Origin of the sequence: Mesorhizobium sp. M0771 (assembly GCF_040320155.1) — a bacterium.
Lineage (GTDB): Bacteria > Pseudomonadota > Alphaproteobacteria > Rhizobiales > Rhizobiaceae > Mesorhizobium.
The window spans coordinates 55,538-109,833 of record NZ_JAMYPC010000019.1 but is presented as its reverse complement, the minus strand read 5'-3'; the positions used below and the strand labels follow the sequence as shown (position 1 = coordinate 109,833).

Here is a 54,296-nt window from a genome sequence, read left to right as displayed (position 1 = left end):
CAGTTTTGGTTCGCCGATTGCGTCGACCATCCTTTCGGGAGCCGAAGCGTACATCGATTTGTCTTCCCGACAGGCAAGAAGATACTGTTGGATGCTGACCTCTTCGTCCGCCGCATTGGCATAAATTTCCGAAAAAAGATCGAAGACGTCGGATTGGGTTGCACGCATGATGTTCTGCCCTCGGAGCCGATCTGGATTCCAATCGCCTCATCACCTTCAACTGTCGGAAAGCATTGTTGGTTCCCTTCACATGAAGGAGAGTGGCTGCAATCCGGGTAGAAGGCTTGGGAGGAAACATTCGGAGTGGCTGGAATGGCGGGTTGCCCGGTGCTGCGGCGCTGATGGGCGGCGTTGTCGCCGGCCAGCTATCTCGATGGACACAAGCATCCGCCGACCTTCATCGCCTATTCGCGCGCCGAAGGCCGCGACGACCAATCGAAGGCTTTGCCAAACGCCTGCGCGCCATCGGCACTGAAGTGACGCTGTTCGACGGCAACGCCTACACGCATATGTCGATCAATCACGACTTCGGCGAGGACGGCGACGCGTTGACCGCCGCGATGCTGGCCTTCCTGAATGGACCGTCGGTTGATCCCCGATCCCCGCGAGGCGTCCTGGATCAGACCAAAAGCCCCGGCGGGACATTGCCGACCCGGCGGCTACAGGTGCAATTGTTCCTGAGTTGTCGATTGGGAAAGAAAATCATGAATGGCGCCGATCTGCTGTGCGACGTGCTCCTGGCCAATGACGTCACGGTCTGCTTCGCCAATCCTGGCACATCCGAAATGCATTTCGTTGCCGCACTGGACCGCAAACCTCAGATGCGCTGCGTGCTCGGCCTGTTCGAGGGCGTGGTGACCGGCGCCGCCGACGGCTATGCGCGCATGACCGACCGCCCGGCAGCAACGTTGCTGCATACCGGACCGGGTCTCGCCAACGGTTTGGCCAACATGCACAACGCAAGGCGTGCGCGCAGCCCGATGATCAACATTGTCGGCGACCATGCTTCCTACCATCTGCCGCTCGATGCCCCGCTGACCAGCGACATAGAAGGCCTGGCGTCGCCGATGTCGAACTGGGTTGGCCGCGTCAAGGGGCCGGCCGATATTGTGCCGGCCGCAGAGGCGGCTTTCCGCGCCTCACTCACGCCGCCTGGCGTCACGACCTTGATCCTGCCTGCGGATGCCGCCTGGGGCGAAGTTGCTGCGATTTCGCCTGGCAAGGTGAAGCTGGAGCCGCCGCCCGCCGTCGACATGGCTGTTGTGCGCACGATCGCCGAAGCAATCCGCGCCGCGCCGGGCCGTGTCGGCATGGTGGTGCGTGGGCAGGCGGCGCGCGCCGATGGACTTGAAATCGCAGGGAGAATGTCATCGGGAAGCGATGTCAGGCTGTTCAGTGAGGTTCTGATCGCCCGCATGCAGCGCGGCCGCGGGCGGTTCGCCCCGACCCGCATTCCCTATCCGGTCGATGCGGCGACGGCCATGCTCCGGGATATCGACTTGCTGGTGCTGGTCGGCGCCAAGGAGCCGGTTGCCTTCTTCGCCTATCCCGGCAAGCCCGGGCGGCTGGTTCGGGACGATTGCAAGGTGCTTTCGCTGGCGGCGCATGGCCAGGATCTGAAAGCGGCGCTGGAGGCGCTGGCTGCCGAGGTCGGCATCAAGCCGACGCAGCAATTCGCCGCCGCAACCGCCTTTCCAGACGAACCGACGCTGAGCGGCAGACTGACGGACGATGCCATCGCGCTGTCGGTGGCGCGCAAACTTCCGGCCAATGCCATCGTCTGCGACGAAGCGGTCACCTCGGCGAGACGGTTCTTCGCGCTATCCGCCTTTGCGGCGCCGCACGACTACATGATGGGTACGGGCGGATCGATCGGCGGCGGCATTCCGATGGCGACAGGAGCAGCGATCGCCTGCCCGGACCGCAAGGTGATCAATCTCGAGGCCGACGGCAGCGGCATGTACACGGTGCAGGGACTGTGGACCCAGGCCAGGGAAAAGCTTGACGTCGTGACCATCATCTTTTCCAACCGGACCTACGCCATCCTGCATGGCGAAATGAAGAATGTCGGGGTCAATGAGATCGGCGAGAACGCTAGGCGCATGCTCGATCTCGACCATCCGGCGCTGGACTGGGTTGCGCTGGCCAAAGGCATGGGCGTCGAGGCGGCCCGCGCCGACACGTGCGAGCGGTTCGACGCGCTGCTCGACAGTGCCCTGTCGCGTCCGGGACCGTTTCTCATCGAAGCGGTGATCTGAGGCGGAGAGACTTACCAACGGGTCTTTTCGCCGGGTGCAGCCGGTTCGATTGCCAGCGCATGGACGCCGGCTTGCAGCTCCGCTGCGAGCAATTCGTTGACGGCGCGGTGGCGGTCGATGCGGCTCATGCCGGCAAAGACGGATGAGACGATGCGGACGCGAAAATGCGTCTCGCCGGTGCCGTCATAGGCACCGTGATCGTCGGAGCCGTGGTGGTGATGACCGGCATGAAGGTGGCTTTCATTGACGATCGCCAGCCGCTCCGGCGAAAACGCCTTGTTCAGCTTGTCTTCCATCGTCGCCTGTATGGACATCGCCATCTCCCTTCACCATATCTGCAAGGCGTGATCGGGAAATCGGGATCGATCCCGCCGGGCCGCCTCAAAAATCGCCATTCGCCCTGCTTTATGCCGCGATTCAGCGGTTAGGGCGATGATCGCGAAAATGTCAATTCTTGTTTCGCACGTGCGAACAGCCCATAAATGGGTGAGATGAAACCGTACCCCAAATATTTCGAGAAAATTCGGGTCCGTCCCGACAAGGATGCGGAGCTGAAGTCGCACTCGCCGATCTGCCAGTGGGACGGCTGCAAGGAGGCCGGTACCCACCGGGCGCCGGTCGGACGCATGAAGGAAGGCGAGTATTTTCAGTTCTGCTTCGATCATGTGCGCGAATACAACAAGGGTTTCAACTACTTCTCCGGCGTGCCGGACACCGAGATAGCCCGCTTCCAGAAGGAAGCGATGACCGGCCACCGGCCGACATGGAAGATGGGCGTCGCCGGCGCCTCGACGCGCTCCTCGCCCGATTTCGCCCAGCAGCGTTCCGGTCGCGCCGGCTATTACAACCGCATGCGCGATCCCTTCGATCTGTTCAAAGGGCCGAAGGACCCGCGCGAGGCGCGCGAACGCAAGGCCAAGCCGCTTGAGGCCAAGGCGCTGGAAACGCTTGGCCTTGATACAAAGGCGACTGGCAAGGACATCAAGGCGCGCTATAAGGAACTTGTGAAGCGCCACCATCCGGATGCGAATGGCGGCGATAGAGGTTCGGAAGACCGGTTCCGCGATGTGCTGCAGGCCTATCGCGTGCTCAAGCAGGCGGGTTTGTGCTGAGCAACCTAACGGTTCGTGTCGTTTTCCAACTTTCATAAGGGTGGAAAAGGCTCTAAGACCGCCCCCGGACAAAATCGATTGCCGGCGAAATCAGGCATTTCGCCCGTGGAGACTTGGATAGAGATGAACAAGGTCGATCGCGACATCGCCAATTTGCCCGACACGACGGTGTCGGTGAAAGACAAATTCGGCTTCGAGTCCAAGATGGTGGTGCCGGCCTATTCGGTGACCTCGGAACATGTGCCGGACATCGATCCGGATTATCTGTTCGACAAGGCGACGACGCTGGCGATCCTTGCCGGCTTTGCCTACAACCGCCGCGTCATGGTGTCTGGCTATCACGGCACCGGCAAATCGACCCATATCGAACAGGTCGCCGCCCGCCTTAACTGGCCCTGCGTGCGCGTCAACCTCGACAGCCATGTCAGCCGTATCGACCTCGTCGGCAAGGACGCCATCGTCGTCAAGGATGGCCTGCAGATCACCGAATTCCGCGACGGCATCCTGCCCTGGGCCTACCAGCACAATGTCGCGCTCTGCTTCGACGAGTACGATGCAGGCCGTCCGGACGTGATGTTCGTCATCCAGCGCGTGCTGGAATCGTCGGGCCGCCTGACGCTGCTCGACCAGAGCCGGGTTATCCGCCCGCATCCGGCGTTCCGGCTGTTTTCGACCGCCAACACGGTCGGCCTCGGCGACACTACCGGCCTCTATCACGGCACGCAGCAGATCAACCAGGCGCAGATGGATCGCTGGTCGATCGTCACCACGCTGAACTACCTGCCGCACGACAATGAGGTGAACATCGTGCTGGCCAAGGCCAAGCACTATCGCGACGGCAAGGGCAAGGACATCGTCAACAAGATGGTGCGGGTCGCCGACATGACGCGCTCGGCCTTCATCAATGGCGATCTGTCGACCGTGATGAGCCCGCGTACTGTCATCACCTGGGCCGAAAATGCCGAGATCTTCGGCAATATCGGCATGGCGTTCCGGCTGACCTTCCTCAACAAGTGCGACGAGCTGGAGCGTTCGGTGGTGGCCGAGTTCTACCAGCGCGCCTTCGGCGAGGACCTGCCCGAGAGCGCCGCCAACGTGGTGCTGGGCTGAGCAGAGCCTCGATGGCGGGTCCGGGCGACAACACGCGCAACAAGTCGAAGACGGGGTCTGAAGCCGACAGCTTCAAGCGTGCCGTCACCGTCTGCATGCGCGCCATCGCCGGCGACAAGGAGCTCGAAGTCGGTTTCGCCAAGGACCGCCCGGCGCTCGCCGGCAGCCGCGCCCGTCTGCCCGAACTGCCGAAGAAAGCGTCCAAGACAGACATCGCGATTACTCGTGGCCTGGGCGATTCCATGGCGCTGAAGCGCGCCTGCCACGATCAGCGTATCCACACCAAACTGGCGCCGGAAGGCAAGCTGGCGCGCTCGATCTATGACGCCGTGGAACAGGCCCGCGTCGAGGCGATCGGCAGCCGCGCCATGCAGGGCGTCGCCGACAATATCGGCTCCATGCTGGAGGACAAATACGCCAAGGCCAACCTTGTCGACGTCAAGGACAAGGCCGACGCGCCGATCGAGGAAGCGCTGGCGCTGATGGTGCGCGAAAAGCTGACCGGGCGGCCGATCCCGAAGAGCGGCGAGCGGCTGGTCGAACTCTGGCGGCCCTGGGTCGAGGAGAAGGCCAAGGCCGATCTCGACGGACTGTCGGCCAAGCTCGGCGACCAGCAGGCCTTCGCCCGCGTCGTGCGTGAGATGCTGGCGTCCATGGAGATGGCCGAGGAACTCGGCGACGATCAGGAGACCGAAGACTCCGAGGACAATGACGAGAACCAGCCGCAAGGCGAGGAGCAGAGCGAGGAGGGCGGCGAAGAGGATTCCGGCTCCGAGCAGTCGCAATCCGAGGATGCCGAGGCCTCGGCCGACGACGAACAGTCGTCCGAGACTGAGGCCTCCGACGCCACTGCCGACGATCTTTCCGACGATGACGATGCGGACGCCGAAACGCCGGGCGAGGCGCGCCGTAACGACAACCCGTTCGCCAACCTGCCGAAAGAGATCGACTACAAGGTTTTCACCACCGCCTTCGACGAGACGGTCGGTGCGGAAGAGCTGTGCGAGGAAGAAGAACTCGACCGGCTGCGCGCCTTCCTCGACAAGCAACTGGCCAATCTCTCCGGCGTCGTCGGACGGCTCGCCAACCGGCTGCAGCGCCGCCTGATGGCGCAGCAGAACCGTTCCTGGGATTTCGACCTCGAAGAGGGTTATCTCGATCCGGCACGCCTGGTTCGTGTCGTCATCGACCCGATGCAGCCCTTGTCGTTCAAGCAGGAGCGCGACACCAAATTCCGCGACACGGTGGTGACGCTGGTGCTCGACAATTCGGGCTCGATGCGCGGTCGGCCGATCACGGTTGCCGCCACCTGTGCCGACATTCTGGCGCGCACGCTGGAGCGCTGCGGCGTCTCGGTCGAGATCCTCGGCTTCACCACGCGGGCGTGGAAGGGCGGACAGGCTCGCGAGAAGTGGCTGAAGGACGGCAAGCCGCCGAACCCCGGCCGGCTCAACGATCTGCGCCACATCATCTACAAATCCGCCGATCATCCGTGGCGTCGCGCCCGGCGCAATCTCGGCCTGATGATGCGCGAGGGCCTGCTGAAGGAAAACATCGACGGCGAGGCGTTGTTATGGGCGCACAACCGGCTGATCGCCCGGCCCGAACAGCGCAAGATCCTGATGATGATCTCGGACGGCGCGCCGGTTGACGACTCGACGCTGTCGGTCAATCCTGGCAACTATCTCGAGCGGCACCTGCGCGCCGTCATCGAGCTGATCGAGACGCGCTCGCCGGTCGAGCTTCTGGCCATCGGCATCGGCCACGACGTCACCCGCTATTACAGGCGCGCCGTCACCATCGTCGATGCCGAGGAACTGGCCGGCGCCATGACCGAGCAGCTGGCCTCGCTGTTCGCCGAGGAAAACGTGCGCGATACACGCCGCGGCGGCTACCGGCGCGCCGGATGATTTTTTTGCGCGGCGGGTTTCGGCAGATGCTCTTCGCGGTCACTGCCTTGTCCGGCATGGCGTTTGCGCCGGCCATCGCCGCCGGCCCAAGCGCGGTCGAGCCGGTCGAAGTCTCGGCGCGGCCGATCACCACCTTCCATATCGGCAGCGCCGACAAGCAGTTTGGGCCGCTGGAATTCGTCGGCGGTCTTGAGATGAACTCGACGACGCGCGATTTCGGCGCGCTGTCGGCATTTCGGTTCGTCAAACCCGGCAGCGATTTCATCGGCGTCGCCGATACGGGCTTCTGGTTCTTCGGCTCTATCACCCATGATGCCGACAAGCGGCCGTCCGGCATCCAGAATTTCCGCATGCAGCAGATGGTCGATGAGAAGGGCCGGCCGATCGACAGGAAATGGGAAGTCGATGCCGAGGGCCTTGCAGTCAAGGACGGCATCGCCACCGTCGGCTTCGAGCGCGATCACCGCGTCGCCCAGTTCAAGATCGACCCCAGCAACATGACGGCGCCGTTCAAGCAACTGAACTTTCTGGTTCCAGCCCGCGAACTGCGACAGAACCGCGGTTTCGAGACCGTCACCCACGCCAATCCCAACGGCCAGCACGAGGGCGGCCTCGTCGTGGTCTCGGAAAAGAGCTTGGACAAGGCTGGCAACATCTATGCCGCCATCATCGAAGGGCCGCACAAGGGCGTCTTCACGGTCAAGCGCAACGGCGATTTCGACATCACCGACGGCGCTTTCCTGCCGGATGGCGATCTCTTGCTGCTGGAGCGCAGTTTCTCGATGGCCGGCGGTGTCAGGATGCGGCTGCGACGCATCTATGGCGAAAGCGTCGAGAAGGGCGCGGTTGCCGACGGGCCGGTGCTGATGGAAGCCGATATGGGATACCAGATCGACAATATGGAAGGGCTCGACGTCTGGACCCGCGATGACGGAGCGCTGATGGTGTCGCTGATCTCGGACGACAACCATTCGATCCTGCAGCGCAACCTCTATCTGGAATTCATCCTGCACCAGGATTGAGAGCCCTAAGGCTTGGTGGCGATCCAGATGACGTGGCGCGCGCCGCGCTTGCCATTGGCGCGCGTCTTCACCTCGTCCACGACAAAGCCCGCCTGGTTGAGCCTACGTGTGAAGCCGGCATCGGGGCCTTGCGACCAAACAGCCAGCACGCCTCCGGGCCTGAGCGCTGTACGCGCCGCGCCGAGGCCGGCAGCGCCATAGAGGGCGTCGTTGCCCTTGTAGACGATGCCTTCGGGGCCATTGTCGACATCGAGCAGGATGGCGTCCCAGGCTGCCTTGTCGGATCTTATGATGTGCCCGACGTCGGCTTCGCGAACCGTCACACGGGGATCGTCGAGACAGCCGGCGAAGACCGCCTCCATGGGGCCGCGCGCCCAGGCGATGACGGCGGGGACAAGCTCGGCAACGGTGATGCCTGCGTCGGCGCCCATTTGGGCAAGCGCAGCGCGCAGCGTAAAACCCATGCCGAGGCCGCCGATCAGGATTTTCGGTTGGGCGCGGCCGCCGATCTTTTCACAGGAGAGCTTGGCCAGCGCTTCCTCGGAGCCGCTGAGGCGGCTGTTCATCAGCTCATTGGTGCCGAGCATGATCGAGAATTCGCTGCCGCGCTGCTTGAGGCGCAGTTCCTGTCCGCCGTCAGGCGTTTTGGCCGAGCCGAGCTGGACCCAGGGAATCACGGCCTAGACAGCCACGGCCGGCTGGCTCCAGTGGGCGGCGAGCAGCCGGTAGGGGATCAGGGCCACAACAGCGATGATCAGCTTCACCGAAAGGTCGCCCAGCGCCCAGGAGACCCAGCGCATGGTCTCGACCGGCAGCACGCCCATCAGCGGCGCCGTCTCCAGCGCAAAGCTGTCGTTCGGGCCGGCAAAAGCGAAGGCGGCCGAAAAGGCGATGCTGAAGAACACCAGGGTGTCGAACACCGAGCCGACCAGCGTGCCGACGATCGGCGCGCGCCACCAGCTCTGCCGGCGCAACCGGTTGAACACGGTGACGTCGAGCAATTGCGCGCAAAGGAAGGCCGCGCCGGAAGCTGTGGCGATGCGCACCAGCCGGTCGGCTGATGTCTCGAACTCGATCAGGCCGTGGCGAAACAGGAAGGGCGGGACGAGGATCGAGCAGACTACCGCGGTCATGAAGCCGACAAAGACGATGCGGCGCGCCACGGTCGGCCCGTAGCGGCGGTTGGCAAGGTCGGTGACCAGGAAGGAGAAGGGATAGGTGAAGGCGCCCCAGGTCAGGATGTCGCCCAGCGACAGACCGCCGGCCTGGCCCTGCATCGGGAACTGCACGAGGATGTTCGATGCCACGACGACAAGCGCCATGGCGGCCACAAAGGGCAGATATCGCGAGAAGGAAGTCATTTTTTTATCCTGGGTAATGGAACCAGCCAGGCGCTAGCCGAGGTTCGGGTCGCGCTGCCTTGCAAGTTTTGAGCGTCGGATTGCTCCGATGCTGCTGCCTTAGAAGTTTTGAGCATCGGATTGCTCCGATGCTCAGGGCGGTCGTCCCCCGCCTTGATATCGTTAAGCGGCGGGCTGGTCGGCCAGCTTCTTGGCGATCTGCTTCTTCAACAGGCGCGCGCGCTGCGACAATTCCTTGGCGTCGGCCTTGGCCAGGAAGGCGTCGAGGCCGCCGCGATGCTCGACCGAACGCAGCGCGTTGGCCGAAATGCGCAGGCGCACATTCTGGTTCAGCGCTTCCGAAATCAGCGTCACATTGACGAGGTTCGGCAGGAAGCGGCGCTTGGTCTTGTTGTTGGCGTGGCTCACATTGTTGCCGGTCTGGACTGCCTTGGCAGTGAGTTCGCAGGTGCGGGACATGGTTCTAACCTTCAGTTCTGTCTAAGCCTGCCAAACCTTGTTCGCCCGCGCCGGGTGGCGCGCGGTTTCAGTCAGGCGGCCTTATGGAAAAGTTGGCGTTCCATAGTTGCATTTCGCCAATGCGTCAAGCTCCGGCTTGCCCACGACTGTGACGAGCGTTTCACATAAAGGCCGGAATTCAGCCTATAAGCGGTCGGACAGGGACATCTCAAGCCGGAGTCGCCCGCCTCCGGTTAAAAAATCAAGGACCGAGCCCGCCATGCTTCGCCCGTCACATGCCGTTGTCGCCATATTTGTCGCCGCCTTGCCAACATCAACCCTTGCCGCCGCGCCCGCAGCCACCGCACAGTCCTTCAAGGGCGAATACACGGTGTCGTTCCTCGGTCTTTCCGTGGCCAAGGCGACATTTTCCAGCCACTACGAAGGCGATAGCTATTCCATAGACGGCACCGTCTCCAGCGCGGGTCTCGCCACCTTGTTCGACGACACGAGCGGCACGATCTCGTCAAAGGGCAAGATCCTGGGCAAGCAGATGCAGCCGCAGGTATTTCGCGCCGATTATAAGTCCGGCAAGAAGGCTTCCATGGTCGATATCCGCTTTGCCAATGGCGCGGTGACCGCCACCCAGATCATTCCCGAGCCGAAAAAGCGCAATCCCAAAAACTGGATACCGCTGGGCAGCAACGATCTGGCATCGGTGCTCGATCCGATGGCGGCTACCGTCATCCATGCTGACAGCCTCGACCAGGTCTGTGGGCGCAAGGTGAAATTCTATGACGGCGAGATGCGCGCCGACCTGACGCTGACCTACGCCTCGAAAGGATCGATCTCGGTCAAGGGCTACAAGGGCGACACCGTTACCTGCAAGATGAGCTTCGAGCCGGTGGCAGGCTACCGCAAGGGCCGCAAGGCGCTGAATTACCTGAAGAAGAAGAGCCAGATGATGGTGACGTTTGCACCGCTCGGCCAAACCGGCATATATGCGCCGATCCACGCCACGGTCGGGACGCAGATCGGCACCTTGACTGTCAGCGCGGGGCGGTTCGAAGCAACTGAATAGATGCGCCTACCCGAATAGAAATGGGGCGCGTCGCCGGAGACGGGCATGGGGCGCGCAACACTGATCGGTTTCTCGGCGGTCGCCATGTGGGCGCTGCTGGCGTTGCTCACCGATGCGTCGGGCGCCGTGCCGCCATTCTTGCTCTCGGCCATCACCTTCACCATCGGCACCGCGGTCGGGCTGGTTGCCCGGCTGTTCATGCCGGCGACCGATAAAAGCCTGAAGATCCCACGCCAGGTCTGGGTGATCGGCATTGCCGGACTGTTCGGCTACCATTTCTTCTATTTCACCGCGCTGCGCAACGCGCCGGCGGTGGAGGCAAGCCTGATCGCCTATCTGTGGCCGCTGCTGATCGTGCTCGGATCAGCGCTGATGCCGGGCGAGAAGCTGGCCTGGAACCATGTCGTCGGCGCGCTACTCGGGCTCGCCGGGACCGTGCTGATCGTCACCAAGGGTGGCGGCCTCGCCTTCGATGCTCGCTACACCTTCGGCTATGCGATGGCGGCCGTGTGTGCGCTGCTGTGGTCGTCCTATTCGCTGCTGTCGCGGCGCTTTCCGGCGGTGCCAACCTCGATCGTCACCTGGTTCTGCGCCGCCACCGCAGCCCTGTCCCTCATCTGCCATCTTCTGCTGGAAAAGACGGTGCTGCCCGATGGCCCCGGCCAGTGGCTGGCGGTGGTTGGTTTGGGGTTGATGCCGGTGGGTGCCGCCTTCTATGCCTGGGATATCGGCGTCAAGCGCGGCAACATCCAGGTGCTCGGCGCGGCAAGCTATGCGGCGCCACTGCTGTCGACATTGGTGCTGATCGCGGCGGGCGTTGCCGAGCCGTCGCTGCGTATCTTGGCCGCCTGCGTGTTGATCACGGGTGGGGCGGCGCTGGCGGCGAAATCGTTGTTCCTGCGCAAGGCGGCAACTGGCGGGGCAAGCGCATGACGATGCCGTTTGCCGGCGGCATCGACGCCAACGCAAATGCAACATTGATTTTTTCGCTGGTGGCGGCAGTGATCTACGCCTTCACCCTGGATATGCGGCCGACGCTGGCCCGCTCGGCGGCAAAGACGCTGGCCGTGGCCATGCTTGCGGCGCTGGCCTTCATGCAAGGTGGGCCGCTGTTGCTCGTCGTCGCACTGCTGCTCAGCGGCGTCGGCGATGCCTTCCTGTCGCGTGACGGCGAAAAGGCCTTCCTCGGCGGGCTGGCCAGCTTCCTTGCGGCGCATGTCCTCTATGTGCCGCTCTTCCTGCGCGGCGGCGGCGGGCTGGATGTGCTCAGCACCGAGACATGGCGCGGCGCCATCGCGCTTGCCATGGCGGCCTTCGCAGTCGTCATGCTGGCGGCGCTCTGGCGCCGTGTCAGTCCCGGCCTGCGGGTGCCGATCGCCATCTATATCGCGGCCATTCTGGCGATGGGCATCTCGGCGTTGACGCTCGACAATCCGTGGGTCATCGGCGGCGCTGTTATGTTCATGGCATCGGACGGGCTGCTTGCCGCGGAGAAATTCCTGGTTCCGGCAATAGCACCCTATCGCGCCGGCATCCGTTATGCGGTCTGGGTGCTCTACTATGCCGCCCAGCTCTGCATAACTCTTGGTTTTCTTCTGGCCTAAGGCTGCCAGCCCGGCTCGGCCATTTCAAACGCGGCGAAGTCGAAGCCCGGCGCCACGGTGCAGCCGACCAACGTCCATTCGCCGAGGCTGCGCGCTGATTGCCACCAGCCGGCCGGCACAACGATCTGCGGCCGCTCGCCCGCCGCAAGTTCAATGCCGAGCACCTGCTCGATCACCTGGTTTACCTTTGGACTGCCTTCCTCGCACGTCGACAGCGCCAGCGGCGCCCCGGCATGGAAATGCCAGACCTCGGCCGCGTCCTTGACCCGGTGCCAGGCCGAAATCTGGTCCTGTTCAAGGAGGAAATAGATCGCCGTCGAATGGCCACGCGCGCCACCGGCGCCGTCGCGAAAGGTCTCGGCATACCAGCCGCCTTCCGGATGCGGCTTGAGGCCAAGCATGGCGATGATTTCAGCGGCGCTGGTCATGGCTGATCCCGGAACGATGCTCAGAAATTGTCCTTGCGCTTGCGGATTTCCGCGAACACTTCGGCGTCGGAGGCCTCCTCCATACCGAGATGCTTGCGGATCGCCGGGTCGTGCCAGCGCAGGAACGGATTGGTCGACAATTCCTCGCCGATCGTGGTCGGCAGCGTCGCCTTGTTGTCGGCGCGCAGGGTCTCGATCTTGGCGGCACGTTCTTTCAGCGCCGAATTGGTCGGGTCGACGGTCAACGCAAAGCGGGCGTTCGAAAGCGTATACTCATGGCCGCAATAGATGACCGTGTCCGCCGGGAGTGCGGCGAGCTTCTTCAGCGACTCATACATCACCGGCGGCTTGCATTCGAACAGCCGGCCGCAGCCGAGCGCGAACAAAGTGTCGGCGGTGAACGCCACTTTCGAGGCCGGAAAATGATAGGAGACATGGCCCGCAGTGTGGCCGGGCGTGGCGATGACATCGATCCGCTCGCCGCCGAGATGGACGACCGAGCCTTGCCCGACGGTCTCGTCGATGCCGGGGATCTTTTCCTTTTCAGCCTCCGGTCCGACGATGCGCAGCTTGAAGCGCTCCTTCAGCGCCAGATTGGCCTCGACATGGTCGACATGGTGGTGGGTGGTCAGGATCATCGTCGGCTTCCAGCCGGTACGCTCGATCGCGGCAATGATCGGCGCTTCTTCGGGCGCGTCGATAATGGCGGTCTCGCCGCTTTTCGGGTCATGCACCAGCACGCCGAAATTGTCGCTGCGGCACATGAACTGTTCGATTTCGACGGGCATTGGCATCTCTCCATCTGTTGGCGCAGACATAGGGCGCTTGGCCGCCGATGTCACTCTAGCTTTGCAGAACGTGCCGGCTTTGTTGAACTTGGGCGGCATCGCAGCTACCGTCCCGCGCATGCATTCCGATATCGTCGATCTCCGCTCCTTCTATTCGACCACGCTCGGCCGCCTGGCTGAACGCTCGATCACCATGGCGCTGTCCTCAATATGGGCAACAGTGCCCAATGAGCGGCTGGTCGGGCTCGGCTATACCTTGCCGTGGCTGGAGCGGTTCGGCACCGATGCCGAGCGGGTGTTTGCCTTCATGCCTGCTACGCAAGGCGCCGTCGTCTGGCCGGCGAACGGGCCGACGGCTACGGCGCTGGTCTTCGACGAGGAATTGCCGCTGGTCGATTCCTGCATCGACCGCATGCTGCTCGTGCATTCGCTCGAACATGTCGAAAACCCGCGCGAGACGCTGAACGAGATCTGGCGGGTGCTGTCGCCGGCAGGGCGCGTCGTCATCGTCGTGCCCAACCGGCGCGGTGTCTGGGCGCGGTTCGAGCACACGCCGTTCGGCAATGGCCGGCCGTTCTCGCGCGGCCAGTTGACAGAATTGCTGCGCGAGGCGAATTTCACACCGGCTTCCTGGTCCGACGCGCTGTTCTTCCCGCCATCGCCGCGGCGCTTCATGATGCGGTTCCACAATGTGCTGGAGCGCGCCGGCCGGCGGTTCTGGCCGATCTTTTCCGGCGTCATCGTGGTCGAGGCGCAGAAGCGGCTCTATCAGGGCGTGCCGGTCGCGCAGCGCGCCTCGCGCCGTGTCTTCGTGCCGGTACTGTCACCGCACGGTGCGACGCGGCTTGGCCGCCGGGCGGAAGGGGTGACATCGACGACGCGTCAGGTGACACCTTCGTGATCATCATGAAAACTGGTGTTGCGTGGGTTTTTCCCACCTATCTGTCACAGATGCATTCGCGGTCCGTTTGAGCGGCGGATGCCTTCAAGTCTCTCCATCTGGTTTCAGCAACGCTTCTGAACGCAAGGACCTCGTGCATGGCTGATCAACCGGACAAGTCCGCCACCGCTCAGCCGGTAACCGTCGAAGCCAGCAGCCTGCGCGATCAGGTGGCGACGATCAAACGGGCGCTGATAGGCTCACCGGTGCGCAAGTGGCTGGTCTGGACGTCGGTCGGCATTATGGCGGTCATCGTCGCCACGTCGATCGGCCAGGTTCTGCTCAACCGCTGGAACCAGCCTTTCTACGATGCGCTGGCGCGTCGCGACATGGCGGCCTTCCTGCATCAACTGATGATCTTTGCCGTGATTGCCGGCACGCTGCTGCTGCTCAACATCGCTCAGACCTGGCTCAACCAGATGATCCGGCTGAAGCTGCGCGAGGCGCTGACGCTCGACCTGATCGACCAATGGATGCGGCCGGCGCGGGCCTTCCGGCTCGCCAATGCCGGCGCCATCGGCGTCAATCCCGACCAGCGCATGCAGCAGGATGCCGCGCATCTGTCCGATCTGTCGACGGACCTCGGCGTCGGCCTGCTGCAATCCTTCATCCTGCTGGTGTCGTTCGTCGGCGTGCTTTGGCAACTCTCGTCGGGCTTCGTCTTCCACATCAACGGCTGGTCGCTGGCGATACCGGGCTACATGGTCTGGGCCGCGTTCCTCTATGCCGGCATCGCCTCCTGGCTGAGCTGGCTGGTCGGGCGGCCGCTGATCCGCCTCAACAGCGACCGCTACACCCGCGAGGCCGAGCTGCGTTCCGGGATGGTGCGCGTCAACGAGAATGTCGACGCCATCGCGCTCTATCACGGCGAAGCCGATGCCAAGAGACGGCTCGAAATCGACCTTGGCACGGTGCTGGGCGCGATGCGAAACATCTACAAAGCGCAGATCAACCTTTCCTGGGTGACCGATACCTATGGCTGGATCACCGTGGTGGCGCCGATCCTGGTGGCATCGCCGGTCTATTTTTCAGGCGACATCAGCTTTGGCGGGTTGATGATGGCGGTCGGCGCCTTCAACCAGGTGCACTCGTCGCTGCGCTGGTTCATCAACAATATCGGCGGCATCGCCGACTGGCGCGCCACGCTGATGCGCGTTGCCGACTTCCGCATTGCGCTCGATGAAACCGATGTGCTGCACGACAAGGAAAAGCGCATCGAATTCGGCGATAACGCCAATGGCAGCCTGACCTTCGAGAAGCTCCAAGTGGCCTCGCCGGAGGGCTGCACCAAACTTTCAGACAGCCATGTCGAGATCCATCCCGGCGAGCGCGTCATGATCACCGGCGACCCAGGCGCTGGCAAGACATTGTTCTTCCGCGCCATTGCCGGCCTTTGGCCCTGGGGCAGCGGGCGGATCGGCTTGCCGGCCGGAGAAACGCCGATTTTCGTGCCGCGTGTTCCGTATTTTCCTGCCGGCACGTTACGCGAAGTGCTGCATCCGAATGGCTCGGCGCCGGCTGGCGATGCTGATTTTGGGGCGGTGCTGGCCGAGGTCGGCCTCGAGCGGCTGTCATCCTCGCTCGACCGTTCCGCACGCTGGGAGCGTGAACTCAACGATGACGAACAGCGGTCGCTGGCCTTCGCCAGGCTGGCCTTGCGGCAGCCGAAATGGGTGGTCATCGACGAAGCGATGGACGCGTTCGATGGTCCTTCGCTGCGAAGGGTACTGTCCATGCTGGAGAAACGCCTGCCGGAAACCGCGATCCTCAACATCGGGCGCGGACTGCACAATGGTCATTTCTTTCCACGCGCATTGAACATCGTGAAGGATACGGGTGCTGCGGCACTGAAACCCGCTCGAGTCAGGACCGGCGCCATCGACCCGCCGCCGAAAGCGGCCGTGCGGCGAAAGAAGTAGAAGGGGCTTTATTTCGCCGCGATCGCGGCGAAGATTCACGGGTCGAAACATCCGTGGTGCGGCCATGCTCGATGCGCTCAGCCTGCTTGCCTGCCTTGCCTGCACCACGCCCGTGGCTGCCCCGGCCGTTGCCGTGGATGTCGAACTGGTGCTGGCCGTCGACATCTCACAGTCGATGGACGAGAGGGAGTTCGCGCTGCAGCGCGCTGGCTATGTCGAGGCGCTCAGGCATCCCGATTTCATCAAGGCCGTGCGCTCGGGAACCACCGGGCGCATCGCGCTTGCCTATTTCGAATGGGCGGGCGTCGTGCGCGAGGATGGCGTCATCGCCTGGCAGGTGATCGACAGCGCAGAGAGCGCCAACGCCTTCGCCGACAGAATAGAAGCGCGGCCGTTCCGCAGCTTTCGCGGCACCTCGATTTCCGGTGCGCTTGCCTTCGGCGCCGGGCTGTTCGAGGGCACGGGGTTCGATGCGCCACGCAGCGTCATCGACATTTCCGGCGACGGTCCCAACAACACCGGGCTGCCCGTCGCCACGACACGCGATGCGGCGGTGGCCAAGGGCATCGTCATCAACGGCCTGCCGATCCTGATCAGCCCGTCGCCGACCTTCAGCCATCTCGACCAGTATTATGACGACTGCGTCACCGGTGGGCCCGGCTCCTTCGTGTTGCCGATCTATGCGGCCTCGGAATTCGCCACCGCCATACGCCGCAAGTTGATCCTGGAGGTGAGCGGCATCGCCGATGCGACCGTGGTCCCGATCGATGCCGCCGCACCCATGGACTGCCTGCAGGGCGAACGCGACCGGCGGCTATATTCCGACCCATATCTGCCGGAACTCGACAAATGAGGTTTGAGGCAGTTCGGAGGGGAAAGCCGCTGCGCGGCTTGTCGGCAAACTTCAGGCCGGCCGTGCACCGTATTTGTCGCGAAATTCGGCATAGAGATCGCGGCGCCAGCGCCGGCCGCCGACATAGCCACGCAACAGCTGCGGCAGCGAATAGCCAAGCGCCTTCGACGACCGGTTGGCCATATAGCCGGAGAACGCCTGCGAAACCCTGCCCTTGAGTGCATCGGCGATGAGCTGCCGGGCGATCATGTAAGGCGGAATGTAGGGGTAGCGGTCGGCGATATAGGGGTGCTTGTCGATCAAGCTCGCATAGGCTTCGACATAGCCGTCCCGGCGACCGGAGATCGAATTCTCCGAGTTGTACTTTTTCCAGTCGATCACTTCGGACAGCTGCGCGCCGCTGCGACGGGCAAAGCGCAGCAACAATTCGCGATCCTGCATGCGCGTGACGTCACTGTCGTAGCCGCCGATGGCCAGCAGCGACTCGCGCCGGGCGGTGATTGCCGACCCGGCAATGAAGATGGTCTGCGCGACAAGGGCCCGCTCCAGCGAGTCGCGGCTCAGCAGCGCCTCGCGGTTGACGCAGTTGGTGCGGCGATTGCCCTTCAGCGACACGAAGGAACTGATCAGCACTTCGAGCGAGGGATTGTTGTCGAACTGCTCCAGCGTCCGCGCCAGGCGATCCGGCAAATAGACGTCGTCGGAATCGAGGAATGTCACCACCGGCGCCTGCGCCCGCTCGATGCCGGCATTGCGGGCGGCATTGGCGCCGCGCCATTTCGAGCCAACATAGATCAGCCGTGGATCGCGGATTTCGGCAAGTGCGGCTGCCGTACCGTCGGTCGAGCCGTCATCGACGACAATGTGTTCGAACCGGGGAAAATTCTGCGCCAGCACGCTCTCCACGGCGCGCACCACCTTGCTGCGGCGATTGTGCGTCGGTGTGATCACCGAGATCAGCGGAGCGAGGTCGGTTGCCTTGGACATGTTGCTTCGATTGTGCCCCGAAATGCCTGGAGGCCGGAGGTTTTGATGGTCGCCGTCCAAGCCTTACCCCGGGATGGCATTCGATTCGACGCTACAAAAAACCAGCGGCAATGTCATCACAAACTGTTGAGCCAGGACGCCGGTAAGCCGGCCGATTACCCCAGACGTAATCGACCGATGGCCATCATGTCTGCAGATTGCGCCAACGAAGCCGGTCGTCGGGCTTCGATCTCACAGGGAGTTCAGCCATGGCCGCCTACGCCGTCGCCCATATGCGTCAAGTCACAATGGGCCCGCAGATTTTCGAGTATCTGCAGAGGATCGACGCCACATTGGAGCCGTTCGGCGGCCGCTTCCTTGTCCACGGCGGCGACATGGACGTGGTCGAAAACGAATGGCCCGGGCATCTGATCGTCATCGAGTTTCCGGACAGGGCGCATGCGTGGGGCTGGTACGATTCATCAGCCTATCGGGAGATTCTGGCCTTGCGCACCGACAACTCCCACGCCGATGTGATCATCGCCGATGGCGTTCAGCACCCGCACAAGGCGACGGACGTGCTGGAATAGGGGCAAACTACCGCTTCAGCAAGAACACCGCTTGCTGGCCGAAGAAATTCCAGAACCACCATGGCATCGACAGGCCGATCTTCTGGCCGTTGCCGTCGAGCGCGGTGGCTTTCTCGACCGAAGCGCCGAGTTCCTCGACCAGATTGACGAAGTCGCGGATGGTGCAGAAATGGATGTTGGGCGTGTCGTACCAGGAATAGGGCAGGTCCGCGGTCACCGGCATCCGGCCATTGACGAACAGCGACAGCCGCACCCGCCAGTGGCCGAAATTGGGGAAGGAGACGATGGCGCGGTTGCCGATTCGCAGCAGCTCGTCGAGCACCAGCTTCGGGTTGCGGGTCGCCTGCAGCGTCTGAGACAGGACGACGAAGTCAAAACCCTTGTCCGGATAGAATTCGAGGTCGGTATCGGCATCGCCCTGGATGACCGAGAGACCGCGCGCCACGCATTCATTGACGCCGCGCTGTGACAGCTCCAGCCCGCGGCCGTCGACCTGCTTGGTCTCCTGCAGGAGTTCGAGCAGCAGGCCGTCGCCGGAGCCGACATCGAGCACCCGCGACTGCGGCGGTATCAGGTTGGCCACGACTTCGAGGTCGACGCGCTGGCTGCCATTGACGCTCATGAGGCGAGCCCCCTTGCGCGGGCCGCCGAGCCGATGAAGCCCTTGATGGCGGCAAACAGTTCGGGTTCATCGAGCAGGAAGGCATCATGGCCGCGGTCGGTGTCGATCTCGACGAAGGAGACGGAGGCGCCGGCGGCGTTGAGCGCATGCACGATCGAGCGGCTCTCCTCGGTCGGGAACAGCCAGTCCGAGGTGAAGGACACCAGGCAGAAGCGGGTCTTGGTCCCGGCAAAGGCATCGGCCAACCGGCCGCCATGGTCGGCGGCGAGGTCGAAATAATCCATCGAACGGGTCATGTAGAGGTAGGAGTTGGCGTCGAAGCGGTCGACGAATGTCATGCCCTGGTGGCGCAGATAGCTTTCGATCTGGAAGTCGGCGTCGAAACCGAAGGTCAGCGCTTCGCGGTCCTGCAGATTGCGGCCGAATTTCCGATGCAGGGCGGCTTCCGACAGATAGGTGATGTGGGCGGCCATGCGCGCCACGGCGAGCCCCTTTTCCGGGCGCTTGCCGTGCTCGAAATATTTGCCGCCATGCCAGTCCGGATCGGCCATGACGGCCTGCCGGCCGACCTCGTGGAAGGCGATGTTCTGCGAGGAATGGCGTGCGCCTGTGGCGATCGGCAGGGCCGAGAAGACGCGCTCGGAATAGCACGATGCCCATTCCAGCACCTGCATGCCGCCCATCGAGCCGCCGAGCACGCAAAACAGCTTTTCGATGCCGAAATGGTCGACCAGCATCAATTGCGCCCGCACCATGTCGCGGATGGTGATGATTGGCAGGTCGAGGCCGTAGGGCTTGCCGGTGGCGGGATTGGTCGAGGCCGGACCGGTGGAGCCGAGGCACCCGCCGATGACGTTGGAGCAGATGACGAAGAAGCGGTTGGTGTCGATGATCTTGCCGGGACCGATCAGCACTTCCCACCAGCCGGGCTTGCCGGTCACCGGATTGGTGCTGGCGACATGCTGGTCGCCGGTCAGCGCGTGGCAGACCAGGATGGCGTTGGTGCGGGCATCGTTGAGGGCGCCATATGTCTGGTAGGCGATCTGGAACGGCGACAAAAGCGTGCCGGCGTCGAGCTTCAGCGGCTTGTCAGGGCCAAAACGCAACACCGGGCTCGACGGGTTGTCGGCCTCGTTGTTGGTTTTTGTAGCGCGGAGCGCGGCCATGTGACTCTCCTTGCCCGCCGTCAGGCAATAAAAAACCGGCAATGCGATCGCAAAGCCGGTTACGTCACGCAAACGGCCCTTTAGCGAGTTGTTTAACGTGGCTGCAAGCCGACCGGCCAAATCACCACGGAACTGTTGCGTTCTTCTAGAACTCGTGCGGCCCGGCGTCAACGGCCAGCTATGCCCGCCTCTCGACATTCGCGGCTACGGCTTGTATTTCCGCTGCGGCCTCCGGACGGAGGCGTTCTCAACGGGTTTGCGACATGGACAAGACAGCGGACAAGGCACGGCCGACGCCCCGCGCGGGCATTATGGACATCGACGCCTATGTGCCGGGCAAGAGCACGGCACCTGCCGGCGTCGCCAAGGTCCATAAATTGTCGTCGAACGAGAACCCGCTCGGCCCGTCGCCGAAGGCGATCGAGGCCGCGCGCGAAGTGGCCAGCAAGCTTGATGTCTATCCCGACGGCACCGCCCGCCGGCTGCGCGAGGCGATCGCCGAGGTGCACGGCCTCAACCCGGCAAACATCATCTGCTCCAACGGTTCCGACGAGATACTTGGCCTGCTGGCGCAGACCTATCTTGCGCCAGGCGATGAGGCGATTTTTACCGAACATGCCTTCATGGTCTACAAGATCTACATTCAGTCGGCGGGGGCCAAGCCGGTTGCTGTGAAGGAAACCGAGGAGCGCGCCGACGTCGACGCGATCCTGGCCGCGGTGACGCCGCGGACCAAAATCATCTTCCTCGCCAATCCCAACAACCCGACCGGCACCTATCTGCCGTTCCAGGAGGTCCGCCGCCTGCATTCCGCGCTCCCGGGCAACGTGCTTCTGGTGCTGGACGCGGCCTATGCCGAGTACGTCAGGCGCAATGACTATGAGGCAGGTATCGAGCTGGCGGGCAGCGCGCAGAATGTGGTCATGACCCGCACCTTCTCCAAGCTCGGCCTTGGCGGCGCGCGCATCGGCTGGATGTATGGCCCACTGCACATCGTCGATGCCATCAACCGTGTTCGCGGCCCTTTCAACGTTAACGCAACAGCGATCGAGGCCGGCATTGCCGCCATCCGCGACCGCGCCCATGTCGAGCGCAGTTCGTTGCACAACGAGACCTGGCTTACCTGGTTGAATGAAGAACTGACGAAGCTTGGGCTGCGCGTGACGCCCAGCGTCGGCAATTTCGTCCTCATCCACTTTCCCGACGACAAGAAGCATTCGGCTGAGGCGGCGGACGACTACCTCACCCAGCGCGGCTATATATTGCGGCGCGTTACCGGCTATGGCTTTCCCAATGCGCTGCGCATGAGCGTCGGCACCGAAGAAGCCAATCGCGGCGTCATCGATGCCCTCACGACATTCCTGAAAAGCTGAAACAATGACTTCACCGATGTTTGAAAAGATCGCGCTGGTCGGCATCGGCCTGATTGGCTCGTCGCTGGCCCGCATCATCCGCCGCGAGGGCCTGGCCCGCCATGTCGCCATCGCGACGCGCAGCCCGACCACGCTGGCACGGGCGAAGGAGCTCGGTCTTGGCGAGAGCTACACCACCGACGCCAGGGAAGCGGTCCGCAATGCCGACCTGATCATCGTCTCGGTGCCAGTGGGATCGTCGGGCGAGGTGGCGCAAGAGATCGCGCCGGCGCTGAAAAAGGGCGCCATCCTCACCGATGTCGGTTCGACCAAGGCCTCGGTCATTGCGCAAATGCAGCCCTATGTACCGGACGGCGTGCACTTTATTCCGGGGCACCCGCTGGCAGGTACGGAGAAATCGGGCCCGGATGCGGGTTTCGCCGAGCTGTTCGAAAACCGCTGGTGCATCTTCACGCCCCTGCCGGGAACCGATCCGGCCGCGCTGGAAAAGCTGTCGGAATTCTGGCGGCGCTGCGGCTCCAACATCGACACGATGGACCCGCAGCATCATGACATGACGCTGGCCATCGTTTCGCATCTTCCGCACATCATTGCCTACAACATCGTCGGCACGGCCGACGATCTGGAATCGGTGACCAAGTCGGAAGTGATCAAATATTCGGCTTCCGGTTTCCGCGACTTCACCCGTCTGGCCGCCTCCGACCCGACCATGTGGCGCGACGTGTGCCTGCACAACAAGGATGCCATCCTGGAAATGCTGGCGCGCTTTTCGGAGGACCTCGCCTCGCTGCAGCGGGCGATCCGCTGGGGCGACGGCGAAAAGCTGTTCGACCTGTTCACCCGCACCCGGGCCGTTCGCCGTTCGATCATCGAGGCCGGCCAGGATATCGACGTGCCGGATTTCGGCCGGCAGGCGGTCGAGCACCCGGTGAAAAGTTAAATCTGTTTCAGACGGGCCAGGTCGCCGCGACCATGGCCATTGCCTCGTCCCTGTTTGGCGCCCCCAGCCGGCCGCCGAAGCGCTGGCATTTGAGCGCGGCCGCCGCGCTGGCAAAGCGCAACGCCTGCTCGATCGGCATGGTTTCCGCCAACGCGACAGCAAAGGCGCCGTGGAAAACGTCGCCGGCGGCCAGCGTGTCGACCGCCTTGATCTTCGGCGCCGCGATGTGGCGCACGCATCCGGCGGACCGGTCATGCCACCAGCTTCCCGCGGCGCCGCCGGTCACCGCGACAAAGGTGTCTGTGCGGCTGGCGAGGTCGGCGCAGGCGGTTTCGGTATCCAGCGCGTGGTCGCAGATAATGCGTGCAGCCGTCTCCGAAGCGACGATGTGCGAAGCCAGCGGCAACAGACGCTCCAGCACCTCCAGCGGCGCCGTGTCGGCGTCGAGGATTGCCGGGCAACCGGCGTCGCGCGCGGCGGTCAAGGCAAGAGCGGCGGCGCCCGGCCAGCGCACATCGACCAGCACGGCATCGAAGCCGGAAAGATCGGCGACAGGCACCGCCTCGGGGTCGGCCTGCGCCTTTGGGTCGTAGAAGGGCACGATGATGCGCTCGCCATGAGCGTCGACCAGGATCGCGGCCAGCGCCGAGCGGGCGCCTTCGACGCGGCGGACAAAGCGGCAATCGACGCCCTCGGCCTCGATGCCGGCCAGCAATTGGTCGCCGACGGCATCGTCACCTGCACTTGCCCACAGGAACACCTCGGCGCCGAGACGGCGGGCGGCGCAGGCAGCACTTGTCGCCATGCCCGAGGCGATCTGGATGCCGTCCGAGGCGATGAACTTGCCCTGATGCGTGGGCAGGGTTTCGACGCGCAGGATGGTATCCAGCGTCAGCGCGCCAACGCTCAGCAGTTTCACCGGTCGGTTCATGCGTCGGCTTGCTCGAGCATGATCTCTCCCCAAAAGCCGTTGCCGCTCTTTGCGATCATGCTCTATCTCTTTGTTTTAACGCAATTCCGGACGGAAAACTGCTCACACTTTTCCTGGAATTGCTCTAATCGAGCGGCTTGATCTTGCCCAGCGGAATGAAGCCGAGCGAGACCTTGCCCTTCACCACCTTGAGCGGCATCGACGGTTCGTTGCCGAGCAGCGCCAGACCGGCAAAGCCTTGCTCGATCTGGCTCTTCTGCTCGGGGATTGCGGTGGCGAGGATTGCCGCCACGGCTTTGGGATCCTGCAGCTTGATCGTCAGGTCGGCATTGACCTGGCCGTTGGCGTCGACCGACACCGGGCCGGAGACGGTGATGCGCGCGGTTCCCGACGACAGATCGAGCTTGTGGATGCCGACCGCCTGGCCGCGCAGGCTCCTGGCCTGCGTCTTCATCAGCGCGACGCCGTTCTTCAGCGTCGCGTCGCCGCTGCCGTCGAGCGGCGGCAGCACGCGCCCGCCGATCGCGTCGGCGTCGATCTCAAGATCGGTGAAGCTTCCGGTATAGCCAAGGTCCTGACCGTCCGGCCGCAACTCGCCCGCCGCCGTTCCGGCGCTGAACAGTGAAACCGGGTCGGTGTCGTCGGCCGGATCGGTCTGGCCGGACAAGCTCTCGGCCTGCAGCGAAATGCTGCGTGGCAAGGGCCAGGAGAGCTTGGCATTGGCCTGCAGATTGTCCCAATCGATCCATAGCGGCGCCATCCCGGGCACCGAGGTCCGCAGTGGCCCGCGCAACTCGGCGGCGGGCGACAAAGGCCGGATGAGTTCTGCAACGAAGTTGAAGCTGCCTGCCGAGGCGGCAACGTTCCTGGCGTCGTCCTCGTAAGCCAGATTGTCACAGGAGATGACAAAACGCAGGGGGTAGCCGCTGACGGTGAGGTTGGCGCAGCCGGCCTCGATGCCTTTGTCCTTGAGCGAGGCCACCGCCTTGTCGGCTTCGCTGCTGACGCGACCGGCGACATAGAACCAGACCGCGCTGTAGGCGCCGAACAGCATAACGACCAAGGCAGCGAGCCACATCAGCCGGTGGCGAAACTTCGACGGACGCTCGTCACTTGACGTCATGCTGCGGCTTTCATTAACGCGGGCGTGTTGCGGGTGGACTGTGGCTTACGCAACAAGCAAAAAGAACAGAAGAGCACCGATTCCGATGCGGCGGCGTCACTCTCGTGCAATCAGGCTTGGCGATATGGGCGATTTTTGGGTTTTTGGCTACGGCTCGCTGATCTGGCGACCGGGATTCGCCCATGTCGAGACACGGCGCGCGCGGCTTTACGGCTACCGCCGGTCGCTGTGCGTCTATTCCTTCGTGCATCGCGGCACGCGCCAGCGGCCGGGCCTGGTGCTAGGCCTCGACCGTGGCGGCTCCTGCATCGGGCTGGCCTTTCGCGTGCCCGGCGAGCTGCGCGATGAGGTGCTGACCTATCTGCGCGAGCGCGAATTGGTGACCAGCGTCTACCTCGAGCGTGTGCTCGATGTCAGCCTCGACGGGAATGGGGCGGCCGCGGGAGAGAGAGTGAAAGCGGTCGCCTATATCGTCGACCGCCAGCATGAGCAGTATGCCGGCGGGCTCGACCCCGCGCATGCGGCAGGTGTTATCCGTGGCGCCGTCGGCCAGTCCGGAAACAACGAGGACTATGTGCTCAACACGCTGCAGCATCTCGCGGCGCTGGGTATCAGCGACCACTGGCTGGAAGAGGTGGCGAAGCGGATCGCCTCGTGAGCCAGTAGACCACGGCGAGCCTGCAGGCGAAGCTCTCGCGCCTTTGTGAAGCGCTGGCCCGCTGGAAAAATTGGCTGAGGCCTTTGACCTCGGCGCGGCGAGACCTAGCTTAGCTGCGGCCCGAAGCATTCGGGTCGCCCGCCGCCAGCCCCACGGAGCCCCGTCTTGCAAAAACGCCGTCTCGGTCAAACCGACCTTTCCATCGCGCCGCTGGTCCTGGGCGGCAATGTCTTCGGCTGGACCGCGGACGAGAAGACCTCCTTCGACCTGCTCGACCGGTTCGGCGACGCCGGCCTCAACGCTATCGATACCGCCGATGCCTATTCGCGCTGGGTGCCCGGCCACGCGGGCGGCGAGTCCGAGACCATCATCGGCAAATGGATGAAAAGCCGCGGCAACCGTGACAAGATCATCGTCATCACCAAAGTCGGCTCGGATATGGGACAAGGCAAGAAGGATCTGTCCGCTGCCCATATCGAAAGGGCAGTCGAGGCGTCGCTCAAGCGACTGCAGACCGATGTGATCGACCTTTATCTCTCGCATTGGCCGGACCCGACAACCCCTTATGAGGAGACGCTCGGCGCCTACCAGAAGCTGCTCGCTGCCGGCAAGGTCCGCCATATCGGCGCCTCGAATCTTGACGCCGGCCAGCTGCGCGCCGCGCTCGATGTTGCCAGCCTGCGCGGGCTGCCGCGCTACAGCGTGCTGCAGCCGGAATACAATCTCTACGACCGCTCATCCTTCGACGGGCCGCTGCATGATCTGTGCGTGGCCGAGGATATCGGCGTCATCACCTATTTCAGTCTCGCCAAGGGGTTTTTGAGCGGCAAATACCGTAGCGAGGCCGATCTCGGCAAAAGTGAACGCGGCGGCGGCGTGAAGGCTTATCTCAATGCGCGCGGCATGCGCATTCTGGCCGCACTCGACACCGTCGCGGCGCGCCATTCGGCCAAGCAGGCGGAAGTGGCACTCGCCTGGGTGATGGCGCAGCCCGGCATCACCGCGCCGATCGCCAGCGCCACGACGCTGGACCAGGTCGACAGCCTGGCGCGCGCCGCATCGCTGAAGCTCAGCGCGGAGGATCTCGTGGCGCTGGACAAGGCCAGCGCCTAGCCGCGCAGCTTCGGCACGATCGTTCAAGACGACGGCTGTCCGCCTCGCCACACTGCTCTCCATTATTGTGGAGAAGAGGCAGCATGGCCGCAGACATTCTTTCGCAGGCGCAGCCCTGGCAGCAATTGCTGGCGCTGGTGCTGGCGGCAACCGTCGTCATGGGCAGTCCTGGCCCGGCGACGATCAGCGTCACGGCGATAGGGGCCGCCTTCGGCCTGCGCAATTCGCTTCACTACACATCGGGGATCATTTTAGGCACCGTCGCGGTGCTGCTGGTGGTGGCCACCGGCATCAAGGCTATCCTTACCTCGATGCCGGGCGTAGCGCCGGTGCTGGCGGTCGCTTCCGCCGCCTATATTCTCTACCTCGCCTACAGAATAGCGACAGCGCCGCCGCTGGCCGCGCGTGACAGCAGCGCGGTTCTGCCGACCTTCCTCGGCGGCTTCCTGCTCGCCGTTGCCAACCCGAAAGCCTATGTGGCGATTGCTGCGGTCCTTGCTGGCTCCGCGACCGCAGCCGGCGCCGATGCTCTCGGCATCCCGGCCAGGCTGGCGGTTCTCACCCTGATGATCGTAGCCATCCATGTGCTGTGGCTGCTGGCCGGCGCGGCCTTCGCCCGCACCCTGCGCCAGCCGCTGGCGTCGCGGATCATCAATCTGGCCTTCGCGGCGACGCTGGTGCTGACCACGGCGCTGGCGGCGTGGCCTTGAGCCGGCCCGCAGAAGAGATCAAGCTTTGGTCTTTTTTGTTTTGGCGCGATTCAGGACGGAAAAAACCGCTCACACTTTTCCTGGAATTGCTTTGGCGGCCGCGGCGAGTTCGGCCAGCCGCTTGACCGCCGTCGGCGGCATTTGCGGCGGGTTAGGAGCCTGCGATGCCTCGATTAGCAGCTGGTCGCAGGCGGCTTCCGTATCGCCGATCAGCCGGTCCATGAATTCGTCCTTGCCGAGCCCGGGCGGAATCGGCGGCAGGAAGCGGGCCTTGATGGTACCGGGAAAGCGCAGGAATTTGCGGCGCGGCCAGTAGAGGCCGGCGACATGGGCGACCGGTACCACCGGGACGCCAAGCTGCGTATAGAGCTCGACAATGCCGTATTTGTAAGCCGGCTCGTCGCCTGGCGCTCGGCGCGTGCCTTCGGGGTAGATAATCAGCTGGCGCGGATTGCGCCCCATCTCCTGCTTTGTCGATGCAACGACCTGCTTCAACGCCTTGGAGCGGCTGCCGCGGTGAACCGGGATCATCCGCATCTTCAGGATGTACCAGCCGAAGAAGGGGATCCAGGTCAGCTCGCGCTTCAGGATATAAAGCGGGTCGTGGAGGAACGGAAAGAAAGCGATCGCGTCCCAAAACGACTGGTGTTTCGGCGCCAGGATGAAAGAGCCCTCCGGCAGGTTCTCGACGCCGGTGATGTCGCTCCTGGTGCCGGCGATCTTGTCGTAGAGCCACAGGCTGGTGCGCGACCAGAATTTCGGCACGAACCAGGCGCGATGGCGTGGCGAGAGGAAGTAGTAAGGGGTCCAGAGGACCATCTGGACGATCAGATTGACATAGAAGACGAAGTTGAACGCCAGCGAGCGGATATAGAGCATGCGGGGAAGGGCCCGTTGAGGAGGTGTGCGTTGGTTACACCAAGCGCGGGCAAAAAGGAAACGCCGCAATGGCCTGACATAGGCCGGCTCGCCACTGACTCAAGCCAGTCTCAACTCACCACGTCGCCTGCAATAGCCGCTGCTTCAGCCGCGGAGCGGCGAAATCGAGGAACGCCCTGAGTTTCACCGCCAGCAGGCCTTGGCCGGCATGGACGAGGCTCACCGGCCATGGCTGCGGCTCTAAGGGCCGCAAGACCGGGACGAGCACGCCGGAACGTACTGCGTCCGCGATCTGGTAGGAGAGCACCCGCGTCATCCCGGCGCCTGCAATCGCGGCATCGATTGCAGCTTCCGCCGTGTTGACGCGCAGCCGTGAGCGGATCGGCACGATCAGTTCGCCCTTGTCGCCGGCAAAGCTCCAGCTGGCGAGAGCGGAAGGCCCCTCGAAACTGATGCATTCATGCGCGGCCAGATCGTCCGGCGTCCGCGGCATGCCATGCGCGGCGATATAGGCGGGGCTGGCGCACACGACGCGACGGATCGCGCCGACGCGGATGGCAATGAGGCTCGAAGGCGCAAGCTCGCCGATGCGGATGGCAAGGTCGAGATGTTCCTCCGCCAGTTGGGTTATCCGGTCAGCCAGCGTCAGGCGAATGTTGACTTGAGGATAAGCCGCCAGGAATTCGGTGACGACAGGCAGCACGTGCAAGCGACCAAAGACGACCGGCGCGGTGATGAACAGGTCGCCGGTCGGCGTGCTGTATTCGCCGGCAGCGGTGCGTTCGGCTTCGCCGACCTCGCCGAGGATGCGGCGGCAGGCGGCGAGATAGGCCTGGCCGGCATCGGTCAGCGTGAGCTGCCGGGTCGAACGGTTCAGCAGGCGCGCCTGAAGGTGCTTTTCGAGGTCGGAAACCTTGCGGCTGACCGTTGCCAGTGGAATGCCGAAATGGCGGCCGGCAGCAGAAAGGCTGCCCGCTTCCACCGCGGCGACGAACAGCGACATGGCTTCGAGACGATCCATACTTTCTTCCGGAAATTGGAAGGATAGCTTGCAACTATGCCATCTACATCCAAAACATGGAAGGATCTACCTCTTCGCGTACAATGGCCGTGTTTCGGCCTCGCGGAGGCTTCCATGAATGCTCATACTTTCACCAGCGATGTCGCCTTCACGCCGACGGTCAAGGCGATCCAGACCCGCAAAGGTTCGCGCAAGGGCTATGCCAGCGCCGAGGAGCGCGGCGGATGGCGCGCCCATATGACGCCCGACCTCGCCGACTTCATCGCGGCGCAGACCAGCGTCTTCCTGTCGACGGCAAATGGCGAGGGTCAGCCCTACATCCAGCATCGCGGCGGGCCAGCCGGCTTCCTCAAGGTGCTGGACGAGAAGACCATCGGCTTTGCCGATTTCTCCGGGAACAGGCAGTTCATCACGCAGGGGAATCTCGCCGACAACAACCAGGCATTCCTGTTCCTGATCGACTATGCGCATCGCCAGCGCGTCAAGATCTGGGGCACGGCGCGCGTCGTCGAGGACGATGCCGAGCTTCTGGCAAGGCTGATGCCGCAGGACTACAAGGCGCGCCCCGAGCAGGTCATCTTGTTCACCGTCTCGGCCTGGGATGCCAATTGCCCGCAACACATTCCGCAGCGATTCGAGGCCGCCGATGTCGCGGCCGCACTCGCCGAACGCGACAAGCGGATTGAAAGCCTCGAACAGGAGATTGCGCGGCTGCGTGGCGCGGAAGACGGCACGGCCAAGGGGTAATCGAGCGCCGTCAGAGTCGTCTGTCCAATTCCCAAGGGAAAGCGTACGTGCTTTTCCCGGGAAAACCGCTACACACTTTTCCTGGAATTGCTTTAGTCCTTGGCGGTCGAAACCTCGGCCAGTGCGACGCTGTCGGCAGTCTGGCGGACCGGGACGACGCCGCGCGCAAGCGCCAGCAGGTATTTGCTGTATTCGGTCAGAAGCACGCGTAGCGCTTCCGGCTTGGTCAGCCAGTCGCCATTGTCCAGATTGGTGTTGACCACCGGATAGGGTTCAAGCCTGGCGCCATGCAGCAGGCGGCCCATCTCGAGCAGGCTGCGCGGCATGTGGTAATTGTTGGTGACGAGGATGACGCTGCCATAGGCGTGGCTCTCCACCCATTTAGCGCTTTCCTCGGCATTGCCGATCGTGTCGAGCGCGGCGCGGTCGATGTCGACACAGCAGGAAAACAGCGCCTTGTCGCCGCCGGTAGCAGCCTGCAATTGGCGGCGGCTGGCAGAGGGATGCACGCCTGAGATCAGCAGCCGCTCGCCCTTGCCGGAGGCAAGCAGATCGAGTGCTGCGTCGAGGCGGGCCTGACCGCCGGTCAAGACGATGATCGCATCGGCCTTGGCCGGGTTGGTCGGGGTCGTCATGTGGCTGACCTTGCTGGCGAACCAGCCGAAGCCACCGGCAAACAGGGCCACCAGCAGCAGTAGACAGAGGGAGGCGAGACGCAGGGCGGTGCGCAAACGGCCCAGCCCGGTACGCACACGCAAACGCACCACTGGCATCTGTCCAGCCGTTCCGGTCGACTCCCGCGCGTTCATCATCCTATGGTTAATCCTGAAATGCCTTTTTGGTAAGGAAAAAAGCGCACATTGCGTTACGTCGGTTTTCGATCCGTGATCGTCCCTTCCATTCCTGTCCTTGCCCCCGAACTGTTTTCGCTTCTGCCCTCACGGGTCACCCCGCATCCGGCTGGCGGACATCGATGTCGCTGAGATAGGCGACGACGGTGGCGTGCGAGGTCGCCGCCGTCAGTCCGCCGATCACCAGCACCATCAGGCCGACGCCGAGATAGCCTGCCGATCCGATGGCGAAATTGCCGAACAAAGCGGTGGCCTGGTCGGCCTGCGGCGTTGCCATGTTGCGCGACGACCACCAGGAAAAGACGATGAAAACCAGGATCGCGGCTGCGCCGCCGGCGGCTGCGCCCTTCATCCCGGTGACCAGGAAATGCCAGCGGAATTCGCGCGCGATGAAGCGCGCCTCGGCGCCGACGAAATGCAGCACTTCGATGATATGGCCGTTACCCGCCATGGCGCCGCGCGTCGCAAACACTACGGTCAGCACCGTCGCCGACAGCATCAGGACCAGCACGGCGATGCCGATGGTGACCGTGGTGCGGGCCATGGCGACCAGCCGGTCGACCCATGTACGGTGATCGTCGAGCGAAGCACTCGGCAGCTTGGGCGTGAGCGCCGCACGGATGGCGCTGAAGTCGGGCGGGCTGGTCTCGTCGATGGTGACGATGATCAGGCGCGGCACCGGCAATTCGTCGATATTCAGGCCCGAGCCCAGCCATGGCTCCAAAAGGCGCGCGGTGGCGTCGCGATCGATGATCCGGGTTTCCTTTACGCCGGGGAATTCGCCGACGATCTGCGAGGCCTGGGCAAGGGCTGCCTCCATGTCGAGGCCGTCGACCGGCTTGATCTGAATCGTCGCCTCGCGCGAGATCTGGTTTTCCCAGACCGAGGCAGTGTCGCGCACCAGCGTGACGGCGCCGAAAGTCAGGCAGGACAGGAAGGTCATGATGGCGATGACCAGCACCAAGGCGCGGCCGGCAATATTCTGCGCCGGCACGATCGGCGCCATGCGGCGCTGGACGCGCTGCGTCGTCGTTGCGGGCTCGGCGGCGTCTTCATGCAGCTGTTCGGCCGATAGCTCAGTCATAAATATCCAGCCTTCCGCCGGCCAGGATCATGCGGCGCGCGTCGACCTGCTCCATCAGGCCGAGATCGTGAGTGGCGATCACCACCGCGGTGCCGAGCCGGTTGAGCTCAATGAACAGCCTGAGCAACCGGCGCGCCAGCGGCGGGTCGACATTGCCGGTCGGCTCGTCGGCAAGCAGGATTTCGGGCTGTTCGATCAAGGCCCGAGCGATTGCCGCGCGCTGCTTTTCGCCGCCCGAAAGGACCGGCGGCAGCACATGCATGCGCTCGCCCAGGCCGACCCATTTCAAAAGTTCGGTGACGTCGGTGCGGTAGCTCGCTTCCTCGCGGCCGCGCACGCGCAGCGGCAGAGCGACATTCTCATAGGTGGTCATGTGGTCGAGCAGGCGGAAATCCTGGAACACCACGCCGATGCGGCGCCTGAGATGCGGCAGTTCAGCGCGCGAGATGCGCGAGCGGTCCTTGCCGAAGATGGTGATCAGCCCGCGTGTCGGCTTCAGCGACATGAACAGAAGGCGCAGCAGCGTCGTCTTGCCGGCGCCCGAGGGCCCGCTCAGGAACTGGAAGGAGCTCTCCGGAATGTGCAGGGAGATGTCGCGGAGGATTTCCGGACCCATGCCATAGCGAAGGCCGACATTTTCGAAGCGGATCACGTGCGACGACCTGAGGTGTGTGGCGGCGGCGTGCCAACCCTTTCTGTCCAACGACCATCGGCCGCCATGGTTAACCGTCGGTTAATTTTCGCTGTTTTTGAATGCGTCACAAGGGTTCCGGTGGGGAAGCGTTAACCATTTCCATTTACGCAAAAGAAACGAAAAGGCAACAGCGGGGCCATGATGGCTGAGCAACGAACCGCGCGCCCGGTTTCCGGCGAAATCATGACCGGGACAAGTGTCGCACCGGAATCGCGTCCTGTGGCGACCGACATCGTCGATGCGGATTATGAGGTGCTGCCGCAGCTGATCCCACTGATAGAAGCCATGCCGACGCCGGCGCGCGACATCGCGACGCCGTCGATGGAAGGCATGGAGATGCTGCGCAAATCAGATGCGTCAGCCGGGCGGCCGGCATCGCGTGGCGGGCCGATCTTCTGGATTGCCGGCATCGGTGCGGCGCTTGCCGCCTTCTGGGTCTCGGGTGGCCATGCGCTGGTGCGCCAGACGCCGTTCTGGTCAGTCGAACAGCCGGAGGGCGCCGTACTCAGCATTGCCGGCGTCACGTCGCGTGTCGACGCCTCAGGACCCGCCCCGGTGCTGTTCGTGGATGGCGAGGCCGTCAATGACGGTTTGAAGGCGGGACAATTGCCGCCGCTGGAGATACGTGTCACCGGCAATGACAGCCGCATCACCCGTTATACTCTGGGGACATCCAACCGTTCTCTGGCGCCCGGCGAAAGATTCGGCTTTTCCAGCCGCCTCGATGTGCCTAGAAACGGCGTCAAGGCCGTGGCGGTCACCTTCGCCGGCTAGTCGGTTCTCTGGAAAGGTTGTTGATGCCAGTTGTGCGCGGCAAGGACATCGAGGTCCTGTTTTCGGCGTCCGCGATCGCGCGGCGCAATCTCGAACTCGCCAAGGAGATCGCCGAGCACGACTATCACGACCTGCTGGTGATTTCGGTGCTGAAGGGCTCGTTCATCTTCGCCGCCGATTTGATCCGCGCCATGCACGATGTCGGGCTGTCGCCCGAGGTCGAGTTCATCTTCATTTCCAGCTATGGCGCCGGCACCACCAGCGGCGAGGTGAGGGTGCTGCGCGACATCGACAATGAGGTCGCCGGCCGCGACGTGCTGCTGATCGACGATATCCTGGAGTCGGGCAAGACGCTCTCCTTCACCCGCAACCTGATGCTGTCGCGCGGCGCCAAAAGCTGCGCCATCGCGGTGCTGTTGGACAAGCGCATGCGCCGCCAGACCGAGCTGAACGCCGACTATGTCGGCTTCGACTGTCCCGATTACTTCGTCGTCGGCTACGGCATGGACGTCGCTCACGCTTTTCGCGAACTGCCGTTTGTCGGTGTCGTCAAAGGCGATGCCTGAGAAAAGGCCCCCGACGCTTCAAATTTTCAGAAAAAGTCAACTTTTGCCCGCCAAATTCCGGCCCATGGCAAAGCTTCTGATCGTCGAGGACGATGAGTCCGTCCGCACCCTCGCCGCCCGCGCGCTCGAACGCGCCGGGCACTCGATCGATATCGCCGCCGACGGCGCGCAGGGGCTGGCGATGGTCAGTGCTGCAGGCGGCGGTTACGACCTCGTCGTCTCCGATATCCGCATGCCGGAAATGGACGGCATCGAGATGGCGATCGCCGCAGCCAAGCTTTTCCCTGACATGAAGATCCTGCTGATGACCGGCTATGCCGACCAGCGCGAGCGCGCCGAGGAATTGAACGGCGTCATTATCGACGTCGTGCAAAAGCCTTTCACGCTGGCTGAAATCCGCTCGCGGGTCGACCAGGCGCTCGCCTGCTTCGCCTGACACGCTTCAGGCGACATCCTGAGACGCGGCGAGGACAGGCGCAGCGCTCCGGCGCCGTTCGGTGTTGAGCGCCAGCAGACCGGCGCCGATGATCAGCGCCGCACCGATGGCAGTGGTCGAGCGCGGCACCTCGTCGAAGAACAGGAAGCCCCACAGCGGCGACCAGATGATGCCGGTGTATTCGAAGGTGGCGACGCGGTTGGCGGGCGCCAGCCTGTAGGCCTGCGACAGCAGAATCATGCCGGCCGAAGCGACGAAGCCGCAGGCCGCCATCTTGAGGAAATCCGGGGTCGTCGGCCAGACCCACGGCCGCACCAGGAATTCGAGGCTGGGGTGGACAGCATGGGTTATGCCGGCAAGCCAGAATGTGCCGGCAACCGCAGCGGCGCCGACCAGATAGGCGCCGTTCTGGTAGAAGGCCATGACGGTGGAGGATTCGGTGTCGCCGATCTTGCGCGCCATCAGCTGTGAAAAGCCGTAGAGCAAAGCCGAGCCCAACGAAAGCAGCGCCGCCCAGTCGAACAGGCCGGCGCCCGGGCGCAGCATCACGACCACGCCCAGCATGCCGGTCAGCACGGTGGCGAGAGCCTGCCAGGAGACGCGCTCGCCGAGATAGGGCCCGGCCATCGCCATGATGAACAGCGGCGCCATGAAATAGAGCGCCACCGCGTCGGCGAGCGGCAAGGCAGCGATGGCCAGATAGTAAACCGTATAGGAGGAGAACTGGATGAAGGCGCGTATCGTCAGCAGGCCGAACCGCTTCGAGGCGATGGCCCGCAGGCCGACGTCGGCGCGAACGAGAAAGATCAGGATCGGCAAAGCGACGATCGAGCGGATCCACATCACCTCGGTCACGGGATAGCCGGCCGACACCGCCTTGACCAGCGGGTCCTGGAGCGAGAACACCAGCACGCCAAGGCACAGGCTGATGATGCCGAGAACGATCCGGTTGCGCATGTTGTTCTGCCGGCCCTTGCCTTGACTGCCCGCAGCCGCCCGGCCATCGGGTAAAAAGAACCCGCCACCGTTTCGGGCAGCGGGTATGAGTGAGGACTCTTTGATTGGTCCGCAGCCGGTTTCGCGGCGGCATATCCAATGGGCGAGCGGACTATGCTGCGGCGTTTGACATGTTGCAAACGAATTGGAATGATACCAGCGATCAAATTTGCTTATGACGGATTCGATGCGGCCAGCCCTCGACAGCGATCTCCTGCGCACCTTCGTCGCCATTGCCGAAGCGGGCAATTTCACCCGGGCGGCGGAGCAGGCCGGGCGCACCCAGTCGGCGGTGTCGATGCAGATGAAGAAGCTCGAGGAGCTGGTCGGCGACAGCCTGTTCGAACGCGGCTCGCGCGGCGTGGCGCTGACGCGCCGTGGCGGCGAGCTGATCGTCAATGCCCGCCGCATCGTCTCGCTGCTCGACGAGACGGCGGCATCGATGGCGGCGGCACCGCTTGGCGGGCCTGTGCGCATCGGCATTCCCGAGGAATATGGTCACGCCATCCTGTCGCGCGCGCTCGGCGCCTTCTCGAAGCGTCACACCAAGGTCGAGGTCACCGTGCGCTATGCACATTCGGGCGCCCAGCTGGCGGCGTTGGCGGCCGGTGAACTCGACCTCGCCGTGGTGTTCGAATGGCAGGATCCTTCCGGCGGCGAGGTGCTGATGCACGATCCGACCGTGTGGGTGACATCGAGCCTGCATCACATGCATGAGGAGCGGCCGGTGCCGATCGCGCTCTACAACCGGGCCGGCTGGTGCAAGGACTTCGCCATCAAATCGCTGGAGCAGCGTGGGCTGGCCTACCGTGTCGCCTATACCAGCGACACCACCGGCGGCCTGAAGCTCGCCGTCACCTCCGGCCTGGCGATCGCGCCGATCTCGCACAGCAACATTCCCGATGGCTGCCGCGAGCTCACCGCCGCGGACGGGTTCGGCCATATCGATTCCTCGAATGTGGTGATGCACCGCAGCCCAAATGCCTCAGGCGAGGCTATCGACGGCATGCAGGAGGCGATCCGCGAGGCATTCGTCAACCGGCCGGCTTAGTCTGTTGCATCCTCGTAGAAATGCAGCCGATTGCCGAAGGGGTCGCCGACCGACACTTCACGGGTCTGCCACGACGTGGTTTCGAGGCCCGGCCGGGCGTAGCGGTATCTCTTGCCGATCAGTTCGCGGTGCAATGCCGCGATGTCCTCGACCTTGATGCGCATGGCTATACCCGGCGCGCCGTCGCCATGATGTTCGCTCAGATGCAGGACACAGCCGTCGCGGATTACACCCATGTAGAGCGGCGCATTGTCGTCGAAGCGGTGCTCGAACTCGACCTTGAAGCCGAGAAAGTCGACATAGAATTCGCGTGCCTTGGCGATGTCGAAGATGCGCAGGATGGGCGTGACGGCACCGAGTTTCGGCATGGCGCTGATACCATTCAGTTCGACGGATGTTGCCTTGGAGGCTACTTCAGCTCCAGCAGCCGCTCGAGGTAGCTGCGCTCGATGTCGGGGCTGAGCGCGTTGCCGAGCCGCTTGCGAATCGCCTCGAGAATCTGGCGGGCGCGCTGCACGTCGATCTCGTCGGGCACCTTCACCGAATCGCCGAAATCGGGTCCGCGGCTGGCGCGCGGTCGGCCCAGCGGATCGCGGCCGGCGTCCTGTTGGCGGCCGCCTTCCTGGCTGCCGCCCTGGTCGCCCTGCATCGCCTGCAGCTGCTTCATCATCTCCTTGGCGCCCTTGCGCAGCGCTTCCAGCGCGCGACCCTGGTGGCCGACTGCCTGGTCGCCTTCGCCTTCGCCAAGCGACTTTTCGGCGTTGCCCATGGATTTGCCAGCGTCGCCAAACCCCTCATTGGGCTGCATGCCCATGCCTTCCAGGCCCTTCTTCAGCTTGTCGAGTTCGCTCTGCAACTGGCCCTGGCCTTCCTGCAGCTGCTTCATCGCATCGGCGAATTCCTGCGGTGTCATCGACTTCGGCCGGGCGAGAGGATCGCGATCCTTGCCGACGCCCGGCTGGTCCGGGTCGTCGCCATTGCCTTCGCCGGGCTGCTGATTATCTCCGCGCTGCATCTGGTCCATGCGGTAGGTGTCGTTCATCATCTCCTGCTGGCGGCGCATGATCTCGCCCAGCTTGTCCATCTGCTGGCGCATCTCGCTGTCCTGCTCGCCGCCCTGCTGCTGACGGCCGGCCTGCAGGTTGTTCATCATGTTTTCCAGCTGCGACAGCAGCTCCTGCGCCTTGTCGCGGTCGCCCGACTTCGCCAGGTTCTCGATCTGGTCCATCATGCGGTCGATATCACTCTGCCGCAGCTCGCGACCATTCTGCTGCATCTGCGGCGCGTTCGGGTTCTGCTTGGCGCGCTCGGCGAATTCCTGCAGGAATTCGTTCATCGCCTCGCGCAGTTCCTTCATCGCCTTTTCGATCTCTTCGTCGCTGGCGCCGCGCTTGATGGCGTCCTGCAGCGCCTGCTGGGCCTGGCGGAGCCGCTTTTCGGCGGACGAGAGATTGCCTTCCTCGATGCCGAGCGCGATTTCCCAGAGATAGGCAACCTCGTTGCGCAACTGATCGTCGCTGTCCGACATCTTCAGCCGGCTGCGGGCGCTCATGATGGCGAGGTAATGCGACATGTTGTCGAACGTGTCCTCGGGTCGCAGCGTGATGGCGTCCATCAGGTCGAGCACGCGCGGCTTGGCATTGGCGTCGAGCGCCAGCAGGCGGCGCTGCTCGACCACCGCCCGCGCCAGCGGGTTGGCGAAGGGCCGCTCCGGCATCACAATAGTCTTGGTCTCGCTGGTCGCGGTGTGTCCGGCATCGTCGGTGGCGACAAGCGACAGCTTGATGCTGGCGCCGGCCCAGACGTGCTCGGTGAGGTCCTTGGTGGTCTTGGCGGCGTTCGCCTTGCCGCCGCGGCGCGGCAGCGCCAGCGGCAGGTCAGGCGGACCGTAGAGCGGATGCGCATCGGGCGCCGCCGGATCGGCCAGCGCGAAAACCGCCTTGGCGGTGGCCGCGCCATAGTCGTCGTCGATCTGGTAGTTGAGCTCGAAGGCGCCGTTGACGGCGCGCTTGGGCTCGCCGACGAAGCGGATCGTCGGCGGCTTGTCGGGGATCACCGCGAAGGCCCAGCGACCGAGATCGGCTTCGCCCGACTTCAGCGTCAGCGTGCCGTCGGCGGTCAGCTTGCCGGTGAACTGGCGCAGCTTGGGGGTCGCGGGGTTGACCGCCGCTGCCTTGACGGCCGCCACCTGTGGTCCCGACGGGTCGATGGCGCGAGCATTGCCGCCCTTGTCGGCAAAGCTTAGCGTTTCCTCGCCGGAGCCGCCGGTCACGCGCAGCGAGACGTCGCTGCCTTGCGGCACGGTGAAGGTGGCAACCGCCTGCTTGGCGTTGCCATCGATGACTGGCGCGGTCAAGAAGATGGGCGGCTTGCCGGTATAGGCCGGCGGGGTCACCCAGGCATCGATGCGCGGCGGTACGATGTCGCGCGCCGCATGCGCACTGAAACCATCGGACAGCCTGCCGCCGGACGGTCCGAAGGAAAAGGCAAAAGCGGTGACCAACAGCAGCGCCGCCACGGCACGCAATGCCCACGGATCGCGCTCCGGCACGCGGGTACGCGGCAGGTCGGCGCCAAGGCTGCCGAGCTTGTCGGCCATGCGCTTTTGGTGTTCGCGCCACAACGCCTGGGAAAAGATGCTTTCCTTGCCGCTGGGACGGTCGGTCTGCACCAGCACCGGGCTGTGCTGCAACTGGTTGGCGGCCTCGATACGGCGGTCGATTTCAGCGGCGGATGGAAGCTTGAAGAAACCCAGCGGATAGAGCGCCGCCAGCGTGGAAATACCGAACGCCGTGACCATGATAATGCGCGCAATGTCAGGCAGCCGGGGGAAAAGGCCGAGCCAGGAGAGGCTGAGAAACAGGCTGGCGACGATGAGCAGCGGCAGAAGCAGCGGCCAGCCGCGCTCGACCGTCATCGAGATCCGTGTCGCCAGCCGGCTCAGGGCAAGCCGCCCGGCCAGGCTGCGATCGCCACTGGAAATGGGGCGTTCCGTCATCGGCCCTTCCTGCCCGGGCGGGATAGCCCGGACTCAACAAGCAGAAGTTTACCAGCAAACACGGCAAAGGCGAGGCGGTTCCGGAAAACTTGAAAAGCTTTGACGGGTTTGCGTCCCACTTCAGTCGAAGCAAGGTTTAGAATTTCGCCGGATCGGTATTCGAGCCGCAGACAAGGACGGCGATCCGCTCGCCCGGCGCCGGCGTGTAGCGGCCGGACAGCAGCGCTGCGAAGGCCGCTGCGCCGCCCGGCTCGGCGATGATCCGCACCCGCTCCCACAGCGCCTTTTGCGCGGCGATGATGGCGTCGTCGGTGACCAGGATGGAGCGTTCGACGAAGGCCTCGGCGATCGGGAACATCATCTCGCCGACGCGTTTGGGCGCCAGCGAATCGGCGGCGACGCCTTCGGCCGGCGCATCGACGGGGTGGCCGGCTTCGAAGGCGCGATGCAGCGTCGGCGCGCCTTCGGGCTCGATGGCGATGATCCTGATGCGGCCGGCAAACCAGGCGGCGATGCCGCCGATCAGGCCGCCGCCGCCGACAGCGACCAGCAGCGTGTCGATGTCGGGCAGATCGTTTTCGATTTCGAGGCCGAGCGTGCCTTGGCCGACCAATGTTTCCTCCTGGTTGAAGGCATGGATCTGCAGCGCGCCGGTCTTTTCAGCAAAAGCCTCGCTGGCGGCCAGCGCCTCGGCATAGCGGGCGCCGCCGACGATCAGTTCGGCGCCGTAGCCGCGGATGCGCTGCAGCTTGGCCGCCGGGCTGACTTCGGGAACGAAGATCGTCGCCTTGTGGCCAAGCCGCATGGCGGCATAGGCGACCGCGGCGCCATGATTGCCGCCCGAAGCCGCAACCACGCCGGCCGCAGGCACCGGCCGTTCGAGCAGATTGGTGAAGGCGCCGCGCGCCTTGAACGAGCCGGAATGCTGCAGGCATTCGAGCTTGAGGTCGACCGCTAGCGGCGGCCGGTCGAAATCGGCCATGTCGACGCGCAGCACCGGCGTGTGCCTGATATAGGGGCGGATGCGCGGTTCCATCGCGGCAATGCGTTCGCGCGTGACGGTGTTGCCGTTCGTCATGACCATCTCCTTGGGATTGACAGCAATTAGTAACTTGGCAAAATGGCTAAATGCAAGAGGTTGATGTCTTCAAGGCGATCGCCAACGAACGCAGGCTGCAGATCCTCGACTGGCTGAAGGATCCGCAGGCCCATTTCCCGGCCCAGGCAGATGGCGATCTGGTCGAGGACGGCGTTTGCGCGCTGCTGATCGCGGAGAAGCTCGGCATTACGCAGGCGACGCTCTCCGAACATATGCGCGTGCTTACCCAGGCCGGCCTGCTGCGTCCCAAGCGCATCAAGCAATGGACGTTCTACCGCCGCGACGAGGACAGGATCGCCGACACAAGGATGCTCGTCCAGAACCGGCTGTAGCGCAGCCGGCGTGGCAGCTCCTATGCAAGCCAGTCGGGCACCGAATCCAGGCCGATCAGCTCGTCATAGGTCTGGCGCCGGCGCACGACGTGGAAACGGTCGCCGTCGACCAGAACCTCAGGCACAAGTAGGCGGGTGTTGTAGGTGCCGGATTGCACCGCGCCATAGGCGCCGGCGGTGGTGACGGCAATTAGGTCGCCAGACTTGAGCCGGGGCAGGTCACGGTCGAGGCCGAGATAGTCGCCTGTCTCGCAGACCGGGCCGACGACATCGACCGCCATGCGCGGCGTGTCGGCCGGCGGCTGCACCACCGGCTTGATGTCGTGGAAGGCATCGTAGAGCGTCGGCCGGATCAGATCGTTCATGGCGGCGTCGACGACGAGGAAGTTCTTGGCGTCGCCTTCCTTCACGAAGATCACTTCCGAGACCAGGATGCCGGCATTGCCGACGATCAGCCGGCCCGGCTCGAACATCACCTTCACTCCAAGCTTTGTCAGATGCTTCCTGACGATCTCGGCATAGGCATCGGGCAAAGGCGGCGGGCTGTTGTCGGTGCGGTAGGGGATGCCGAGGCCGCCGCCGAGATCGACATGCTCGACGGCATGGCCATCGGCGCGCAGCGCGCCGACCAGTTCCGCCAGAAGCGCGAAAGCATCGTCAAAGGGCTGCAACTCGGTGACCTGGCTGCCGATATGGGTATCGATGCCGATGGGCTTGGTGCCCGGCAGCCCGGCCGCGCGGGCATAGACCTGGCGCGCCCGTTGCCAGGGAATGCCGAACTTGTTCTCGGCCTTGCCGGTGGAGATCTTCCTGTGCGTCCTGGCGTCGACATCCGGGTTGATGCGCAGCGAGACCGGCGCCACCTTGCCGAGCGCGGTGGCGCGGGCCGACAGCAATTCAAGCTCCGGCTCGGATTCGACATTGAAGCAGAGAATGCCGGCCTCGAGCGCAAAATCCATCTCGCGCGCGGTCTTGCCGACGCCCGAGAATACGATCTTGCTGGCCGGGATGCCGGCGGCGAGCGCGCGGCGCATTTCGCCTTCCGAGACGGTGTCGGCGCCGGCGCCGAGCTTTGCCAGCGTTCGCAGCACCGCCTGGTTGGAATTCGCCTTCAAGGCGTAACAGACCAGCGTGTCGAGCCCGGCAAAGGCCCCGGCGAACACCCGGTAGTGCCTGGTCAAGGTTGCCGTCGAATAACAATAGAACGGCGTGCCGACGCTTGCGGCGATGTCTGGTATCGCCACGTCCTCGGCATGGAGCACGCCGTCGCGGTAATCGAAATGGTTCACGAGAGTGTTTCCGGAAGTTGGAGCACGAGACCTGGTTAGCACGAGACCTGGTCAGAAAGACCAAGCCGGTCTCATCGGCTCTAGATCAGCGGGTCGAGGATGAACTTCTTGTCCACGACCGGTTTTTCCGGCTCCGGCGGCACCGGCTGTTTGGCGCGCTCGGCGTCCTTGCGGGCCTGGACGGCCGCTTCATAGGGCGTGTCGAGACCGGCCTTACGGCCGCAAGCGGTCACGGCAGCCATCGCCGTCAGCAGCGTCAGCGTCACCAAAATCCTGCTTGCGGTCATCGATCCATCCGTCCGAAACTTTATGTGCTGCGCTTTTAACCGAGTTTTAGGCGCATTGCACCCCGGCATCATGCCTTGGCGATGCGCTTTTTCCAGCTGCGGATCTGCTTCCTGACCTCCGACGGCGCCGTGCCGCCGAAACTGGTGCGGCTCTTCACCGAATTCTGCACCGCCAGAACCGAGAAGATGTCTGCCGTGATGCCGGGGTTGATCGACTGCAGATCTTCCAGCGACAGCTTTTCAAGGCTCACCTTCTTCTCTTCGGCCACCGCCACCGCGCGGCCGGTGACATGGTGTGCCTCACGGAAGGGCAGGCCCAGCGTTCGCACCAGCCAGTCGGCGAGGTCGGTCGCGGTCGCGTGGCCCGAGCTGGCGGCCTTCTTCATGGCGGCGGCATTGACCGTCATGTCGCGCACCATGCCGGTCATCGCCGCCAGCATCAGATCGAGCGTCTCGGCGGCGTCGAAGACCGATTCCTTGTCTTCCTGCATGTCCTTGCCATAGGTCAGCGGCATGCCCTTCATCACCGTCAGCAGCCCGACGAGATGGCCGGTGACGCGGCCGGTCTTGCCGCGCACCAGTTCGGCGGCGTCCGGGTTCTTCTTCTGCGGCATGATTGAGGAGCCGGTGGAGAAACTGTCCGACAGTCTGACAAAGCCGAATTGCGGCGTCGACCAGATGATGATTTCTTCGGCGAGCCGCGACAGATGCGTGGCGGAGATCGCCACCAGGCTCAAAAACTCCAGCGCGAAATCGCGGTCGGAGACGCTGTCCAGGGAATTGCGCATCGGCTCGCGGAAGCCGAGCGCCTTGGCGGTCTTGTGGCGATCGATCGGAAAACTGGTGCCGGCAAGCGCTGCCGCGCCGAGCGGGCTTTCATCCATCCGCTCGATGGCGTCGCGGACGCGCGACAGGTCGCGCGAAAACATCTCGACATAGGCCATGCAATGGTGGCCGAAGGTCACCGGCTGCGCCGCCTGCATGTGGGTGAAGCCGGGCATCACGGTCACCGCATGCTCCTCGGCGCGATCGAGCAAGGCTGAGATCAGCCCCTTCAGCGCCTCGGCGACGCGAAAGCACTCGTCCTTGACCCAGAGCCGGAGATCCACCGCCACCTGGTCGTTGCGTGACCGCGCCGTGTGCAGGCGGCCGGCGGCCGGGCCGATCAGATCGGCAAGGCGGGCCTCGATGTTCATGTGAATGTCTTCCAGCCGGGTCGAGAACTCGAACGTGCCGGCCTCGATCTCTTTCAGGATCGTGTTCAGCCCGTGAGCGATTTTTTCTTGATCGGCCGCCGAAATAATGCCCGTTTCAGCCAACATCTCGCTGTGGGCGATCGAACCTCTTATGTCTTGGGCATAGAGTTTGCGGTCGAACGAAATCGACGCGTTGATCGCTTCCATGATCGCGGCCGGACCCGAGGCAAAACGTCCGCCCCACATCTGGTTGCTGGCCTTCTTGTCGCTCATGGCTATAACCCGTGCTCCGGAGCAGTCTTAGAAAATGGCAGACGGTAACAGATACTTCCCGGCCCCGCGCCTGATCCTCGCCGCTTTGCTGGCGGGCGTGCTGGCTGGCGCGGTCGCGGTATATGTCAGCGAGAGCGGGTCTGGCAACAACGCAGCCACCGGCAGCGCACCTGCGGGCGCGGGCAACAGCAAGGACGACGTCCCCTGCGCCGCCAAGAGCGACCGCGCCAAAAAGGTTGCCGCCGCGGCTACCGGCCAAGTTGCGGCATTGCTGCCCGCGGATCCGCTGCAATCGCTGAAAAGTCTCGCCTTCAACGGTCCCGACGGCAAGCCGATGACGATCGCCGATCATGCCGGCAAGACCGTGCTGCTCAACCTGTGGGCAACGTGGTGCGCGCCCTGCCGCGCCGAAATGCCGGCGCTCGACGCCTTGCAGAAGGAAAAGGGCAGCGATGCATTCGAAGTGGTCGCGGTCAATGTCGATGCCGGCGACGATGTGAAGCCGAAGAAGTTTCTCGCGGATATCGGCATCGGGTCGCTCGGCTACTACCGCGATTCGACGCTGGCGCTGTTCAACGACGTCAAGACGCGTGGCTTGGCGCTGGGCCTCCCCGTCACCATGCTGATCGATGGCGAAGGCTGCCTGGTCGCGCATATGAACGGACCGGCCGAATGGTCGGGACCGGATGCCAAGCGCCTGGTCGAGGCCGCACTCGCCCCTTAGAGCGGTTCACCGTTTCGTCGAAACGGCTACCCGCGCTAACTTTTTTGTTTCGACGCAATTTCGGACGGAAAACCGTTTCACACTTTTCCTGAAATTGCTCTAGGCTGAGCGCAGGGCCGCCGCCGGCGGCAGCATCAAGATGCTGCCGCCGCGTTGTTTGACGCCGGCGTCGTCTTGTGCCGCCGGTGCCGCTACGCCGGTCAATTCGCTGAACGCCTCGATCGGGCTGGGCCGGCCTAGATAGTAGCCCTGGCCGATCTCGCAGGCCTCGGCGTCGAGGAATTTCAGCTCGCCCAGCGTCTCGACGCCCTCGGCCAGAACCGGCAGGCCGAGACCGCGGCCAAGCCCCAGAACGGCGCGCACGATGGCTGCCACCTGGCCGTTGCTGTCGACTGATTTGATGAATGAGCCGTCGATCTTGATCTTGTCGAAGGGGAAGGCGCGGAGATTGGACAGCGAGGAGTAGCCGGTGCCGAAATCGTCCATCGCCACACGCACGCCAAGCGCCTTCACCTGGCGCAAGGTCGCCAGCGCGCGCGGCATGTCCTTGACCAGCGCCGTTTCGGTGATCTCGAGTTCGAGCCTGCCGGGCGTCAGGCCGGAGCCGAGCAGGACTTCATGCACCTTGCGGCTGAAATTCGGATTGTGGAGCTGCACCGCCGAGACATTGACCGCGACGGTGAGAGGGTTCTTCCAGCGCGCTGCCTCGGCGCAGGCCGTCGCCAGCACCCATTCGCCGATCTGGATGATGACGCCGCTGTCTTCGGCCACCGGGATGAAGGTCGCCGGCGACACGTCGCCGCGCTGTGGATGGCGCCAGCGGATCAGCGCTTCGAACCCGACCATCCGCCCGCTGCTGATCTCCTTTTGTGGCTGGTAGACGAGGCGAAACTCATCGCGCGCCATGGCCTGGCGCAGTTCGTGCTCCATCACGCGCCGGTCTCGCGCCTCGGCGCCCATCGAGGCCTCGAAGTAACGGTAGGTGTCCTTGCCCTCGGCCTTGGCGCGGTAGAGCGCGGTGTCGGCGTGGCTGACCAGGATTGTCGGCTCATCGGCGTCGAGCGGATAAAGTGCAATGCCGATGCTGGCCGATACCAGGCCGCCACCGACCGACAGCCGGTTTTCCTCGCGCATGGCAGCCAGCACCGCCTCGGCGATGCGGCCGGCCGCCTGCGGATCGGGAAGGTTCGGAGCGATGATGGCGAACTCGTCGCCGCCGAGACGCGCCAGCATCTGTCCGTGGCGGAGCACGGCGGAGGCGCATAGCGCCACCTTCTGCAGCATGGCATCGCCGGCGCCATGCCCGAACAGGTCGTTCACTTCCTTGAAGCGGTCGAGGTCGAGCAGCAGCAGCGCAAGATGCCCGCCCTTGCCGCCGCGGTCCATTGCGGCAATTTCGGCCTCGAGCCGGCCGGAGAAACTGCGGCGGTTGGGGAGCCCGGTCAGCGGGTCGAAATGGGCGAGGCGCAGGATCTCCTGCTCGGCCTTCCTGCGTTCGCGGATGTCGCGCACGGCGACAACGCTGTGCCGCTTGCCGCAATAGTCGATGCTCCTGGCGATAAGTTCGACGGGGATGGTGGCGCCGTCATGGGCTCTGAGTTCGGCTTCCTGTGCCTGTCCGCTGCAGTCGGACATGCCGGCCGCGGTGCGTTCGCCGAAGAGGTCGCCAAGCAGCATCGCGTTCAGCACTTCCGGCGCAATGCCGGTGAGTGCCGCGATGCTGTCATTGGCGCTGACGATGCGGGCGCCGTCGCAGACGATCAGCCCCTCGACGGCGGCGTTGGCGAGGCCGTGCATGCGCTCGGCCTCGAGCTTGTGACGCCGGAAGCGAAGGTCGATCCACAATGCTGCGGCTGAAAGCACCAGGATAGCCATGCTGACTGCAGCGGCGGCGAAGGCCTGCGACACCGGTTCGACCGTGAACTGCGATATCTCGATGGAGGAGTCCGGGAAGATCGACACCGCGCCCATGGCGATGAAGTGCAGGCTGCAGATCGCCAGCGTCAACAGGATGGCGGCGGCGATTGTGGCCTGCATGGACGGCCGTCGCAACACGACCAGCAGCGCCAGCGCGGCGAGGGTGACGCCTGTCAGCACCGAGACGCCGACCAGCAGCGGGTTCCAGACGATGCGCCCTTCGACCTCGAAGGCGGCCATGCCGATATAGTGCATGGCGGCGATACCAGCGCCGAGGACCGCGCCGCCGACCAGAGGGTAGTCGATGCCCCGGCGCAAGGTGGCGATCCACATGCCCGCGGCGGTCAGGGCGACGGAACCAGCGAGCGAAAGCGCCGACATTTCCGCATTGTAGGCGTTGGGGATTCCGGGAGAAAAGGCAAGCATCGCGATGAAATGCGTCGCCCAGATACCGAAGCCGGTGGAAGTGGCTGCTATCATAAGCCAGGTATAGCGGTTGCGCTCGCTCGAGCGGTCGACATGGCGAAGCAGGTTGACCGCCGAGAAGGAAGAAATACCGCAAATGAGCGCTGCCAGTGCGACCAGTCTCAGATCGTGCTCATGCACGATACAATTATAGACCGTCAGCATCTCGCCCCACCTGCTCTCCCACAGCAATCAAGCCGTCCACTTGATTAGTATGCCGCGCTTGACGAAGAATCGGTTATGCGAACTACAACTACAGCGGGTTTTTCGGGTTGTACGTTGCGGCGATCCTGTCTCATTCCAGACGCACGGTTACAGCAGCGCCTGGCGCGATGCCGCTCGGCCGATCTCGATCTGGCCGAGCGCCGGTTTGGCGGCCGCATGGTGCAGGTGCGTGGCGCTGTCACGCGGGCCCTTCACGCATCGCTGGGCGGTCGGCGATCCTTGCAGGCCCACCATGCCCCATTCTATCGCTGAGCCGGCTTGGCATTTCTCTCTGTCCTCGTTGCAAGGCGAGGGGGCGCGAAGTTAGCCGGCTATGAAATTCACGAAACAGCAACAAATCCGTTGTCCGATTGTCATCAGCGACACATATTGCGTTCGCGGGAGCGCCCCTTTCGCCAATGACAAACGGGAGATGAAACATGAAGTTGTTCGGCTTTGCGGCCGGTGTTGCCGCCACCTTGACCCTGCTTTCCACCACCTCCGCCTTCGCCGCCACCCAGATCAGTTGGTGGCATGCAATGACCGGCGCCAATGCCGAGGTGGTCGACAAGATCGCCAAGGATTTCAATGCCAGCCAGAGCGACTATGAAATTCTCCCCGTTTTCAAGGGCACCTATCCCGAAACGCTGAATGCCGGCATCGCTGCCTTTCGTGCGGGGCAAGCGCCCGACATCATCCAGGTGTTCGACGTGGGTACCGGCGTCATGATGGCCGCCGAAGGTGCGATCAAGCCGGTGGCCGATGTGCTGACCAGCGCCGGCGTGACCTTCGACAAGAGCCAGTACTTGCCCGGCATCGTCGGCTACTATTCGAAGCCGGACGGGACCATGCTGTCCTTCCCCTATAATTCCTCGTCGCCCATCCTCTACTACAACAAGGATATCTTCCAGAAGGCCGGGCTTGATGTGAACAATCCGCCAAAGACCTGGAACGAGGTGTGGGAAGCCGCCAAGAAGATCAAGGCGAGCGGCGCCGCTTCCTGCGGCTATACCTCGACCTGGTTGACCTGGATCCACCTTGAGGCCTTCGCTGCCTGGAATGACGTTTCCTATGGCACCAACCAGAACGGACTTGCCGGAACCGACGTCGAGCTCAAGATCAATGCGCCGATCTTCGTCAATCATTTCCAGGCGCTCGCCGACCTGGCCAAGGACGGCACCTTCAAATATGGCGGCCGTACATCCGAAGCCAAGCAGATCTTTCTTGCCGGAGAATGCGGCATCTTCACCGAATCGTCGGGGGGTCTCGGTGACATCGTCAAGTCGGGCATGAACTACGGCATCGGCCAGCTTCCCTATGATAGTGACGCCAAGGGCGCGCCCCAGAACACCACGCCGGGCGGCGCCAGCCTGTGGGTGTTCGGCAACAAATCGGACGAGGAATACAAGGGCGTCGCGGCGTTCTTCTCCTACCTGTCCAAGACCGAAGTGCAGGAGTATCTGCATCAGAAGTCGGGTTATCTGCCGGTGACGCTCGCTGCCTATGAGGCGACCAAGAAGTCCGGCTTCTATGACAAGAACCCGGGCCGTGAGACGCCGATCCTGCAGATGCTGGGCAAGGCGCCGACCGAGAACTCGAAGGGCGTGCGCCTCGTCAACCTGCCGCAGGTGCGCGACATCGAGAATGAGGAGTTCGAGAAGATGCTGGCCGGCCAGCAGACTGCGCAGCAGGCGCTCGACAACGCGGTCGCACGCGGCAACAAGGCGATTCAGGAAGCGATCGGAAACTGAAGCGATTGTCAGTTGAACCTCGTCCACGCGGACCCGCGTGGACGATTTCCTGAACAGCGAGGGAATCACCCTGTCTCCACGCGTCGTCTTTCCCAACAAGACCCTGCCTTACCTGCTGGTGGCGCCGCAACTCGCCATTACGCTGATCTTTTTCTACTGGCCGACCGGGCAGGCGCTCTACCAGTCGATGCTTAGGGAAGACCCGTTCGGGCTGAAGAGCAAGTTCGTCGGGCTCGCCAATTTTCGCAAGGTGCTGGCCGACCCGGCCTACCTCAACTCGATCAAAGTTACGCTGGTGTTCTCTCTGGCGACCGCGATGGTCGCCATGGGTGTGGCCCTGTTGCTTGCCGTCATGGCCGAGAAGGTGGTGCGCGGCAAAGGCCTTTATCGCACGCTGCTGATCTGGCCGTATGCGGTGGCGCCGGCGATTGCCGGCATGTTGTGGCTGTTTCTGTTCAACCCCTCGATCGGTTCGCTGGCCTACGCCTTGAGAGGTCTCGGCATCGCCTGGGATCCCTTGCTTAACGGAAACCAAGCCATGATCCTGCTGGTATCTGCGGCTGCCTGGAAGCAGATCAGCTACAATTTCCTGTTCTTCGTCGCCGGGCTGCAGGCGGTGCCGAAGACGTTGATAGAGGCGGCGGCCATGGACGGCGCCGGGGAGACGAAGCGCTTCTGGACCATCGTCTTCCCGCTGCTCGCACCGACGACCTTCTTCCTGCTGGTCGTCAACACTGTCTATGCGCTGTTCGACACTTTCGGTATCGTTCATGCCGTCACCGGCGGCGGGCCAGGCAAGGCCACCGAGACGCTGGTCTACAAGGTCTACAATGACGGTTTCGTCAATTTGATCCTCGGCGATTCGGCCGCGCAGTCGGTCATCCTGATGGTCATCGTCATCTCACTCACGGCCATCCAGTTCCGCTATGTGGAACGCAAAGTCCACTACGGTTGAGCGCGAGCGATGATTGGTCAGTCCCCGCTTCGCGCCCTCATCGCCCACGCCGTGCTCATCCTGGGCATCCTGATCGTCGCTTTCCCGATCTACTACACCTTCGTTGCCTCCACGCAGACGCTGCAGACCATCCTCAAGCCGCCATTGCCTCTTTTGCCCGGCGACCAGGTCTGGAACAATTACAGCGAGGCGCTGTTCGGCGGTGTCGGCCGCATCGGCGGCGTCAGTGTCGGCCGATTGCTGCTCAACACCACGATCATGGCGCTCGGCATCGCGGTGGGGAAGATTTTCATCTCGATCCTTTCGGCCTATGCGATCGTGTTCTTCCGTTTTCCGCTTCGGATGGTCTTCTTCTGGCTGATCTTCATCACGCTGATGCTTCCCGTCGAGGTGCGCATCCTGCCGACCTACAAGGTGATGGTCGATCTCGGCATGATCGACACCTATGCCGGCCTGATCATTCCGCTGATCGCCTCGGCCACCGCCACGCTTCTGTTTCGCCAGTTCTTCATGACCATTCCAGGTGAGTTGGTGGAAGCGGCGCGTGTCGACGGCGCCGGACCATGGCGCTTCTTTTTCGACATCCTGCTGCCGCTGTCGCGCACCAACATCGCAGCACTGTTCGTCATCCTCTTCATCTATGGCTGGACGCAGTACCTGTGGCCGCTGCTCGTCACCAACAGCAACGACATGAACACCATCGTCATCGCACTTAGAAAGATGGTTTCCTTCGCCGATGCCGATACCCAATGGCATCTGGTCATGGTCACCGCGATGCTGGCCATACTGCCGCCGATCCTGATCGTGGTGCTGATGCAACGCTGGTTCGTGCGCGGACTGGTCGATACCGAAAAGTGAGAAGCTGATGGCGACCATCGATCTGAAGGATGTGAAGAAAGTCTATCCCGGCGGCGTCGAGGCGGTGAGGGGTGTCTCGATCGCCATTCCCGACAAGGAGCTTTGCGTGCTGGTTGGGCCGTCCGGCTGCGGCAAGTCCACGCTGCTGCGGATGATCGCCGGGCTTGAGACCATTTCTTCCGGCACCGTCGCCATCGACGGCAAGATCGTCAACACGATCGGTCCGACCGAGCGCGACATCGCCATGGTGTTCCAGAACTATGCGCTCTATCCACATATGAAGGTCTACGACAACATGGCCTACGGGTTGCGCAACCGGGGTACTCCCAAGGACGAGATCGACAGCAGGGTTCGCTCGACCGCCAAGGTGCTGGAGCTCACGGCGCTGCTCGACCGGCGCCCGCGCGAGCTTTCCGGCGGCCAGCGCCAGCGCGTGGCCATGGGTCGCGCAATCGTGCGCAATCCAAAAGTCTTCCTGTTCGACGAACCGCTTTCCAACCTCGACGCCAAACTGCGCGGCCAGATGCGGGTCGAAATCAAGAATTTGCAGCGCTCGCTCGGTGTCACCTCGGTCTACGTCACCCACGACCAGCTTGAGGCGATGACGCTGGCCGATATTCTCGTCGTCATGAATGGCGGGTTGGTCGAGCAGACGGGCGCGCCGCTCGACATCTACGAGAAGCCGGCATCGACCTTCGTCGCCTCCTTCATCGGAGCGCCGCCGATGAACCTTCTGCCTCTTTCGCAAGGACCGGCTGGTCCGGCGCTGACCGACGGCAAGACGGTTGACTTCGCGCCTACGAAGGCCGCCACGCTTGGCTTCCGCCCTGAGGATGCCGACGTCACCTTCAGTGCCGAGGCATCATCCGGCGCGCTTATTCTGCCTGCGGCGGTCGAGGCGGTCGAACCTGTGGGAGCCGAAAGCTTTCTTCACTGTGCCGCCGGCGGCAACCGCATGGTCGTGCGTGTGGCCGGCCGCGCCACGGCCAAACCCGGCGATCAACTGCGCGTCGTGGCCAGGGCCGAGAAGCTGCATTGGTTCGACAATGCTGGGAAACGAGTCGATTGACGCAGCCGCTCGCGCCAATCCGACGCATCGGCAGTTCAGGCGAAGACATGCGCCTTGCCGGAAACTGTCAGACGCACGATCTCGCCGACGGCAGGTGCGTCGATTCCCGGCTTGCGTAAGGTCAGCGGTGTGCTGCCGATCGCCGCGGCGTCCGGCGGATCGGGGTTGTTCAACAGCCGCACGGCAATGGTGCACATCGAGCCTGCGAATTCCGAGTCCGTCACCTCGGCGAATATCGTGCCCGCAGGACCCGACATGCCTTCGCGCGACGTGCGCTTTACCTGCACCTGCTCCGGTCGCAGCATGATGCGGGCGATGTCGCGCCGCTCCTTCGAGTCGACGGCTATGCGACCAAGCGAGGAGGTGGCGAAGCCGCCTGAAATCTTTGCCGGCAAGATGATGGCGTCGCCAAGAAACTCGGCAACCATGCGGTCTTTCGGCTGCAGATAGAGTTCTCGCGGTGTGCCGATCTGAGAGAACTTTCCGTCGCGCATGACCGCCACCTGGCTGGCGAAGGACAGCGCCTCGGCCTGGTCGTGGGTGACCAGGATGGTGGTGATGCCGGCGGCTTCGAGTAGTTCGGCGACGGCCTTGCGCATCGAGGCGCGCAGACCGGTGTCGAGCGCCGAGAACGGTTCGTCGAGCAACATCAGCCTGGGCTTCATCGCCATGGCGCGGGCCAGCGCCACGCGCTGCTGCTGGCCGCCGGAGAGCTGGTGCGGGCGGCGCTTGAGGATCGCCTTGTCCAGCCCGACGGTATAGGCGAGCTCGGCGATGCGCTCGGCGCGCTGGTCCTCGCCGCGGGCCATGCCAAAGCCGATATTGTCGCCGATGCTGAGATGCGGGAACAGGGCGCCGTCCTGCGCCACCAGGCCGATGCCGCGGCGGTGCGCCGGCACCGCATGGCCGCCATTGGCCAGCACCTCGCCGTCGAGCACGACGCGGCCCTGGTCGGGCGCCTCGAAGCCGGCGATCAGCCGCAGCAACGTCGTCTTGCCGCAGCCGGACGGGCCGACGATCGCGGTGCGACTGCCGCTTGCGGCGCTGAGCTCGATGCCGGCAAGGGCTGCGACCGGGCCGTAGTGCTTGGTGAGGCCACTGATTTCGAGAAAGCTCATCGCCCGGCCATCCGTTTCGACTGGACATAGAGCAGCCAGGTCAGCGGCAGCGACATCGCCACCATGATGAAGGCGTAAGGGGCGGCGGAGGCATAGTCGATCTCGCCGCTATAGGACCAGAACGCCATGGCCAGCGTGCGCGTGCCGTTGGGCGCCAGCATCTGGGTGGCGGTCAGCTCGTTCATGATGCCGAGCGCGACCAGCGCCATGCCGGCCGCAGCCCCCGGCGCCGACAGTCGAATCGTTGTCGACCAAAGCGCCTTCAGCGGCGGCCGGCCAAGGCTGGCGGCGGCGCGTTCGAGCTCGACCGGCGCCTGTGCGATCGAGGCTCTGAGGCTGATCAAGGCGCGCGGCAGGAACATCAGGGCATAGGCGACCAGGATTGTGAACAGCGTCTGGTAGAGCGGCATGGCGATGCGCACGGTAATGGTGACCAAGGCCAGCGCGATGACCACGCCGGGCAGCGAACCGACAATGTAGTTGCAGCCTTCGAGCAGCCGCTGCAGCGGTCCCGGCGCGCGGATCGAGATCCAGGCCATCGGCATGGCGGCGATGGTCGCAAGCAAGGCGCCGGCCAGCGCCAGGAACAGCGTCTGGCCAAGCGCCAGGCCGATCTCGTCCAAACGCCAGACATCGGCGCCGCCGGCGACCAGCCAGCCGCCGATGGTGACGAAGGGCACGCCGATGGCGAGAAGCGTGGCGATGGCAGGCAGAGCCAGGCAGGGCAGGGTGGCGCGACCGAGCCTGGTGCGCTGCTGGCGGCGCGCGGCACCCGAGCCTACGCGGGCATAGCGTTCCTCGCCGCGCACCAGCACCTCCAGCGCGAGCAGCACGAAGCAGCAAGTCACCAGGACGCCGGCCAGCATGTTGGCGGCGGGACCGTTGAAGGTCGACTGGAACTGGTCGACGATCGCCGTGGTGAAAGTGTCGAAGCGGATGAAGACGTAGAGGCCGTATTCGGCCAGCAGATGCAGGCCGACCAGCAGCGCGCCGCCGCAAATGGCCAGTCTCAGCTGCGGCAGCACGACACGCCAAAACACCCGCCATGGTCCAAGGCCGAGTGCTGCGGCTGCGTCCTCCAAAGCAGGATCGAGCCGGCGCAGAGCCGCCGCCAGCGGCAGATAGAGGAACGGGAAATAGGCGAGAACCGAGACCAGCACGCCGGCCCACAGGCCGTGCAAGGTCGGCACCATGGTGATCCAGGCGTAGGAATGCACGAAGGCGGGGATGGCGAGCGGCGCCACCGACAGCCAAGCCCACAGGCGGGCGCCGGGCAGGTCGCTGCGCTCGGTCAGCCATGCCAGCGTCACCGACAGCACGGTGGCGATCGGCACGGTGAGCGCCACCAGAAGCACGGTGTTGACCAGAAGTTCGCCGACGCGCGGCCGGAAGACCAGGGCCGAAGCAGTGTCCCAGCCGATCTGCACACCGATCCAGATGATGAACGCCAGCGGCAGCAGCGACAGCAGCGAGACAACTATGGCGGCAAGCGCGATCCAGGACATGGGCTTCCGGCGGGACCGCCCGACTGTCTGGCCTGAACGTGCGAGATCGACCGCAGTTTGCATCAGCTCGACCGCGCCACTGCCGCCGGGGCGGGGGCGCCGCAGGCGCGGCCGGAAACGCAATGTGTTGTCATGGACAAT

Annotated in this window: 56 protein-coding genes and 1 riboswitch (1 of these 57 cut by a window edge); of the genes, 28 read left to right on the top strand and 28 right to left on the bottom strand. The window is 63.8% G+C overall.

Translation table 11 applies throughout. From position 1 onward, the window contains the following. Window positions 1-168 carry the start of a PrkA family serine protein kinase gene (locus tag NKI05_RS25210; RefSeq protein WP_023714986.1) on the bottom strand. 1,782 nt of this gene lie to the left of the window's left edge, so 168 of the gene's 1,950 nt are visible here — the first part of the coding sequence; it begins with the start codon at window positions 166-168; its stop codon lies off the left edge, out of view. Between the two features lie 536 nt (window positions 169-704). Here NKI05_RS25210 and NKI05_RS25205 point away from each other — a divergent pair. Continuing rightward, window positions 705-2,258: an acetolactate synthase large subunit gene (locus NKI05_RS25205; protein WP_023701378.1), complete on the top strand. Its 1,554-nt coding sequence runs from the start codon at window positions 705-707 to the stop codon at window positions 2,256-2,258. An 11-nt stretch (window positions 2,259-2,269) separates the two neighbouring features. Here NKI05_RS25205 and NKI05_RS25200 read toward each other — a convergent pair whose 3' ends face one another. Then, window positions 2,270-2,572: a BolA family protein gene (locus tag NKI05_RS25200; protein ID WP_023670675.1), complete on the bottom strand. Its 303-nt coding sequence runs from the start codon at window positions 2,570-2,572 to the stop codon at window positions 2,270-2,272. A 168-nt stretch (window positions 2,573-2,740) separates the two neighbouring features. Here NKI05_RS25200 and NKI05_RS25195 point away from each other — a divergent pair, with 168 nt between their 5' ends. The 4 genes from NKI05_RS25195 (at window position 2,741) to NKI05_RS25180 (ending at window position 7,412) form a co-directional block, all read left to right on the top strand. After that, on the top strand, window positions 2,741-3,370 hold the full coding sequence (locus NKI05_RS25195; protein WP_032887126.1) for a J domain-containing protein: 630 nt from the start codon (window positions 2,741-2,743) through the stop codon (window positions 3,368-3,370). Window positions 3,371-3,493: 123 nt separating this feature from the next. Then, window positions 3,494-4,480, top strand: coding sequence for a cobaltochelatase subunit CobS (cobS, locus tag NKI05_RS25190; RefSeq protein ID WP_023670677.1), 987 nt, complete (start codon window positions 3,494-3,496; stop codon window positions 4,478-4,480). Between the two features lie 11 nt (window positions 4,481-4,491). After that, window positions 4,492-6,390, top strand: coding sequence for a cobaltochelatase subunit CobT (gene cobT, locus NKI05_RS25185; protein ID WP_023685363.1), 1,899 nt, complete (start codon window positions 4,492-4,494; stop codon window positions 6,388-6,390). Continuing rightward, window positions 6,387-7,412 carry an esterase-like activity of phytase family protein gene (locus NKI05_RS25180; RefSeq protein ID WP_023685362.1) on the top strand — a complete coding sequence of 342 codons (1,026 nt, stop codon included), beginning with the start codon at window positions 6,387-6,389 and terminating at the stop codon, window positions 7,410-7,412. The genes cobT and NKI05_RS25180 overlap by 4 nt, the downstream gene beginning before the upstream one ends. Window positions 7,413-7,417: 5 nt before the next feature. Here the strand turns inward: NKI05_RS25180 and NKI05_RS25175 are convergent, their stop codons facing one another. From NKI05_RS25175 to rpmB, 3 genes are all read right to left on the bottom strand, one after another. After that, window positions 7,418-8,089 carry a spermidine synthase gene (locus NKI05_RS25175; RefSeq protein WP_023685361.1) on the bottom strand — a complete coding sequence of 224 codons (672 nt, stop codon included), beginning with the start codon at window positions 8,087-8,089 and terminating at the stop codon, window positions 7,418-7,420. 3 nt (window positions 8,090-8,092) lie between these two features. Next, window positions 8,093-8,773, bottom strand: coding sequence for a queuosine precursor transporter (locus NKI05_RS25170; protein WP_023685360.1), 681 nt, complete (start codon window positions 8,771-8,773; stop codon window positions 8,093-8,095). 162 nt (window positions 8,774-8,935) lie between these two features. After that, the gene (rpmB, locus tag NKI05_RS25165; protein WP_023670682.1) at window positions 8,936-9,232 is read right to left on the bottom strand and encodes a 50S ribosomal protein L28; all 297 of its coding nucleotides are present in this window, start codon (window positions 9,230-9,232) and stop codon (window positions 8,936-8,938) included. Window positions 9,233-9,491: 259 nt separating this feature from the next. Here rpmB and NKI05_RS25160 point away from each other — a divergent pair, with 259 nt between their 5' ends. The 3 genes from NKI05_RS25160 to NKI05_RS25150 are packed head-to-tail and all read left to right on the top strand — an operon-like array spanning window position 9,492 to window position 11,896. After that, window positions 9,492-10,292, top strand: a complete 801-nt coding sequence (locus tag NKI05_RS25160; RefSeq protein WP_023685359.1) for a DUF3108 domain-containing protein — start codon at window positions 9,492-9,494, stop codon at window positions 10,290-10,292. 45 nt (window positions 10,293-10,337) lie between these two features. Further along, window positions 10,338-11,225, top strand: coding sequence for an aromatic amino acid exporter YddG (gene yddG / locus NKI05_RS25155; RefSeq protein ID WP_023670684.1), 888 nt, complete (start codon window positions 10,338-10,340; stop codon window positions 11,223-11,225). Next, the gene (locus NKI05_RS25150) at window positions 11,222-11,896 is read left to right on the top strand and encodes a lysoplasmalogenase family protein (RefSeq protein WP_023670685.1); all 675 of its coding nucleotides are present in this window, start codon (window positions 11,222-11,224) and stop codon (window positions 11,894-11,896) included. The genes yddG and NKI05_RS25150 overlap by 4 nt, the downstream gene beginning before the upstream one ends. Here NKI05_RS25150 and NKI05_RS25145 read toward each other — a convergent pair. Beyond that, window positions 11,893-12,324: a cupin domain-containing protein gene (locus NKI05_RS25145; protein WP_023686724.1), complete on the bottom strand. Its 432-nt coding sequence runs from the start codon at window positions 12,322-12,324 to the stop codon at window positions 11,893-11,895. The genes NKI05_RS25150 and NKI05_RS25145 overlap by 4 nt on opposite strands. 20 nt (window positions 12,325-12,344) lie before the next feature. Continuing rightward, window positions 12,345-13,112: a hydroxyacylglutathione hydrolase gene (gene gloB, locus NKI05_RS25140; RefSeq protein ID WP_023670687.1), complete on the bottom strand. Its 768-nt coding sequence runs from the start codon at window positions 13,110-13,112 to the stop codon at window positions 12,345-12,347. Between the two features lie 118 nt (window positions 13,113-13,230). Here gloB and NKI05_RS25135 point away from each other — a divergent pair, with 118 nt between their 5' ends. The 3 genes from NKI05_RS25135 (at window position 13,231) to NKI05_RS25125 (ending at window position 16,824) form a co-directional block, all read left to right on the top strand. Further along, a complete protein-coding gene (locus NKI05_RS25135; protein ID WP_023670688.1) occupies window positions 13,231-14,013 on the top strand; it encodes a class I SAM-dependent methyltransferase in 783 nt (260 codons plus the stop codon). Between the two features lie 137 nt (window positions 14,014-14,150). Continuing rightward, on the top strand, window positions 14,151-15,971 hold the full coding sequence (locus tag NKI05_RS25130; protein WP_352793383.1) for an ABC transporter ATP-binding protein/permease: 1,821 nt from the start codon (window positions 14,151-14,153) through the stop codon (window positions 15,969-15,971). A gap of 64 nt (window positions 15,972-16,035) precedes the next feature. Then, complete coding sequence (locus tag NKI05_RS25125) at window positions 16,036-16,824, top strand: DUF1194 domain-containing protein (protein ID WP_023714977.1); 789 nt, start codon at window positions 16,036-16,038, stop codon at window positions 16,822-16,824. Between the two features lie 51 nt (window positions 16,825-16,875). Here the strand turns inward: NKI05_RS25125 and NKI05_RS25120 are convergent, their stop codons facing one another. Next, window positions 16,876-17,811: a glycosyltransferase family 2 protein gene (locus NKI05_RS25120; RefSeq protein ID WP_023673297.1), complete on the bottom strand. Its 936-nt coding sequence runs from the start codon at window positions 17,809-17,811 to the stop codon at window positions 16,876-16,878. Window positions 17,812-18,059: 248 nt separating this feature from the next. On the opposite strand from NKI05_RS25120, the gene NKI05_RS25115 reads away from it, so the two are divergent. Beyond that, window positions 18,060-18,380, top strand: a complete 321-nt coding sequence (locus NKI05_RS25115) for a DUF1330 domain-containing protein (protein ID WP_023815681.1) — start codon at window positions 18,060-18,062, stop codon at window positions 18,378-18,380. Between the two features lie 7 nt (window positions 18,381-18,387). Here the strand turns inward: NKI05_RS25115 and metW are convergent, their stop codons facing one another. Both metW and metX read right to left on the bottom strand, forming a co-directional pair. Beyond that, entirely contained in the window at window positions 18,388-19,002 is a 615-nt protein-coding gene (gene metW, locus NKI05_RS25110; RefSeq protein ID WP_023673299.1) for a methionine biosynthesis protein MetW, read from the bottom strand. Continuing rightward, complete coding sequence (gene metX, locus NKI05_RS25105; RefSeq protein ID WP_023685352.1) at window positions 18,999-20,168, bottom strand: homoserine O-acetyltransferase MetX; 1,170 nt, start codon at window positions 20,166-20,168, stop codon at window positions 18,999-19,001. The genes metW and metX overlap by 4 nt, the downstream gene beginning before the upstream one ends. Before the next feature lie 60 nt (window positions 20,169-20,228). Beyond that, window positions 20,229-20,306: riboswitch (SAM riboswitch) on the bottom strand. A 125-nt stretch (window positions 20,307-20,431) separates the two neighbouring features. Here metX and hisC point away from each other — a divergent pair. Together hisC and NKI05_RS25095 are read left to right on the top strand one after the other, a co-directional pair. Continuing rightward, window positions 20,432-21,541, top strand: coding sequence for a histidinol-phosphate transaminase (gene hisC, locus NKI05_RS25100; protein ID WP_023731077.1), 1,110 nt, complete (start codon window positions 20,432-20,434; stop codon window positions 21,539-21,541). Between the two features lie 4 nt (window positions 21,542-21,545). Next, window positions 21,546-22,481, top strand: a complete 936-nt coding sequence (locus NKI05_RS25095; protein ID WP_023815683.1) for a prephenate/arogenate dehydrogenase family protein — start codon at window positions 21,546-21,548, stop codon at window positions 22,479-22,481. Between the two features lie 7 nt (window positions 22,482-22,488). On the opposite strand, the gene NKI05_RS25090 is transcribed toward NKI05_RS25095, so the two are convergent. Continuing rightward, window positions 22,489-23,412, bottom strand: coding sequence for a sugar kinase (locus NKI05_RS25090; RefSeq protein ID WP_352793379.1), 924 nt, complete (start codon window positions 23,410-23,412; stop codon window positions 22,489-22,491). 124 nt (window positions 23,413-23,536) lie between these two features. Next, window positions 23,537-24,535 carry a DUF2125 domain-containing protein gene (locus tag NKI05_RS25085; RefSeq protein WP_023815684.1) on the bottom strand — a complete coding sequence of 333 codons (999 nt, stop codon included), beginning with the start codon at window positions 24,533-24,535 and terminating at the stop codon, window positions 23,537-23,539. A 124-nt stretch (window positions 24,536-24,659) separates the two neighbouring features. Between NKI05_RS25085 and NKI05_RS25080 the strand changes: the two genes are divergently transcribed. From NKI05_RS25080 to NKI05_RS25070, 3 genes are all read left to right on the top strand, one after another. Continuing rightward, complete coding sequence (locus NKI05_RS25080) at window positions 24,660-25,193, top strand: gamma-glutamylcyclotransferase (RefSeq protein WP_023698719.1); 534 nt, start codon at window positions 24,660-24,662, stop codon at window positions 25,191-25,193. Between the two features lie 165 nt (window positions 25,194-25,358). Next, entirely contained in the window at window positions 25,359-26,306 is a 948-nt protein-coding gene (locus NKI05_RS25075) for an aldo/keto reductase (RefSeq protein WP_023698718.1), read from the top strand. An 83-nt stretch (window positions 26,307-26,389) separates the two neighbouring features. Continuing rightward, the gene (locus NKI05_RS25070; protein WP_023698717.1) at window positions 26,390-27,016 is read left to right on the top strand and encodes a LysE family translocator; all 627 of its coding nucleotides are present in this window, start codon (window positions 26,390-26,392) and stop codon (window positions 27,014-27,016) included. A 69-nt stretch (window positions 27,017-27,085) separates the two neighbouring features. Here the strand turns inward: NKI05_RS25070 and NKI05_RS25065 are convergent, their stop codons facing one another. Next, complete coding sequence (locus tag NKI05_RS25065; RefSeq protein WP_023673308.1) at window positions 27,086-27,895, bottom strand: lysophospholipid acyltransferase family protein; 810 nt, start codon at window positions 27,893-27,895, stop codon at window positions 27,086-27,088. 115 nt (window positions 27,896-28,010) lie between these two features. Continuing rightward, complete coding sequence (locus NKI05_RS25060; protein ID WP_023698716.1) at window positions 28,011-28,916, bottom strand: LysR family transcriptional regulator; 906 nt, start codon at window positions 28,914-28,916, stop codon at window positions 28,011-28,013. Window positions 28,917-29,030: 114 nt separating this feature from the next. Here NKI05_RS25060 and NKI05_RS25055 point away from each other — a divergent pair, with 114 nt between their 5' ends. Then, window positions 29,031-29,663 carry a pyridoxamine 5'-phosphate oxidase family protein gene (locus NKI05_RS25055; RefSeq protein ID WP_023673310.1) on the top strand — a complete coding sequence of 211 codons (633 nt, stop codon included), beginning with the start codon at window positions 29,031-29,033 and terminating at the stop codon, window positions 29,661-29,663. 92 nt (window positions 29,664-29,755) lie between these two features. Here NKI05_RS25055 and NKI05_RS25050 read toward each other — a convergent pair whose 3' ends face one another. The 3 genes from NKI05_RS25050 to ftsE form a co-directional block, all read right to left on the bottom strand. Beyond that, on the bottom strand, window positions 29,756-30,475 hold the full coding sequence (locus tag NKI05_RS25050; protein WP_023673311.1) for a YdcF family protein: 720 nt from the start codon (window positions 30,473-30,475) through the stop codon (window positions 29,756-29,758). Between the two features lie 133 nt (window positions 30,476-30,608). Continuing rightward, window positions 30,609-31,598, bottom strand: coding sequence for a cell division protein FtsX (locus tag NKI05_RS25045; protein ID WP_023673312.1), 990 nt, complete (start codon window positions 31,596-31,598; stop codon window positions 30,609-30,611). Next, entirely contained in the window at window positions 31,591-32,250 is a 660-nt protein-coding gene (ftsE, locus tag NKI05_RS25040) for a cell division ATP-binding protein FtsE (protein ID WP_023685344.1), read from the bottom strand. The genes NKI05_RS25045 and ftsE overlap by 8 nt, the downstream gene beginning before the upstream one ends. Window positions 32,251-32,430: 180 nt before the next feature. Between ftsE and NKI05_RS25035 the strand changes: the two genes are divergently transcribed. The 3 genes from NKI05_RS25035 (at window position 32,431) to NKI05_RS25025 (ending at window position 34,068) form a co-directional block, all read left to right on the top strand. Further along, entirely contained in the window at window positions 32,431-33,066 is a 636-nt protein-coding gene (locus NKI05_RS25035; RefSeq protein WP_023685343.1) for a hypothetical protein, read from the top strand. Window positions 33,067-33,089: 23 nt separating this feature from the next. Continuing rightward, on the top strand, window positions 33,090-33,632 hold the full coding sequence (gene hpt, locus NKI05_RS25030) for a hypoxanthine phosphoribosyltransferase (RefSeq protein ID WP_023673315.1): 543 nt from the start codon (window positions 33,090-33,092) through the stop codon (window positions 33,630-33,632). A 64-nt stretch (window positions 33,633-33,696) separates the two neighbouring features. Next, complete coding sequence (locus tag NKI05_RS25025) at window positions 33,697-34,068, top strand: response regulator (RefSeq protein WP_023698715.1); 372 nt, start codon at window positions 33,697-33,699, stop codon at window positions 34,066-34,068. Window positions 34,069-34,074: 6 nt separating this feature from the next. On the opposite strand, the gene NKI05_RS25020 is transcribed toward NKI05_RS25025, so the two are convergent. Then, a complete protein-coding gene (locus tag NKI05_RS25020) occupies window positions 34,075-35,025 on the bottom strand; it encodes a DMT family transporter (protein ID WP_023804532.1) in 951 nt (316 codons plus the stop codon). A 226-nt stretch (window positions 35,026-35,251) separates the two neighbouring features. Between NKI05_RS25020 and NKI05_RS25015 the strand changes: the two genes are divergently transcribed. Next, the gene (locus NKI05_RS25015) at window positions 35,252-36,115 is read left to right on the top strand and encodes a LysR family transcriptional regulator (RefSeq protein ID WP_023726969.1); all 864 of its coding nucleotides are present in this window, start codon (window positions 35,252-35,254) and stop codon (window positions 36,113-36,115) included. Here the strand turns inward: NKI05_RS25015 and NKI05_RS25010 are convergent. The 3 genes from NKI05_RS25010 to NKI05_RS25000 form a co-directional block, all read right to left on the bottom strand. Next, a complete protein-coding gene (locus NKI05_RS25010) occupies window positions 36,112-36,483 on the bottom strand; it encodes a glyoxalase superfamily protein (protein ID WP_023685340.1) in 372 nt (123 codons plus the stop codon). The two genes, NKI05_RS25015 and NKI05_RS25010, sit on opposite strands and share 4 nt — an antisense overlap. A gap of 41 nt (window positions 36,484-36,524) precedes the next feature. After that, complete coding sequence (locus NKI05_RS25005; RefSeq protein ID WP_023804533.1) at window positions 36,525-39,113, bottom strand: TIGR02302 family protein; 2,589 nt, start codon at window positions 39,111-39,113, stop codon at window positions 36,525-36,527. Window positions 39,114-39,249: 136 nt separating this feature from the next. After that, window positions 39,250-40,191 carry a threonine/serine dehydratase gene (locus tag NKI05_RS25000; protein WP_023804534.1) on the bottom strand — a complete coding sequence of 314 codons (942 nt, stop codon included), beginning with the start codon at window positions 40,189-40,191 and terminating at the stop codon, window positions 39,250-39,252. A gap of 50 nt (window positions 40,192-40,241) precedes the next feature. Between NKI05_RS25000 and NKI05_RS24995 the strand changes: the two genes are divergently transcribed. Beyond that, window positions 40,242-40,544: an ArsR/SmtB family transcription factor gene (locus NKI05_RS24995; protein WP_023815687.1), complete on the top strand. Its 303-nt coding sequence runs from the start codon at window positions 40,242-40,244 to the stop codon at window positions 40,542-40,544. Between the two features lie 20 nt (window positions 40,545-40,564). Here NKI05_RS24995 and lysA read toward each other — a convergent pair whose 3' ends face one another. From lysA to argH, 3 genes are all read right to left on the bottom strand, one after another. Continuing rightward, on the bottom strand, window positions 40,565-41,833 hold the full coding sequence (lysA, locus tag NKI05_RS24990; protein WP_023748497.1) for a diaminopimelate decarboxylase: 1,269 nt from the start codon (window positions 41,831-41,833) through the stop codon (window positions 40,565-40,567). An 80-nt stretch (window positions 41,834-41,913) separates the two neighbouring features. Next, a complete protein-coding gene (locus tag NKI05_RS24985; protein ID WP_023673325.1) occupies window positions 41,914-42,120 on the bottom strand; it encodes a hypothetical protein in 207 nt (68 codons plus the stop codon). Between the two features lie 68 nt (window positions 42,121-42,188). Beyond that, complete coding sequence (gene argH, locus NKI05_RS24980; RefSeq protein ID WP_023815688.1) at window positions 42,189-43,589, bottom strand: argininosuccinate lyase; 1,401 nt, start codon at window positions 43,587-43,589, stop codon at window positions 42,189-42,191. Between the two features lie 34 nt (window positions 43,590-43,623). Between argH and tlpA the strand changes: the two genes are divergently transcribed. Next, window positions 43,624-44,313 (top strand): thiol:disulfide interchange protein TlpA, encoded by a 690-nt coding sequence (tlpA, locus tag NKI05_RS24975; protein ID WP_023815689.1) that lies wholly within the window; start codon window positions 43,624-43,626, stop codon window positions 44,311-44,313. Between the two features lie 99 nt (window positions 44,314-44,412). On the opposite strand, the gene NKI05_RS24970 is transcribed toward tlpA, so the two are convergent. Then, window positions 44,413-46,860 (bottom strand): bifunctional diguanylate cyclase/phosphodiesterase, encoded by a 2,448-nt coding sequence (locus NKI05_RS24970; RefSeq protein ID WP_023815690.1) that lies wholly within the window; start codon window positions 46,858-46,860, stop codon window positions 44,413-44,415. Window positions 46,861-47,007: 147 nt separating this feature from the next. Then, window positions 47,008-47,154: a hypothetical protein gene (locus tag NKI05_RS24965; protein WP_023815691.1), complete on the bottom strand. Its 147-nt coding sequence runs from the start codon at window positions 47,152-47,154 to the stop codon at window positions 47,008-47,010. 185 nt (window positions 47,155-47,339) lie between these two features. On the opposite strand from NKI05_RS24965, the gene ugpB reads away from it, so the two are divergent. The 4 genes from ugpB (at window position 47,340) to NKI05_RS24945 (ending at window position 51,532) form a co-directional block, all read left to right on the top strand. Next, window positions 47,340-48,650 (top strand): sn-glycerol-3-phosphate ABC transporter substrate-binding protein UgpB, encoded by a 1,311-nt coding sequence (gene ugpB / locus NKI05_RS24960; protein ID WP_023685331.1) that lies wholly within the window; start codon window positions 47,340-47,342, stop codon window positions 48,648-48,650. Between the two features lie 70 nt (window positions 48,651-48,720). Beyond that, window positions 48,721-49,605, top strand: coding sequence for a sn-glycerol-3-phosphate ABC transporter permease UgpA (gene ugpA, locus NKI05_RS24955; protein ID WP_023685330.1), 885 nt, complete (start codon window positions 48,721-48,723; stop codon window positions 49,603-49,605). Between the two features lie 9 nt (window positions 49,606-49,614). Further along, window positions 49,615-50,463, top strand: a complete 849-nt coding sequence (gene ugpE, locus NKI05_RS24950) for a sn-glycerol-3-phosphate ABC transporter permease UgpE (RefSeq protein WP_023694018.1) — start codon at window positions 49,615-49,617, stop codon at window positions 50,461-50,463. Window positions 50,464-50,470: 7 nt separating this feature from the next. Further along, window positions 50,471-51,532: a sn-glycerol-3-phosphate import ATP-binding protein UgpC gene (locus NKI05_RS24945; protein ID WP_023815692.1), complete on the top strand. Its 1,062-nt coding sequence runs from the start codon at window positions 50,471-50,473 to the stop codon at window positions 51,530-51,532. 35 nt (window positions 51,533-51,567) lie between these two features. Here the strand turns inward: NKI05_RS24945 and NKI05_RS24940 are convergent, their stop codons facing one another. Both NKI05_RS24940 and NKI05_RS24935 read right to left on the bottom strand, forming a co-directional pair. Beyond that, a complete protein-coding gene (locus NKI05_RS24940) occupies window positions 51,568-52,650 on the bottom strand; it encodes an ABC transporter ATP-binding protein (protein ID WP_023686694.1) in 1,083 nt (360 codons plus the stop codon). Beyond that, a complete protein-coding gene (locus NKI05_RS24935; protein WP_352793372.1) occupies window positions 52,647-54,218 on the bottom strand; it encodes an ABC transporter permease in 1,572 nt (523 codons plus the stop codon). Before NKI05_RS24935 ends, NKI05_RS24940 begins: the two co-directional genes overlap by 4 nt. Window positions 54,219-54,296 lie beyond the last annotated feature (78 nt).

What these genes read in the sequence shown, in the direction of transcription:
- NKI05_RS25205 (WP_023701378.1), top strand. Translation starts at nt 705, where the DNA reads ATGAATGGCGCCGATCTGCTGTGCGACGTGCTCCTGGCCAATGACGTC.
- NKI05_RS25200 (WP_023670675.1), bottom strand. Translation starts at nt 2,572, where the DNA reads ATGTCCATACAGGCGACGATGGAAGACAAGCTGAACAAGGCGTTTTCG.
- NKI05_RS25195 (WP_032887126.1), top strand. Translation starts at nt 2,741, where the DNA reads ATGGGTGAGATGAAACCGTACCCCAAATATTTCGAGAAAATTCGGGTC.
- cobS (WP_023670677.1), top strand. Translation starts at nt 3,494, where the DNA reads ATGAACAAGGTCGATCGCGACATCGCCAATTTGCCCGACACGACGGTG.
- cobT (WP_023685363.1), top strand. Translation starts at nt 4,492, where the DNA reads ATGGCGGGTCCGGGCGACAACACGCGCAACAAGTCGAAGACGGGGTCT.
- NKI05_RS25180 (WP_023685362.1), top strand. Translation starts at nt 6,387, where the DNA reads ATGATTTTTTTGCGCGGCGGGTTTCGGCAGATGCTCTTCGCGGTCACT.
- NKI05_RS25170 (WP_023685360.1), bottom strand. Translation starts at nt 8,773, where the DNA reads ATGACTTCCTTCTCGCGATATCTGCCCTTTGTGGCCGCCATGGCGCTT.
- rpmB (WP_023670682.1), bottom strand. Translation starts at nt 9,232, where the DNA reads ATGTCCCGCACCTGCGAACTCACTGCCAAGGCAGTCCAGACCGGCAAC.
- NKI05_RS25160 (WP_023685359.1), top strand. Translation starts at nt 9,492, where the DNA reads ATGCTTCGCCCGTCACATGCCGTTGTCGCCATATTTGTCGCCGCCTTG.
- yddG (WP_023670684.1), top strand. Translation starts at nt 10,338, where the DNA reads ATGGGGCGCGCAACACTGATCGGTTTCTCGGCGGTCGCCATGTGGGCG.
- NKI05_RS25150 (WP_023670685.1), top strand. Translation starts at nt 11,222, where the DNA reads ATGACGATGCCGTTTGCCGGCGGCATCGACGCCAACGCAAATGCAACA.
- NKI05_RS25145 (WP_023686724.1), bottom strand. Translation starts at nt 12,324, where the DNA reads ATGACCAGCGCCGCTGAAATCATCGCCATGCTTGGCCTCAAGCCGCAT.
- gloB (WP_023670687.1), bottom strand. Translation starts at nt 13,112, where the DNA reads ATGCCCGTCGAAATCGAACAGTTCATGTGCCGCAGCGACAATTTCGGC.
- NKI05_RS25135 (WP_023670688.1), top strand. Translation starts at nt 13,231, where the DNA reads ATGCATTCCGATATCGTCGATCTCCGCTCCTTCTATTCGACCACGCTC.
- NKI05_RS25130 (WP_352793383.1), top strand. Translation starts at nt 14,151, where the DNA reads ATGGCTGATCAACCGGACAAGTCCGCCACCGCTCAGCCGGTAACCGTC.
- NKI05_RS25125 (WP_023714977.1), top strand. Translation starts at nt 16,036, where the DNA reads ATGCTCGATGCGCTCAGCCTGCTTGCCTGCCTTGCCTGCACCACGCCC.
- NKI05_RS25120 (WP_023673297.1), bottom strand. Translation starts at nt 17,811, where the DNA reads ATGTCCAAGGCAACCGACCTCGCTCCGCTGATCTCGGTGATCACACCG.
- NKI05_RS25115 (WP_023815681.1), top strand. Translation starts at nt 18,060, where the DNA reads ATGGCCGCCTACGCCGTCGCCCATATGCGTCAAGTCACAATGGGCCCG.
- metW (WP_023673299.1), bottom strand. Translation starts at nt 19,002, where the DNA reads ATGAGCGTCAATGGCAGCCAGCGCGTCGACCTCGAAGTCGTGGCCAAC.
- metX (WP_023685352.1), bottom strand. Translation starts at nt 20,168, where the DNA reads ATGGCCGCGCTCCGCGCTACAAAAACCAACAACGAGGCCGACAACCCG.
- hisC (WP_023731077.1), top strand. Translation starts at nt 20,432, where the DNA reads ATGGACAAGACAGCGGACAAGGCACGGCCGACGCCCCGCGCGGGCATT.
- NKI05_RS25095 (WP_023815683.1), top strand. Translation starts at nt 21,546, where the DNA reads ATGACTTCACCGATGTTTGAAAAGATCGCGCTGGTCGGCATCGGCCTG.
- NKI05_RS25090 (WP_352793379.1), bottom strand. Translation starts at nt 23,412, where the DNA reads ATGAACCGACCGGTGAAACTGCTGAGCGTTGGCGCGCTGACGCTGGAT.
- NKI05_RS25085 (WP_023815684.1), bottom strand. Translation starts at nt 24,535, where the DNA reads ATGACGTCAAGTGACGAGCGTCCGTCGAAGTTTCGCCACCGGCTGATG.
- NKI05_RS25080 (WP_023698719.1), top strand. Translation starts at nt 24,660, where the DNA reads ATGGGCGATTTTTGGGTTTTTGGCTACGGCTCGCTGATCTGGCGACCG.
- NKI05_RS25070 (WP_023698717.1), top strand. Translation starts at nt 26,390, where the DNA reads ATGGCCGCAGACATTCTTTCGCAGGCGCAGCCCTGGCAGCAATTGCTG.
- NKI05_RS25065 (WP_023673308.1), bottom strand. Translation starts at nt 27,895, where the DNA reads ATGCTCTATATCCGCTCGCTGGCGTTCAACTTCGTCTTCTATGTCAAT.
- NKI05_RS25060 (WP_023698716.1), bottom strand. Translation starts at nt 28,916, where the DNA reads ATGGATCGTCTCGAAGCCATGTCGCTGTTCGTCGCCGCGGTGGAAGCG.
- NKI05_RS25055 (WP_023673310.1), top strand. Translation starts at nt 29,031, where the DNA reads ATGAATGCTCATACTTTCACCAGCGATGTCGCCTTCACGCCGACGGTC.
- NKI05_RS25050 (WP_023673311.1), bottom strand. Translation starts at nt 30,475, where the DNA reads ATGATGAACGCGCGGGAGTCGACCGGAACGGCTGGACAGATGCCAGTG.
- NKI05_RS25045 (WP_023673312.1), bottom strand. Translation starts at nt 31,598, where the DNA reads ATGACTGAGCTATCGGCCGAACAGCTGCATGAAGACGCCGCCGAGCCC.
- NKI05_RS25035 (WP_023685343.1), top strand. Translation starts at nt 32,431, where the DNA reads ATGATGGCTGAGCAACGAACCGCGCGCCCGGTTTCCGGCGAAATCATG.
- hpt (WP_023673315.1), top strand. Translation starts at nt 33,090, where the DNA reads ATGCCAGTTGTGCGCGGCAAGGACATCGAGGTCCTGTTTTCGGCGTCC.
- NKI05_RS25025 (WP_023698715.1), top strand. Translation starts at nt 33,697, where the DNA reads ATGGCAAAGCTTCTGATCGTCGAGGACGATGAGTCCGTCCGCACCCTC.
- NKI05_RS25020 (WP_023804532.1), bottom strand. Translation starts at nt 35,025, where the DNA reads ATGCGCAACCGGATCGTTCTCGGCATCATCAGCCTGTGCCTTGGCGTG.
- NKI05_RS25015 (WP_023726969.1), top strand. Translation starts at nt 35,252, where the DNA reads ATGCGGCCAGCCCTCGACAGCGATCTCCTGCGCACCTTCGTCGCCATT.
- NKI05_RS25010 (WP_023685340.1), bottom strand. Translation starts at nt 36,483, where the DNA reads ATGCCGAAACTCGGTGCCGTCACGCCCATCCTGCGCATCTTCGACATC.
- NKI05_RS25005 (WP_023804533.1), bottom strand. Translation starts at nt 39,113, where the DNA reads ATGACGGAACGCCCCATTTCCAGTGGCGATCGCAGCCTGGCCGGGCGG.
- NKI05_RS25000 (WP_023804534.1), bottom strand. Translation starts at nt 40,191, where the DNA reads ATGACGAACGGCAACACCGTCACGCGCGAACGCATTGCCGCGATGGAA.
- NKI05_RS24995 (WP_023815687.1), top strand. Translation starts at nt 40,242, where the DNA reads ATGCAAGAGGTTGATGTCTTCAAGGCGATCGCCAACGAACGCAGGCTG.
- NKI05_RS24985 (WP_023673325.1), bottom strand. Translation starts at nt 42,120, where the DNA reads ATGACCGCAAGCAGGATTTTGGTGACGCTGACGCTGCTGACGGCGATG.
- argH (WP_023815688.1), bottom strand. Translation starts at nt 43,589, where the DNA reads ATGAGCGACAAGAAGGCCAGCAACCAGATGTGGGGCGGACGTTTTGCC.
- tlpA (WP_023815689.1), top strand. Translation starts at nt 43,624, where the DNA reads ATGGCAGACGGTAACAGATACTTCCCGGCCCCGCGCCTGATCCTCGCC.
- NKI05_RS24970 (WP_023815690.1), bottom strand. Translation starts at nt 46,860, where the DNA reads ATGCTGACGGTCTATAATTGTATCGTGCATGAGCACGATCTGAGACTG.
- NKI05_RS24965 (WP_023815691.1), bottom strand. Translation starts at nt 47,154, where the DNA reads ATGGTGGGCCTGCAAGGATCGCCGACCGCCCAGCGATGCGTGAAGGGC.
- ugpB (WP_023685331.1), top strand. Translation starts at nt 47,340, where the DNA reads ATGAAGTTGTTCGGCTTTGCGGCCGGTGTTGCCGCCACCTTGACCCTG.
- ugpE (WP_023694018.1), top strand. Translation starts at nt 49,615, where the DNA reads ATGATTGGTCAGTCCCCGCTTCGCGCCCTCATCGCCCACGCCGTGCTC.
- NKI05_RS24945 (WP_023815692.1), top strand. Translation starts at nt 50,471, where the DNA reads ATGGCGACCATCGATCTGAAGGATGTGAAGAAAGTCTATCCCGGCGGC.
- NKI05_RS24940 (WP_023686694.1), bottom strand. Translation starts at nt 52,650, where the DNA reads ATGAGCTTTCTCGAAATCAGTGGCCTCACCAAGCACTACGGCCCGGTC.
- NKI05_RS24935 (WP_352793372.1), bottom strand. Translation starts at nt 54,218, where the DNA reads ATGCAAACTGCGGTCGATCTCGCACGTTCAGGCCAGACAGTCGGGCGG.